The following is a 53383-nucleotide window of genomic DNA, read 5'->3' on the forward strand; positions in this document are numbered from 1 at the left end:
CTTGGACGATGCCGGCACGGCCGCGCCGGACCCGGCCCACGCCGCCACACCGCTGCAGCGCCCGGCCGATCCGCTGGACTGGCTGGCGCAGGCGGCCGGTCACGCCGACGGCGAGGCCTGGTGGAACTACATGGTGGAAGAGCGCGGTGACGGGCAGGGCCTGTTTGAAGCCATTGCCGAGGCGATGACCGCCGTGCGCGAACACACGCCGGCCTATCCCGGCCAGCGTGTCGAACAGGAAGCGGTGCGCGAGGCGCATATGCGCAGCGCGCTGCGCAGTGCCAGCAAGGAGTTCCAGCGCGTTGCCGTGGTCTGCGGTGCCTGGCATGTGCCGGCCCTGCAGCCGCAGGCGCTGCGCGCGAACACCGCCGCGGCCGACAACCGGCTGCTGAAGGGCCTGCCGCGGCGCCGTACGCAGAGCACCTGGGTGCCCTGGACCTACCGCCACCTGAGCACCGGCAGCGGCTACGGCGCCGGCGTGGACGCACCGGGCTGGTACGACCATCTGTGGCGCAACGCCGGCGTGCACGGCCAGCGTGCGGTGGGCTGGTATGCGCGCGTTGGCCGCCTGCTGCGCGAGCACGGGCTGGATTGTTCCTCTGCACACCTGATCGAAGCCACCCGCCTGGCCGACACCCTGGCCGCGCTGCGCGGTCGCCCGGCGCCCGGGCTTGAAGACATTGCCGATGCCAGCCGCAGCGTGATCTGCAACGGCGATGACGCGCCGATGCGCCTGATCGCCGAGCACCTGCTGGTGGGCGACGCGCTGGGCCAAGTGCCCGCCAGCGTGCCGGTGGTGCCGCTGCAGCGCGATCTGGAAGCGCAGCAGAAGCGCCTGCGGCTGAAGCCCGAGGCGCTGGAAAAGACCGTGGACCTGGACCTGCGCAAGGACAACGATCTGGCCCGCAGCCATCTGCTGCACCGGCTGGGCCTGCTGGGCATCGAGTGGGGGCGGCTGGCGCGTACCGGCCATTCGGCGCGCGGCACGTTCCATGAAATCTGGCAGCTGGCGTGGCAGCCGCACTTCGCGGTGGCGGTGGTGGAAGCCAGCCGCCACGGACAGACGCTGGTGGATGCGGCGGGTAACCACGCCATCGGCCAGGCGCGCCGCGCCGATGGACTGGCCGAGGTGTCTGCGCTGGTGGACCGCGTGCTGCTGGCCGATCTGCCGCACGCGGTGCAGGCCATCGCCGCCGAGCTGGAGGCACGCGCGGCCACGGCGGCCGATCCGCTGGCGCTGCTGGCTGCCCTGCCGCCGCTGGCCAACATCCACCGTTACGGCAACGTGCGGCAGACCGAAGGCGTGCAGGTGGCCCACCTGTTCGACAGCATGCTGGAACGCGCCGGCGTGGGTCTGCTGGTAGCGGTAAGCGCGCTGGACGAAGCGCATGCCGAGCACGCCCGCGAGGTGCTGCTGGCGGCCGATCGTGCCGTGGCGCTGCGCAACGATGCCGAACGCAGCGGGCACTGGCGGCAGGCGCTGCAGCGGGTGGCCCTGTCACCGGCCAGCAGCGCGCTGCTGCGCGGCGCCAGCCTGCGCCTGTTGTTCGACAGCGGCACGCTGGATGCGGGCGCCGTGCACGCGCAGCTGCAGCTGCAGCTTTCAGCAGGCGCCACGCCGCTGGAGGCCGCGCAGTGGCTCGATGGTTTCCTCAACCGCAACGCCACCGTGCTGCTGCACGACGATGCGGTGTGGCAGATGATCGATGCCTGGGTGGTAGCGCTGGACGAGGACGCGCTGGTGCGCGTGCTGCCGCTGGTGCGGCGCACGTTCTCGGCGTTCGAAGCAGCCGATCGTCGCGACCTGGGTACGCGGGTGAAGCAGGCGCCGGGCGCGTCGGTGGTGACCACCGCTGCGGCACCGGACTGGAACCGCGCACGCGCCGAGCGCGCGCTGCCGATGCTGCGTGAACTGCTGGGAGTGCCCGCATGAGCCTTGAACGAGACGAAACGCTGCCGGCTACCACTTCGCGCGAACAGCGCTGGCGGTTGATCCTGGGCGAACAGGCCGACGCCAGTTGCGGCGAACTGCCCAAGGCATTGCAGGGCATCGACCAGGCACTGGCCGCGCTGTACGAGCCCGATGGCCAGGGCGGCCTGTCCCGGCGCGGTGGCCGCGGTGGTTCGGCGCCCAACGTGGCGCGCTGGCTGGGCGATATCCGCCGCTACTTCCCCTCGTCGGTGGTGCAGGTCATGCAGCGCGACGCGCTGCAGCGGCTGAACCTGACCCAGATGCTGCTGGAAAAGGAGATGCTGGAACAAGTGCAGCCGGACGTGCACATGGTCGCCAACCTGATTGGCCTGAGCCGGGTCATTCCGGCGCAGACCAAGGAAACGGCGCGCATGGTGGTGCGCGCGGTCGTGGATGATCTGCTGGCGCGTCTGGAAGAGCCCATGCGCACGGCGGTCAGCGGGGCGCTGGACCGTGCACGCCGCAACCGGCGCCCGCGCCTGGCCGAGATCGACTGGCACCGCACCATCCGCAGCAACCTGCGGCATTGGCAGCCGGAACTGCGCACGGTGGTGCCGCAGGAACTGGTGGGCTATGGCCGCAAGGCGCGCAAGCCGCAGCGCGAAGTGCTGCTGTGCATCGACCAGAGCGGCTCGATGGCCGCCTCGGTGGTTTATTCCAGCATCTTGGGTGCGGTCATGGCATCGCTGCCATCGGTGTCCACCCGGCTGGTGGTGTTCGACACCGAAGTGGTGGACATGAGCGAGCAGCTGGATGATCCGGTGGACATCCTGTTCGGCGTGCAGCTGGGCGGCGGGACTGACATCCACCGCGCGGTGAGCTACTGCCAGGGACTGATCCGCGAACCGCACAGCGCCATCCTGGTGCTGATTTCCGATCTGTACGAAGGCGGGGTGGAGGAAAAACTGCTGGCGCGCGCGCGTGAGCTGGTTGAATCGGGCGTGCAGTTCATCGTGCTGCTGGCACTGAGCGATGAAGGCCGCCCGTCCTACGACCAGCAACTGGCGGCCAAGCTGGCGGCGCTGGGCGTGCCGTCGTTCGCCTGCACGCCCGATGCGTTCCCTGGGTTGATGGCCGCGGCCATCCGCCGCGACGACATCAACCAGTGGGCCGGCGCCAATGGCCTGCTGGTCACCCGCGCCGGATGAGGGTCAGGCCTTCAGCCAGCGCGGCGACACCGCCACGCCCAGGAAGGCCACCGCCACGCCGATGAAGGCGCCCACCAGCCCCACATGGTGGGCAGCGAAGCCGATCAGCACCGGCCCGGCCAGCACACCGGCATAGCCCAGCGTGGTGACCGCGGTGATCGCCACGCCCTCGGGCATGCGGGTCTGGTTGCCGGCCAGCGAGAACAGCGCCGGCACGACGTTGGCGCAGCCCAGGCCCAGCATCACGTAGCCGACCAGCGAGGCCTGCCACGGGGTCACCAGGGTCAGCACCAGCACGCCCGCCGCGCCCAGCAGCCCGCCCAGCACGATGGCGCGGTGCCGCCCCAGGTGGTCCACCACGCGGTCACCGAACAGGCGCGCCACGGTCATGCTCAGGGCGAAGGCCGCATAGCCCAGGCCAGCCAGCGTCGGTGCCACGCCGCGCACATCGGTCAGCAGCAAGGCGCTCCAGTCCAGCATGGTGCCTTCGGCCAGGAAAGCCACGAACGCCAGCACGCTGATGAACAGCACGATGCCGCGCGGCCAGGCCAGGAAGGGACCCTCATGCACGACCCGTTCGTTGCGCCAGTGGCGCAGGGCGGGCAGGGCGATCAGCACCATCACCGCGCAGCCCACCAGCACCGCCGGCAGCAGCGGCAGCCAGGCCCCCAGCAGCAGCGTGCTGGCCGCACCGACGAAGCCGCCGATGCTGTAGAAGGCGTGGAAGCCGGACATCATCGCGCGCCGCGATTCGCGTTCCACCACCACGGCCTGCACGTTCATGGTGCAGTCCATGGCACCCACGCCGGCACCGAACACGAACAGGATCGCGCCCAGCGCCCAGGGCGAGGACGCTACCGCCAGCCACGGCAGCGACAGGCAGATCAGCGCGCTGGTGGCGATCATCACCGTGCGGCAACCCAGCCGCGCCGCCAGCACGCCGGCCAGCGGCATGGCCAGCAGCGAACCGGCGCCCAGGCCGAGCAGGATCAGGCCAAGGGTGGCGTCGTCCACCCCGCTGCGGGCCTTGGCGAAGGGCACCAGGGTGGCCCAGATGGCGGTGGCGAAGCCGGGAATGAAGAACGCAGCACGGGTGGCGTGCTGCTGCGCGCGGGGCGAGGAAACAGGCGTCATGGAAGAACCGGGCAAGGGGGTCAGGAATGCGTGGGATGCACGGCAATGCCGGCGGCACGGAAGCGTTCGGCCAGCGCGGCCGGGGCGGAGGTGGTCAACACCAGATCGTCGATCTCATCCAGCGCAGCCACCTGCCACACGCCACGCGCGCCCAGCTTTTCGGTGGTCGCGGCCACGATCACCCGGCTGGCGCAGGCCAGCATCGCGCGCTTCAACGTGGCTTCCTCGCCATCCATCGCCCATACGCCGGTATCGGCATCGACCGCGCAGGCGCCGGGCAGGTACACATCGGCGCGCAGCCGCTGCACCTGGGCCAGCGCCTCGGCGCCCACCGCGCCACCACCGTCGGCCAAGCGGCCGCCGATCAGGTGCACGCGGGTGCCGGCCTGCCACGCCGCCGCCGTGGCGATCTGCGGTGCATTGGTGATGACCGTCAGCGCCAACGCACCGGGCAGCTGCTGGGCGATGGCCTGGTTGGTCGAACCGGCATCGATCAGCAGCACCTGGCCGGGCTGCAGCAGGGCCACCACGCGTGCGGCCAGTTCGGCCTTGTCGCCGCGGTCCTGGGTCAGCCGTTCGCGCAGCGGCGCCGGCTTCGGTGCCGGCAGCACGGCGCCGCCGTACACACGCTGGCACAGTCCTTGGCCCGCCAGTTCGCGCAGGTCGCGGCGGATCGAATCTTCGGACACGGCATAGCGGCGCGCCAGGTCGGCGGCCACCACGCGGCCCTGATGGCGCAGTTCGTCCAGGATCAGCTGGGTGCGCTGGGCGGGGAGGGTGGGGTCGGCTGTCATGGGATGAAGTGTGCATGATCGTGCATGATCGTGCAATTGTGCGCACTCGGCCGCGCGACGGCTGGCACGAATGAGGCCGCGCGATACGCCACGCCTATCGTGCACGGGTTCCAACGGTATTGGCGGCATCATGGCCCGCACCGCGATGCTGGGCGGATGAAGCCGATTTCCCTTGTTTCCTTTGCAGGCCAGGTTGGACTGGTGACCGGCGCGGCCGGTGGCCTGGGCTTGGCCTACAGCCGTCTTTTGGCCGAGCGCGGCGCGCACGTCGTGATGCACGACATCGGTGCGGGCCTGGATGGCACCGGCAGCGACCCGCAGCGCATCGGCCAGTGCGTACAGGAGCTGCAGACCAAAGGCCTGGCCGTGGAAGCGGCCAGTGGTGCGATCGACCAGCGCGAGAGCTGCCATGCGCTGGTGCACGACATCCTGCAGCGGCATGGCCGCCTGGATTTCCTGATCCACAACGCCGGCTGGGTGGCCTACCAGGGCGTGGAGAGTATCGACGATGCCGCGCTGGAGCAGATGCTGTGCGTGGCCGCCAAGACACCGCTGTGGCTGGCGCAGGCCGCATGGCCTGCCATGCGCGAGGCTGGTGGCGGGCGCATCGTGATCACCACCTCCGACCGCGCGCTGTACCCGCAGTACGCGCAGCGCGGGCTGTCGGCCTATGCCATGGCCAAGCTGGCCGCCCAGGGGCTGGTGAATGTGCTCGCGCTGGAGGGTGCCGAGCACGGCATCGTGGTCAATGCGGTTTCGCCGGTGGCCAAGACGCGCATGTGGGGCATCGAAGGCGAACCCGATGAGCTGCATCCCGCCGCCGTTGCCACCGGCGTCGCGTTCCTGGCGTCCACGCGCTGCCGGCAGGGCGGCTGGATCCTGCGCGCCAGCAATGGCCAGTTCCATGCATTGCGCCTGCAGGAAGCCGAGCACGTGGCGTATCCGCGCGACCTGCGCGCGGTGCAGGCCGACAGCATTGAGTCGGTGGCCCTGCAGTGGCCGGCGATCGCACGGCCCAGTGTCGACGCACGCGGCTGAGCGCGTAACCTAGGCGGGTCTCTTGAACCGGCCCTGCCATGATCGACCTGCGTCTGCTCCGCCAGTTCGTGGCGGTGGCCGAGGAGCTGCATTTCCACCGCGCCGCTGCCCGCCTGCACATGTCGCAGCCACCGCTGACGGCCGCCGTGCGACGCCTGGAGGAAGAGCTCGGCGCTGAACTGATCGTGCGCGGCAATCGCACGCTGGGGCTGACCACGGCCGGCAGGACGCTGCTGGTTGAAGCGCGGGCGACCCTGCTGCAGGCCGACCAGGCGGTGCAACGCACGCGCGAAGCGGCGGCCGGGCAGATCGGCAGCCTGCGCGTGGGCTACGTGGGCAGCGCCCTGTATGGGCGCCTGCCCAGCTTGATCCGGCGCTTCCGCCAGGCCTTCCCGCAGGTGCGCTTGCACCTGCAGGAAGCGACCTCGCGGCAGCAGCAGCATGGGTTGCGCGAATGCAACGTGGATGTGGGTGTGCTGATTCCGCCGATCATCTCGGCCGAGCTGCGCCTGCAGCCGTTCGACGTCGACTGCCTGGCCATTGCCTTGCCGCGCGGGCATCGCCTGGCCGCGCAGACTGCACTGAGCGTGGCCGCGTTGGCCGACGAACCCTTCGTGTCCTGGCCCTCGGCCGAAGGCGTCGGCTTCCACGCGCAGGTGCTGGGCCTGTGCACGGCCGCGGGCTTCACTCCGCGCGTGGTACAGGAGGCACATGGCATGCACGCGGTGTTGTCGCTGGTGGCGGTGGAAGCGGGCGTGGCCATCGTGCCGGCCAGCATGGCCGGCTTCCGTCCTGATGAAATCGTCTATCGCGTGATCGAAGGAAGCGCGGCGCGTTTCGAGCTGCAGCTGTGCACGCGCCCGGAACTGCCCGCACCCGTGTTGCAGCAGTTCCTGGACATGGCGGTTGCGGAACATCTGGCGTGATCGACCCGATGCGCGTGGGGACGGTGTCGCGCGCGACCCGAATCCGCGCGTGTGATTGCCTTCAGCCGCTGCGGCCGGCACGCGCGAGGCGCTGATTCTGCAGGGGCACGGCATTGCCTGAGCTGCCGCTGGAAAAGCCCCCGCTGTTGCAGCGGCAATTTCCTACATACAGCCAGCGCCGTGCAGGCAAGTCTGTGCGTGCCGGTTCCGTGGAATCGGTTGGGATTGGCGTCCCACAATCAACTCTGGCGCAGCACCGGCGCACGTCACGGACGGCGTGCCTGGCTGTTGCGAACCACTGTCTGTGGTGGGCGATGTGTGGGGATCATGACGGTCCGCCGGTCAGTCCAGAGTTGTCCGGTACGCCAACCCGCATCGCCCGCCGCCCGTCCGCACCTCGTCGCGGACGTGTCGGTTGCGCCTGCTCGGGGGCAGTGCGCAGCGCGCCTGGGGAGTGGCGGCGGGCGGTGCATCTACGGCACTAGGGCAGCAGCTGGCGCGCCATGCGGAAGATGTCACTGACGGCATACAGGCCATCGTGTCGTGCCAGATGGGCGTTGTCCGGCCCGTGCGCAACGCCGCTGGCCAGCAGGCGGAACTGGTGGGCCGGGTCGGGTTGCTGCTGCAGACCGTACAAGGCGTGGCGGTCCACGTAGTCGCGGCCGTCGTTCAGGCGTTCACCGCGGGCGACAACGCCCTGCAGCTGTTCCCATGCCAGCGGCGTGTCCTGTGCAATGTCGTAGAACTCCACGATGGGCGCATCGCCGTTGATCTTCAGCACGTAGAAGGCGTGGTGGCGTCCGGCCACCTGCATGCCCACGACATCGCCAGCGCGCCAGGCGGTATTCGCCTTCGGCACCGACGGGCGCCGTGCCGGCAGCAACGGCGCGCTGCGCAGCAACGCTTCGATCTCAGCGCTGCGACGGTGGAAGGTGTCGTTCAATGCCACCGCCGCATTCAGGGCCGCGATGGCCGTGATTGCATCGCTGGTAAGCTGCGCATCGGCAAAGCCCTGCCGGTGCAGGCACACGGCCAGTGCAAGCGCAGTCTTGTGCACGTACAGCGGCGCAACCTCGGAAGGAGCCCCGTGCAGGATGCAGCTCCAGCGCAGCAGCACGGTGTCGATCACCTCGGCGCCGATCTGCGCTTGCGTGCGCTCAGCCGCCTGCGGCCCCAGCCGTGCCCAGTGCGCGCAGCGCTTTACGTCGCTGTCGATCGCTTCGACCAGGTTGGCCGCGGCAAGAAGTTTCAGTACGTCCGGGTGTTTGATCGCCATGCGCCTACGCGTGCTCGCTACGGCCGCACAGTCTATCCAGCGCGGAACAGATGCTCGACCAGATAGTCGATGAACACCCGCAGGCGCGCGCTGGGTTGGCGGTTGCCCGGCCACAGCAGTGAGAACTGGCCCTGCTGGTGCGGCAGTGCCGGCAGCACGTCCAGCAGGCGGCCATCGGCCAGCGCGTCGGCCGCCAGGAAGTCCGGCATCCAGGCCGCGCCCATGCCGCCGATGGTGGCCGCCAATACCGCTTCCATGTTGTTGCAGGTCATGCCGGTGACCATCGCGGCGGCAGCGTCGCCGGCATGGCCGGGCAGCGCCCACGGTTGCAGCTTGCCGCTGCTGGGCACGCGGAAACGCACCGCAGGCAAGTGCTGCAGGTCGGTCGGTTGATGGGCAGCTGCGCGTGCCTGCAGCAGCTGCGGCGATGCGCAGACGATGAAGTGGAAGCTGCCCAGCGTGCGTGCCATCAGGCTGGAATCGGCCAGCGCACCGCTGCGGATCACCGCATCCAGACCTTCGTCGACCACGTCCACCAGGCGGTCGCTGAAATCCAGTTCCAGCTGCACCTGCGGGTAGCGCTGCTGGAAGCCGGGCAGCACCGGCAGCAGGAAGCGATAGCCGATGGTCGGCAGGCCGATACGCAGCAGGCCGCGCGGTGCGTGCTGGCGCTGGGCGAGATCGGCCTGCGCGTCGGCCAGTTCATCCAGCGCGCGTCGGCAGCGCTGCAGCAGCAGTTCGCCCTCGTCGGTCAGGTGCAGGCGCCGGGTGGTGCGATGGAACAGGCGGGTGCCCAGTTCCTGTTCCAGCCGGGCAATGCGCTTGCCCACCGCCGAAGCGGTCAGGCCCAGGGCGCGCGCGGCACCAACGATGCTGCCGGCTTCGGCGGTGCGGACAAAGGCGAGCAGGGCGGAAATCGAGTCCATTTCAGGATGATTGCGGAATGATTGGCCGCAATCAACGTCCTTGCAGCGTGTTTTTCCCGTGGCAGCGGATGCCCATCATCACGGCCCTTCGAAGAAGGAGGACCGCATGGCTTCATGTTCCACCCAGGATGTTCCCGCTGCTGAAGGTCGTGGCGCGCTGCTGGCCGTGTGCCTGGCCGCGCTCGCGCTGCCGCTGGCGTTTTCCGCCGGCGCGGTGGTGGTGCCATCGCTGCAGTCTGGTCCTGACGATTCGCCGCTGGCGCTGGCCTGGGTGACCAATGCCTTCATGCTGACCTTTGGCGGGCTGCTGCTGGCCGCCGGTGCGCTGGCGGATCGCTTCGGGCGGCGTCGCCTGTTCCTGGCCGGAACCGCCGGCTTTGCCGTGACCACCGTCGCGGTGTGCATGGCGCCCGATCTGCTGTGGCTGGACATCGCGCGCGGCCTGCAGGGCGTGGCGGCGGCGGCCGCGCTGGCGGCGGGCACGGCCGCGCTGGCCGATGCGTGGCGCGGCCCCGGCCGTGCACGCGCCTTCGCCCTGCTGGGCACCACCTTCGGTGCCGGACTGGCGCTGGGGCCGCTGCTGGCCGGTGCGCTTCTGCACCTGCTGGGCTGGCGCAGCGTGTTTGCCACCAGCGGTGTGCTGGCCCTGCTGGCCTGCCTGCTGGGTACGCGCGTGCTGCGCGAAAGCCACGGCGACCGCGTGCGTCTGGATGGGGTCGGCATGCTGGTCTTCAGCCTGATGCTGGCCAGCCTGACCCTGGCGCTGCTGTGGCTCGGCGAATACGGCAGCAGCGCGCCGTGCGTGTGGGTGGCGATGGCGGCGTGCGCGCTGCTGGCGGTGCTGTTCGTGCGCCAGCAGCGGCGCCAGCGTTCGCCGCTGCTGGACCTGTCGCTTTTTTCGCAGCGCGCCTTCGTGGGCGTGCAGCTGCTGCCGGTCGCTACCTGTTTCGGCTACGTGGTGCTGCTGGTGGTGTTGCCGCTGCAGCTGCTGGGCGTGCACGGGCAGGGCACGGGCATCGTCGGCCTGCAGATGCTGGCATTGTCGGCACCCCTGCTGGTGCTGCCGATGCTGGCCGCCCGCTGGGCACAGCATGTCGGCAGCACGCTGCTGTGCACGCTGGGGCTGCTGCTGTGCGCGCAGGGCCTGTGGTGGCTGTCGCGGCATGCTGCAACACCGGTGCCGGTGCAGTGGATCGCGCCCTTGCTGATGATCGGTGCGGGTGCGGCGCTGCCCTGGGGATTGATGGACGGTCTGTCGGTCAGCGTGGTGCCGGTGCAGCGCGCCGGCATGGCGGCCGGCATGTTCGGCACCGTGCGGGTGGCCGGCGAGGGCATTGCACTGGCCGCGGTCACCGCGCTGCTGGCTGGGCTGATCGGCCGGCACCTGCCCAGCGCCTGGCCGGAAGCCACCGCGTCAGCGTCGATGTATCTGGCCAGTGGTGACCTGGAAGCCGCGCAGGCGTGGTTTCCGCACGCCACCGTGACCGAGCTGCAGCAGGCCAGCGGCCAGGCACTGGCGATGCTGCTGCGGACGCTGTCGGGGCTGACGCTGGCGTGCGCACTGCTGTTGCAGGTACTGCTGGGACGCAGTGACGGCGTGCGCGGCCGCATGTCCGGTCACGCGTGAGCCCCCGCCACTGTCATGGTGGTGTCGCCTGGGACTCACGCGGCCTATGCCGCGGTGGGTCTAGGGTTGATCGTCCCCGTCCCCCACGGAGACCTGCCATGTGGCTGCTTGATCATCTCTGGCCCAGCCGCCGACCGACGCCGATGGCGGTTGATCCGCCGTTGCCGCCCCGTCGGCCCTGGCTCAAGCGTCCCGCACGGGCAGGGCGCAGTGGCATGGCGCCGTGGCAGAAGATCGGCCCGCCAGTGCGCCGAAGCCGTCACTGAGCCTCGGTGCCGGAGTTCCGGTCGGCCGGATGGTTAACGCCATCGTTTGTCGGAATCAACCCCAGCGCGAAGGGATCGATGCCTTCCAGGCAGGCCACGTTGTAGCCGAACTGGTCCGGGTTGGAACGGCGCCGGTGGTGGGTGTAGATGCCACACAGGCCGCAGAAGTAGTGCTCGGCCACGTGGGTGTTGAACTGGTACAGGCGCAGGTAAGCGTGCCCGCGCAGCACCTGCAGGCCCTGCCGGGTCACGCTGGCCACGATGGCGCCGCGGCGCCGGCACATGGAGCAGTCGCAGCGGCGTGGATCGACGATGCCCTCGGGCAGGTCCAGCTGCAGCTCGATCGTGCCGCAATGGCAGGTGGCGCGGTGCTGCGCCTGGACCGGAACGCCGGCGACCGATGTGATGCCCATGCATGCTCCCAGCACTGTGGTCAGGCCGCCAGTATGCGCTTGCTGAACGCGTTGTAGATGCCAGGGTCAGGTCGCTTGTGGCTAACTAGGCCGCCCCCGCAAGCGACAGGATGCCCGTGAGAGCCGCAGGACGTTGGATGACAGGATGTGCCATGGCGCTGCTGGCGCTGTGGGTGGCCGGCCTGCTGGCCTACCAGTTGCCCGGGCCGGGATGGCTGTCGGCGGCGGTGGCCGCGCTGTGGCTGGGGCTGGCCGGCTTCACCGCCTGGCGGGTGGCACGTGGCCGCAGCCCGCGCCGCTGGACGGCCGCGGTGACCGCCTGCCTGGGACTGGCCGGGCTGGGCTGGCTGCTGCTGACCCCGCGCCAGGACCGCGACTGGGCCGACGACGTGGCCCAGCGCCTGCACGTGGCCTCGTTCGACGGCCGCCATGTGGTGCTGGACAACGTGCGCGACTTCACCTGGCGCAGCGAAACCGACTACGACGCGCGCTGGGTGCAGCGCCGCTACGATCTGGACCAGCTGCGTTCGGCCGATCTGGTGCTGTCGTACTGGATGGGCCCGGCCATCGCCCACACGCTGGTGTCCTTCGGCTTCGACGATGGGCGCTACCTGGTGTTCTCGCTGGAAATCCGCAAGGAACGCGGCGAGGCGTTTTCGGCCATCGGCGGTTTCTTCCGCCGCTTCGAAATGACCCTGGTGGCGTCCGAGGAAACCGACATCCTGCGTACCCGCACCAATGCGCGCGGCGAGGATGTGTACCTGTACCGGCTGCACGGCATGGACCGCGCACAGTTGAAAACCCTGTTTGCCGCCTATCTGGACGAGGCGCGCAAACTGGATGAGAAGCCGGCCTTCTACAACACGTTGACCAGCAACTGCACCACCATCGTGTTCGACCTGGCCCGACATATCGCGCCGGGTCTGCCGCTGGACTACCGCCTGTTGTTATCGGGCTACCTGGCTGAGTACGCGCAGCAGGTGGGCGCGTTGACCCCGGGCGTGCCCTTCAACGAACTGCACGCGAAGGGGCGCATCACCCAGCGTGCGCTGCAGATGGCGCCGGGGCAGGACTTTTCCCGCGTGATCCGCCAGGGCGTGCCGGGTACCGGCCAGGACGAACAGCTATGAGCCTGCGCGCGATGATGGGCGTGGGCCGCCTGCTGCCGGCCGTGCTGGCCACGGTCCTGCTGCTGGGCAGCAGTGGCTGCGCGATGGTGACGGTGAAGCAGGTCGCGTCCAGCGACTCGCTGGTGAACAAGCGTTCGGATGTGCTGAATACCGGCAAGCTCAGCCCGGCCTCGCGCGAAACGCTGAGTGCGGCCGGTCTGGACGAAGCGCAGTGCGAAAAGGATTTCCTGGTCTGCCGCAGCACCTTGCTGATGACCGACGACCTGAACGTCGAGCAGCGGTTGTCCACCTTGTCCGAACTGTGGGTGAAGGCCGCGCTGGCGCTGACCCCGAAGAAACACGTGCAGGGCGAACCGCCGATGAGCGATGCCGCGCTGGATGCCTGGTTGGAAGCGGCGCGCTACGGCTATGCCTATCTGTTCCACAGCGGTCGCTCGCCGTCGGATCGCGCGTTCGAGGATCGCCAGACCCAGGTGCGCGATTACTACAACTACGCCGCCGAGAAGGCGGCGGTGGTGCTGTTCACCCGTGCGCGCGCGGCGGCGCTGGCCGGCGAGGACTACACCCAGCCGCTGTCGGCCGGCAGCTGGACGCTGGCCTCGAACTACGGGCAGCTGCAGTTGAAGAGCATTCCCGCGCAGCTGGTACCGGCCGGCTCGGTCAGCTTCGTCGGCCTGCGCAGCACCTACCGCCGTGATGGCTTCGGTGCCGAACTGGTAATGGTGATGGACCCGCCGAAGCTGGTGGCGCCGGTGATCGCCGGCGACGGCCCGCAGGTGCAGGGCAGCGACAGCGGCGCTGGAGCATTGACGCCCCGCCGCGGGCGCGATGCCGACGTGCCGGTGTTCAGCGAGATGTCGGCGATCAACGTGACCGCGCTGCTGCGCTTCCAGGGCGAAACGCTGGAGGATGTGATGCGCACGCGGCGGGTGGAGCTGGATGCCTATTCCCCGGAAGCCACCGAACGCATCACCCTGCATGGCGAAAGCGTGCCGCTGGCCGGCAACTTCACCGCTGCCTATGGCCTGTGGCTGGCGCAGAGCGGCTTTGCCACGCAGTCGCTGCGCACCCTGTTCGGCCTGAGCGAAGGCATCGGCGAACCGCACATCTACCTGATGCAGCCGTGGGACCCGAACCGCCGCATCATCTTCATGCTGCACGGCCTGGCCAGCAGCCCGGAAGCCTGGGTGAACCTGGCCAACGAGATCATGGGCGACCCCGAGCTGCGCAGCCAGTTCCAGGTGTGGCAGGTCTACTACCCGACCAATGCACCGATTGCACTGAACCGCTACGAGATCGCCACCGCATTCAACGATACGTTGAAGCATTTCGACCCGCAGGGCAGCGCGCCGGCTTCGAAGGACATGGTCTACATCGGCCACAGCATGGGCGGCGTGCTGGCGCGGCTGCTGGTCAGCGATTCCGGTGAGGTGTTGTGGGACGACCTGCTGGCCAGTTACGAACTGAAGGGCGAACGCCTCAAGCGCGTGCAGGCCAAGCTGGGCCCGCTGCTGCACTTCAAGGCGCAGCCGCACGTCGAGCGCGCGATCTTCATTGCCGCTCCCCACCAGGGCACCGATATTGCCGGCAACAAGCTGGGCCGGCTGATTGGCCGGCTGGTGCGGTTGCCGCTGACCATCCTGGGCAAGTTCGAAGATGTGTTCCTGGCACTGGCACAGGCCGAGCAGCAGGTCGATGGCACCGCCAAGCCGAAGATTCCCAACAGCATCGACAACCTGAAGGCCAGCGACCCGTTCGTGAAGGCCGCCGCGCACCTGCCGATCGAGCCGGGCCTGAAGTACCACTCGATCATCGCCCAGCGCAAACCGGAACTGCCGTTGCAGCAATCCGACGATGGGCTGGTGCCGTACTGGAGTGCGCACCTGCCGGGCGCGCTGTCGGAAAAGGTGATCATTTCCGGCCACAGCGTGCAGGAAACACCGCAGGCCGTGCTGGAAGTGCGGCGCATCCTGCACCAGGACATCGACGAGGTCGGGCCTGTTATTCGACCTTGAGTGGCCCAGGGGTCAGATCCCTTTCCATGGGAAAGGGCTCTGACCCCAAGCGCGCCTACACCCGCCGCGCAACCACGGTAGCGAACACGGCCAGGCCGACGGTGATCGCCAGGCACAGCACATAGCCGGTGTGCGGCGCGCTTTCCACGAACAGGGCGAACAAGGCACCGGACACGGCCAGCGCCGTGGCCACGCACAGCGCTTCACTCAACTGCAGCGCCGAACTGTTGCGGCCCTGTTCCTGCGGCGCTGACAGTGACAGGGTGAGCACCGACAGGCTGGCGTAGATCAGGCCCATGCCGAAACCTGTCAGGGCCCAGCCTGCCAGCGCCAGCAGCAGCGGCACCGCGTTGAACAGCACCGCCAGGGTGGCGGTGATGCCCACGCTCATCAGCACCGTGCCCACCCGCAGCAGGCGCTGGCGCGACCAGCCGCGCTGCTGGTGGCCCTGCAGCCACGAGCCAGCGAACCAGCCCAGCGCACCCAGGCTGAGCACCGCACCTGCCCAACTGGGCGAGAGCCCGCGCTCGCGTTGCAGCAGCAGCGGCAGGTACGCCTCGCAGGCGAAGAAGGCCGATGCGGCGACGCCGCGCAGCGCGATCACGCTGGGCAGGCCGCGGCGCAGTGCGAGGGTGCCGTTGGGCAACAGCCTGCGCGCACACCACAGCAATGCGATCACCGCCACGATCATGCAGGCCGCGGCAACGCCGCCGTGCTGCTGGCCGCCCACGTACAACAACAGGGCGGCCAACGCCGCGCCGCCCGCCCAGCGCACGCGGTCGTCCGGCTGCTCCGCGCCCGCAGCGGCTGCCACGCGCGCCGGGCCGGCCAGGGCAGGCCGCAGCATCAGCGCCGCCGGCACTGCCAGCAACGGCACCAGCAGGAATACCCAGCGCCAGCCCAGGTGCTGCACGATCAAGCCGCTGATCGCCGGGCCCACCAGCGACGGCACGACCCAGCCAGCGGAAAACGCGGCGAACACTTTCGGCCGCAGCGCTTCGGGATAGTGGCGGCCGACCATCACATACAGCGCGACCGAGATCGCGCCGCTGCCCAGCCCCTGCAGCAGGCGGCCGGCCACCAGCATGCCCATGCGCGTGGCCAGCCCGGCCAGCAGCAGGCCCAGCAGGAAGCTGGCCAGGCCCCACCACAGCGGGCGGGCGGGGCCATCGCGGTCGGCCCAGCGCCCGGCCACGGTCATGCCGACCACGCTGGTGGCCAGCGTTCCGCCAAAGGCCAGTGCATACAGGCGCAGGCCATCCAGCGCCTCGCCCACGGTGGGCATGGCCGCTGCCACCGCCAGCGCCTCGAACGCCAGCAACGCAACCAGCACCACCATGCCCACGGTGGTGGCCCGGTGGTCAGGGGACAGAATGGAATCGGCCACGGGCGCTTGCGCCACGGCCGCAGGGGAGTTGGTGTTCATCGGCAAACGATAGCAGTGCGGCGCTTGTGTTAACGCTGCGGAAGAGCCAGCATCGCACCTGAACCATGGTTGAGGTCAAGCAATGGCGGAATCGGAACTGGCGGTGGGCGAGGTGGCGCGACGCAGCGGCGTGGCGGTGTCGGCGCTGCACTTCTATGAGCGCAAGGGGCTGATCAGCAGCCTGCGCACCGCGGGCAACCAGCGGCGCTATGCGCGTGATGTGCTGCGCCGGCTGGCGGTCATTCGCGTGGCGCAGCGGGTGGGCATGCCGTTGGAAGCGGTGGCGCGCGCGTTCGAGACCCTGCCGCAGGGGCGCGCGCCGACCAAGGCCGATTGGGCACGACTGTCGGCGCGCTGGCAGCAGGAGCTGGAAGAACGCATCCACATGCTGCAGCTGCTGCGCGATGAACTGACCGGCTGCATCGGCTGCGGTTGCCTGTCGTTGAAGCGCTGCCGGCTGGCCAACCCGGACGATGTGCTGGGCCAGCGCGGCGATGGCCCCATGCGCTGGGGCTGATCCGTTGCTGCCAGCGCCTACCAGACGGTGAGCGTCTCGCCGCTCTGGATGCCTTCCACCGCGCGCTGGAAGGCGAGCGCGGCGCGCTGCGCGGTCACCGCTTCAAAGCCAGGGAAGTACGGCCCGTAGGCCTCCATCGATTCCACCAGCACGTTCGGGCTGACCACGTTGATGCGCAGCCCGCGCGGCAGCAGTTCCAGTGCAGCCGCACGCACGAAGCCTTCCAGCGCCTGGTTCACCGCGGTCGCGTTGGCGCCGTCGCGGATCGGCTGCGCGCTGACAATGCCGCTGGTCAGCGTGATCGAACCGCCTGCAGTCAGGTGATGCTGGGCGGCCAGTGCCAGACGAACCTGACCCAGCAGCTTGTCCTGCAGGCCGCTGTTGAACTGGGCGGCGGTCATGCTCTGCAGCGGACCGAAGTGCAGCTTGCCGGCGGTGGAAACCACCGCATCCAGCGGGCCGCTCTGCGCGAACAGCTCGGCCACGCTGCTGTCATCGGTCAGGTCCACGCGCAGGCTGCCGCTGTTGCGGCCGGCGGTGATGATCTGGTGCTGCTGACCCAGATGGCGGGCAACGGCCTGGCCCAGCGTACCGCTGGCACCGACGAGCAGGATCTTCATGGCGACTCCAATACGAAGCGGGTAGGAGGTCAGTCTGCGCTGGGAGCGTGGGTTTGGTAAGGTGGAAAAGGTTCGCTGATTGCTAATCAGGAGTTTGCAATGGATCTGTTGCGCTGCATGCAGGCGTTCGTGGCCGTGGCCGACCATGGCAGCTTTTCCGCCGCCGCCGAACACCTGCAGGTTTCGGCGGTGATGGTGGGCAAGTACATCCAGCAGCTGGAGGCGCACTTGGGCAGTGCGCTGTTGCAGCGGAACACCCGCCGCCAGCGGCTGACCGACGCCGGCGTTACCTATCTGGCCGCTTGCCGCCAGGTGCTGGAGCAGGTGCTGCAGGCCGAGGCCGACGTGGCGGGCCTGCAGCGGCAGCCGCGTGGCCTGCTGCGCATCAGCGCGCCCACCACCTGGGGCAGCTGCGTGCTGGCGCCGCTGCTGGCTGGCCTGCTGCGCGCACAGCCGGAACTGAACATCGAACTGGACCTGAGCAACCGCCGCGTGGACCTGATCGAAGACGGCTTCGATGCGGCGATCCGGGTCGGCCCGCTGCCGTCACAGGAACTGGTGGCGCGCCCCTTGCCGCCGTATGCGATGAGCCTGTGTGCGGCACCGGCCTATCTGCGCCGTCGCGGCACACCGCGCACGCCGGCCGATCTGGCCGGGCATGACTGCCTGAGCCACCTGGCCTGGCGCGGCGGCCATGGCTGGCAGCTGGCCAACGGCGAACAGGTGGACTGGGAAGCGCGCTTGAGCAGCAATGACGGCCTGGCCTTGCGCGAGGCCGCAGTGGCCGGCGCGGGTCTGGTGCTGCAGCCGACGGCCCTGCTGGCTGCCGAGATCGCCGCGGGGCGGCTGAAGCCGGTGCTGCGCGACTATCTTCCCGAGCCACGGCCGATGCACCTGATCTATCTGCCCGACCGCAGGCCCAGGCCGCGATTGCAGTGCTTCGTGGAGTACGTGATGGAGCAGCTGGGGTAGATCAGGGTCAGGGGTCAGAGCCCTTTGCTGGCGCAAAGGGATCTGACCCCACATCCACGCACATTGGGATCAATCGTTGGCGGCAGACAATTCCCGCCCACGTTGCTGTGCCGCGCGCAGCGCCTTGCCGACCAGCCGTTCAAACCCATCGGCCTGGAAGCTTTCGATCGCGGCCTGGGTGGTGCCGTTGGGCGAGGTGACCCGGCGCCGCAGTTCGGCCGGGCTCTCGCCGGCTTCATCCAGCATGCGCGAGGCGCCCAGCAGGGTCTGCACCACCAGCGTGCGCGCGGCTTCGGCTGGCAGGCCCTGGGCAATACCGGCCGCTTCCATCGCTTCCGCAAGCAGGAACACATAGGCCGGGCCGCTGCCGGAGACGGCGGTGACCGAATCCATCAGCGCTTCATCGTCGATCCACACCGTGCGCCCGGCGCTGGCCAGGACCTGTTCGGCCTGGGCCTGCTGCTGCGCGCTGACTGCGGCGGTGGCATACAGGCCGGTCACGCCGGCGCCGAGCAGAGCAGGGGTGTTGGGCATCGCACGCACCACCGGCAGGGCACCGCCCAGCCAGCGCTGCAGCTGCGCGCTGGTGATGCCGGCGGCGATCGATACAACCAGCGGCGGGTGTTGCTGTGCCAGCGCCTGCAGGCTCTGGCAGACGCCGCGCAGTACCTGCGGCTTCACCGCCAACAGCCACACGCCGCCCTGTGCCGCCGCATCGGCGGCGTTGTCGTGGGTCTGCACGCCGAAATCATCGGCCAGTGCCTGCCGAAGTTCAGCCACCGGTTCGGCCACATGAATGAGCCCAGAGGCCGTGCCCTGGCGGATCAGCCCGGCGATCAGGCTGCGCGCCATGTTGCCGCCGCCGATGAAGGTGATGGATGCCGCTGCCATGGAACAGTTCTCCTTGCGAATCAGGCCGGACGCGGACGCGCGCCGAACAGGGCGGTGCCGATGCGCACCAGGGTGGCGCCTTCGGCGATGGCTTCGGCGTAGTCGCCGCTCATGCCCATCGACAGGGTTTCCACGTGCGGGTGGCCGGCGGCCAGTGTCTCGAAAAGTGTGCGCATGCGCACGAAAGCCTCGCGGCGGCGCGCGGCCTCGGGCCACGGCGCAGGGATCGCCATCAGGCCACGCAGGCGCAGCGATGGTTCCGCGGCGATGGCCTGGGCCAGCGCATCCACCTGCTGCGGCGAGCAGCCGTGCTTGCTGCCTTCATCGTCGATGTTGACCTGGATGAGCACGTTCAGCGGCTCGCGCCCGGCGGGGCGATGGCGGGCCAGCGCGGTCACCAGCTTGGCCCGGTCCACGCTCTGCACCCAGTCGAAATGCGCCGCCACGGCCTCGGCCTTGTTCGACTGCAGGTGGCCGATCAGGTGCCATTCCAGCCGCAGGTCCTGCAGCGCCTGCATCTTGGCCAGGGCTTCCTGCACATAGTTCTCGCCGAAGGCCTGCTGGCCCTGCGCGGCCAGCGCGGCCACGGCCTGTACCGGCTGGGTCTTGGAAACGGCCAGCAGGCGTGGCGGTGGCCGCCCGGCGGCCTCGGCGGCGTTGTGCAGGTTGCTCAGAATTTCGGGCAGGGGAGTGGGCACGTAACGCGTTCCGGTGTGACAGGAGGCTATACTGCCGCCCGGGGAAAGATCCTTCCAGTCGCAGCCGTTATTGGGGAGTAGCCGCTCATGGATATCGCCGAACTGTTGGCGTTTTCCGTAAAGAACAAAGCGTCCGACCTGCACCTGTCCGCAGGCCTGCCGCCGATGATCCGCGTGGACGGCGATGTTCGCCGGATCAACATTCCAGCCTTGGACCACAAGCAGGTCCACGCGCTGGTGTACGACATCATGTCCGACAAGCAGCGCCGCGACTACGAGGAATTCCTCGAGGTGGACTTCTCCTTCGAGATTCCGTCGCTGGCGCGCTTCCGTGTCAATGCCTTCAACCAGAACCGTGGTGCCGGTGCGGTGTTCCGTACCATTCCCTCGGAAGTGCTGACCCTGGAAGACCTGGCCTGCCCGCCGCTGTTCCGCGAAGTGATCCAGCAGCCGCAGGGTCTGATCCTGGTGACTGGTCCGACCGGTTCGGGCAAGTCGACCACGCTCGCGGCGATGATCGACCACATCAACAAGAACGAATACGGCCATATCCTCACCGTCGAGGATCCGATCGAATTCGTGCACACCTCGCAGAAGTGCCTGATCAACCAGCGCGAAGTGCATCGTGATACGCACGGCTTCAACGAAGCACTGCGCTCGGCGCTGCGTGAAGATCCGGACATCATCCTGGTGGGCGAACTTCGCGACCTGGAAACCATCCGCCTGGCGCTGACCGCCGCGGAAACCGGCCACCTGGTGTTCGGCACGCTGCACACCAGTTCGGCGGCCAAGACCATCGACCGCATCATCGACGTGTTCCCGGCCGGCGAAAAGCCGATGGTGCGCTCGATGCTGTCCGAGTCGCTGCGCGCGGTCATTTCGCAGGCGCTGCTGAAGAAAGTGGGCGGTGGCCGTACTGCCGCGTGGGAAATCATGGTCGGCACCCCGGCCATCCGCAACCTGATCCGCGAGGACAAGGTGGCGCAGATGTACTCGGCCATCCAGACCGGCCAGCAGTACGGCATGATGACCCTGGACCAGCATCTGCAGGACCTGGTCAAGCGCAGCCTGATCACCCGCAACCAAGCGCGCGAGTACGCCAAGGACAAGCGTCTGTTCGAGTAAGGACGGCTTCGGCGCGGTGGCCCGCACAGGCGCGGTCGCCGCATTGACGTTCCGCCTTCGACCGATCTCTGGCACATGCCCATTGGGAGCCCGCCATGAACAGCACCGCCAGCACCATCGATTTCACTTCGTTCCTCAAGCTGATGGCGCACCAGCGCGCCTCCGACCTGTTCATCACCGCCGGCATGCCGCCGGCGATCAAGGTGAACGGCAAGATTTCGCCCATCACCCAGACACCGCTGACCCCGCAGCAGAGCCGCGACCTGGTGCTGAACGTGATGACCCCGGCGCAGCGCGAGGAATTCGAAAAGACCCACGAGTGCAACTTCGCCATCGGCCTGGCCGGGGTCGGGCGCTTCCGTGTGAGCTGCTTCTACCAGCGCAACCAGGTGGGCATGGTGCTGCGTCGCATCGAGACGCGCATTCCCACCGTGGAAGAACTGAGCCTGCCGCCGATCATCAAGACGCTGGCGATGACCAAGCGCGGCATCATCCTGTTCGTTGGCGCCACCGGTACCGGTAAGTCCACCTCGCTGGCGGCGATGATCGGCTACCGCAACCAGAACTCGACCGGCCACATCATCACCATCGAAGACCCGATCGAATTCGTGCACAAGCACGAAGGCTGCATCATCACCCAGCGCGAAGTGGGCATCGATACCGACAGCTGGGAAGCGGCGCTGAAGAACACCCTGCGCCAGGCGCCGGACGTGATCATGATCGGCGAAGTGCGCACCCGCGAAGGTATGGACCACGCCATTGCCTTCGCCGAAACCGGCCACTTGGTGCTGTGCACGCTGCACGCCAACAACGCCAACCAGGCGATGGACCGCATCATCAACTTCTTCCCGGAAGACCGCCGCAACCAGTTGCTGATGGACCTTTCGCTGAACCTGAAGGGCGTGGTCGCGCAGCAGCTGGTGCCGTCGCCGGACGGTCGCTCGCGCAAGGTCGCCATGGAAATCCTGCTGGGCACGCCGCTGGTGCAGGACTACATCCGCGATGGCGAGATCCACAAGCTGAAGGAGCTGATGAAGGAATCGGTCCAGCTGGGCATGAAGACCTTCGACCAGAGCCTGTTCGAGCTGTACCAGGCCGGCGAGATCAGCTACGAGGACGCACTGCGCTACGCCGATTCGCAGAACGAAGTGCGCCTGCGCATCAAGCTGAGCCAGGGCGGCGACGCACGCACGCTGTCGCAGGGTCTTGATGGGGTGGAGATTTCCGAGGTGCGTTGAGCGCCCGGAGAGTGCCGGGGTGAACGCACCCCGGCGGCTGCTGCAACCTGACGGGGGTGCATATGGACATGCCGGCGCTGCGCAACGTTGTGCTGATCGATTACGAGAACGTGCAGCCCTGTTCGCTGAAAGCACTGGTGGCACCAGGCTTCACGGTCATCGTGTTCGTGGGCAGTGCGCAGACGAAGATCCACATCGACGTGGCCGAGGCGATCCACGCCCTGGGCAGTCGCGGCGATTACGTGCGCTGCAAGGGGCAGGGACCCAATGCGCTTGATTTCCATATTGCCTTCCACGTCGGTGAGCTGCTCAGCAGCGACCCGAAGGCGCGCATCCACATTGTTTCCAAGGACACCGGCTACGACCCGCTGATCGCATATCTGCGCGGGCGGCAGTTCGCGGTGTCCCGCAGTGTGTCTATAGAGGCGCTGCCGATGTTCCGCGGTGTTGCGGCGAAAGCGCCCGTTGCGGCCACGCCCCAGGCGAAATCAACGGCCAAGCCGATGAGTGGGCAGGAGTGCCTGAAGTACGTTCATGGGTGGTTGGTCAAGGTGGGCAGCAAACGCCCGGCCTCGATCAAGTCGTTGGGCAATGCATTGGCTGGGCATGTACCGCAGCAACAGATTCCTGCTGTAATTGCCGAGCTGCAGCAGAGGAAGTGGATGGTGGTGGAGGGAGGCAAGCTTCGTTACCAGCTGGGTAAGTTCAGCGCCTGATGCGGCTGCAAAGGCGGAATTTCGCCCCGTTGACCGCGCTTTCGTAGAGTCGGGCTTGCTCGACTGATGGCCTGGGCAGTCGAGCACGCTCGACTCTACGCCGGAGGGCAGTCGGGCAAGCTCGACTCTACCGGCGCGGTCTGCGATAGTCGCGCCGTCACCGCGTTCGCGGGGCAGGGGGAGCCGGCACCGCGCCGGCGCGACAACAACAGGTTTGCACATGGAATTGCACGACCCGTACCGTGCGCCGGCGGCTGCGCCTGCGCGCCCGCCGGTGCTGCCGGCCACGCCGGCGCCCGCGCCGACGCCGCTGGCCAGGCAGGCCACATCCACCGCAGCGGTCTACTATTCGCCGCCCACCATGAAGATCGTCGCACTGTCCCTGTCCACCCTGGGCGTGTACCCGATGTACTGGTTCTGGCGGAACTGGAGGGCGATCAAGCGCGAGAGCGGGGGCGAACAATGGCCCTGGGCACGCGCGCTGTTCTCACCCATCTGGGCGTACTTCTGCTTCCGCGAACTGCAGGCCGTGGCCGAGAACCGACGGCGCGTCCTGGCGTTCACCCCGGGCATGCTGACGGTGTTCTACATCCTGCTGGGCCTGGTCGGCCAGGTACGCGGCGGGGTGGGGCTGCTTTCGGTGCTGGCGTTCATGCCGTTGCTGCCGATCAACAGCCTGCTGCGCCGCTACCACCAGGATGAGCGGGTGGACATGCAGCAGATGGACCGCTTCGGTGGCTGGCATATCCTGCTGCTGATCGTTGGCGGCAGCGTGCTGCTGCTGGCACTGGTGTTCGGGGTGATGCTGGCCGGTCGTCGGTTCTGATACCGATTGATGAATTCCAGTCATGACTGACTGCCATCCAGGCCGTTCAATCCGGCGGCCTGGCCGGCGTATCGTCGTCGTTCCCCCTTTCAGGAACACGACGATGCAGACACGTGAACTCGGCCGCAGCGGATTGAAGGTTTCCACGCTGGGCCTGGGCTGCATGGGCCTTAGCCACAGCTACGGCGCGCCTGTTGCGCAGGAGCAGGGTATTGCCCTGCTGCACGCGGCGGTCGAACGCGGCGTCACCTTCTTCGACACCGCCGAAGTCTATGGCCCGTACACCAACGAAGAACTGGTCGGCCAGGCGCTGGCGCCGTACCGCGACCAGCTGGTGATCGCCACCAAGTTCGGCTTCAAGCAGGCGCGCACCGATACCGGCCTGGACAGCCGCCCTGAGAACATCCGTGCGGTGGCCGAAGCCAGCCTGAAGCGGCTGCGCACCGATCGCATCGACCTGTTCTACCAGCACCGCGTGGACCCGAACGTGCCGATCGAGGACGTGGCCGGTACCGTGGGCGAGCTGATTGCCGAAGGCAAGGTGCTGCACTTCGGCCTGTCCGAAGCCAGCGCGGCCACCGTGCGCCGTGCGCACGCGGTACAGCCGGTGGCGGCGGTGCAGAGCGAGTACTCGCTGTGGTGGCGTGAACCCGAGCATGAGCTGCTGCCCACGCTGCAGGAACTGGGCATCGGCTTCGTGCCGTTCAGCCCGCTCGGCCGTGGTTTCCTGACCGGTGCGATCACTGCCGACACCACCTTTGCCGAGAACGACTTCCGCAACACCGTGCCGCGTTTCGAGGTAGAAGCGCGCCGCGCCAACCAGACCCTGGTGGACCGCATCAGCACATTGGCCGCGGCGCGTGGTGCAACCCCGGCGCAGGTGGCGCTGGCCTGGCTGCTGGCGCAGGCACCGTGGATCGTGCCGATTCCCGGCACCACCAAGGTGCACCGTCTGGAAGAAAACCTGGCCGCTGCGGACCTGCAGTTGTCGCCGCAGGAACTGCAGCACATCGCCCAGGTGCTGGACGAAGTGGCGATCGTCGGCGAGCGTTACAACGCGCAGCGCGCGGCGCAGGCCAAGGGCTGAACTGATCTGTGGTGGGTGCGGACCGTTGGTCCGCACTCCTTCAGCTTTCACCCCATCGGCCCGCGCAGCGCGTCCAGCACGGTGCGCATGGCCACGCTGACGTGGCGGCGTGACGGGTAGTAGGCGTAATACCCGTCGAACGTGGGGCACCAGTCATCCAGCGTCGACTGCAGGCGCCCGTCGTCCAGCATGGCCTGCACCTGGTCTTCGGGCAGCCAGGCCAGGCCGCTGCCGGCCAGCGCGGCGGTGCGGGTCATGCCCATGGTGTTGAAGGTCCATTGTCCGGACACCCGCACGCTGAGCTCGCCGCCGTCGCGGCCGAAATCCCAAGGCATCAGACCGCCATGGGTGGGCAGGCGCAGGGTGATGCAGTTGTGCGCGGCCAGATCGTGGGGGTGCACCGGTGCCACGTGCTGGCGGAAGTACGCCGGTGCGCCGACTACGCGCATGCGCAGTGGTGGGCTGATCGGCACGGCCACCATGTCGCGGGCCAGGCGTTCGCCCAGCCGGATGCCGATGTCGTAGCGCTCGGCGACGATATCGGCCAGGCCGTAATCGGTGGTCAGTTCGACGTTCAGGTCCGGGTGCTGCTGCAGCAGCGGCGCCAGCCGGGGCCAGGCCAGGTATTCGGCGGCGTGGCCGGTGGCGTTGATGCGGATGGTGCCGGCCGGGCGCTCGCGGTACTGGGCCAGCGCGGCCAGTTCATCTTCGATTTCCGCCAGCCGTGGGGCCAGCGACTGCAGCAGGCGGGCGCCGGCTTCGGTGGTGGACACGCTGCGGGTGGTGCGGGTCAGCAGGCGCACGCCCAGGCGTTCTTCCAGCCCGCGCATGGCATGGCTCAGTGCCGACTGGGACACGCCCAGCTGCGCGGCAGCGCGGGTGAAGCTGCCCTCGCGGGCGACGTGGACGAAGGCCTGCAGGTCATTGAGGTTTTCACGGGGCATGAGGGGATGATACGGCCGGGCTGCGCCCGGCACCTGCCGAAGCAACGTCAACGTCAACAGCGCCAGCAACGGCAACGTCAAAAGCTGGCATTCCGTGGGCGGGCGGGGTGGCTCAGGTTGCGGGGGACGGCGCAAGTACCCCTCCGGGGCCCGGCCCAGCCGCTGGCGGCTGGGCGTTCGGGCGCTTGCGAAGCAGTGCTTCGCAAGCAAAGCGCCCTCACCCATGTAAGCTCGGTCGCGCCATCCATGGCGCTCACGCCCCCGCAACCTGAGCCACCCCGCCTTCGACAGTTTCCTGCGATCTGTCGGGCCAGGCGGGGTCGGATCCCGTTGCTGCGCAACGGGCTCCGACGTCTTGGTAGTGGGGTTGTCGATTTGTGGCGGTGTGGTTCGTCTAATGAATGACGTTCAACAGGAGCTGCACATGAGTACTGCATCCCCGCCGAAAGGCCCGGCCTCGTATTTCCCTTCCATCGAGAAAACCTACGGTCAGCCCGTGGCGCACTGGCTGGGCCTGCTGGCGAAGCAGCCGGGCCTGAAGCACATGGAACTGGTCAGCTACCTGAAGGCAGAGCACGGCCTGGGCCACGGCCACGCCAACGCCCTGGTCGCCCACCATCTCAAAGCCGCGCGCTGACCCCCGCTTCACCGAGCGAAGCGACCCGCTCCTGCTTTTTCTTTTTTCTTTTCACGTGGCTGGACGGCACACGGAACCTGTCAGAGGCCGGGCGGGGTGGGGCCGCGGGGGTGTCCGCGGCATGGATGCCGCGGCCAAGCCCCCATGGAAGGGTTTACGGCGTCCCCCGCGGCCCCACCCCGCCCGGCCAAACGCGGCTGTTGCTTTTGGCAGCCGCCCAGCCACGAGGGGCTGCGCCGTTCGACGGCCACCCAACTGAATCGATTTCATCTGCAACTGTCATCGGGATCGTGTCTAATACGCGTCCCCACTGCTGCACCCCCACACCCATGTCCCTGCATTCCCATGGCCCCGCGCCGTGCGACGACGCTGACGGCCACCTGGTCACCGCCGGTCCGCTGACCCCGCCCCCGGACAGCGCCGGCACCCCGGCCGACGACAAAGCACTTCGCCATTCCGTTGCCGAAGACGTGCAGGGCATGGTACTGGCCATGCTGGTGGCCTCGCTGGGCCTGGCCATCTTCGCCAAGGGCGGGCTGATGATCGGCGGTATGGCCGGGGCAGCCTTCCTGCTGCACTACGCCATGGGCTGGAACTTCGGCCTGGTGTTCGTGCTGGTGAACCTGCCGTTCTACTGGGTGGCCGTGCGCCGCATGGGCTGGGAATTCACCCTGAAGACCTTCGCCGCGGTCACCGCCTGTGGCGTGCTGACCGACATCCTGCCGCGCTGGGCGGACTTCTCGCACATGGCGCCGCTGTACTCGGCGCTGGTGGGTGGCGCGCTGTCCGGGCTGGGCATCCTGTTCTTCATCCGCCACCGGGCCAGCCTGGGCGGCATCGGCATCCTGGCGGTGTACCTGCAGCGCACCCGCGGCTGGAGTGCCGGCAAGGTGCAGATGTCCTTCGACGCCTGCCTGATGGTGGCCGCGTTCTTCGTGCTGTCGCCGTCAAAGGTGATGTACTCGGCCATTGGTGCAGTGGTGCTCAGCCTGGTGCTCATGTTCAACCACCGCCCCGGTCGGTACATGGGCGTGTGACCGCAGGCAACGCGTTCACAAAGCATCCGCCGGGCCATGCCCGGCGGATCTGCATCAACGGCCAGCCGCCTGCAGCCACGGCGGGGCCAGCTTCAACAGCCGCGCATGCACCGGGCAATCCTCGGCGTGCGCACCGGGCAGGTAGCCCAGGCTCATCAGGAATTCGCCGGTGATCTCGCCGCCGGTGAAGCGGAACGTCTTCTTGAACAGCTTCACCCAGTCGGCCTTGCTGCGTGGGTGGTGCGCATCCAGCCAGGCGGCGAAGCTGCCGTGCTGCGCGCGCAGCTGCTGGATCACCTGCGCGTTGTGGATCGCGGCCTGCACCTTCAGCCGGTTGCGGATGATGCCGGTGTCCGACAGCAGGCGTTCGATGTCCTGCTCGGCATAGGCCGCCACGCGGTCCACGTCAAAGCCATCGTAGGCCGCACGGAAGCCCTCGCGCTTCTTCAGGATGGTTTCCCAGCTCAGCCCGGCCTGGTTGATCTCCAGCACCAGGCGTTCGAACAGTTCGCGTTCGTCGCGCTGCGGGAAGCCGTATTCATGGGCGTGGTAGTAATCGTGCACCGGATGGCCCGGGGCGATGAGGCAGTATCCGCTCATTTGCTGCGCCTTTCACCGAAGTCGTGGTTGTACTGCAGGGTGCTGGTCTGATCATCCAGCAGGAATTCGGGCCAGCGGCTCTCGCGCAGTTCCAGGCGGCCTTCGCGCAGCGCCTGGGTGGTGGCCTGCGCATCGGCGCTGCCGAACCGGAACTGTCCCACACTCCGCCATTTCCCCTGGTCGAGGGTGTGCAGATCGCACTCCGGGCCCCACGATCTGCGGATCTGGCATAGCAGCACGTCCGGCTGGCCGTCGCCGTCCATATCGCGCTGCAGGGCGATGCAGCCGTCATCGCTGGACAGGCACTTCGTGCTGTCCAGATCATCCAGCACCGCCTGCCACCAGCTGTCCGGTGGCGATTCGCTGCCCTTGGCCAGGTGGATGCGGGCCTTCAGCGTCGGCAGATCGTACACGCCGGCCTCCGCCAGGTTCTCCTGGCGATAGCCGGGCATTTTCTTGCCGCTCAGTTGCTGGGCAATGATGCTCGAGGCGCGGCGGTCGGCCTGGATGGCGGGGTCCTGCTGCAGCCTGCGCAGTACGTCCACATCCCGGCGTCCGGTGTGTTCGCGCAGGTAACTGACATCGCGCACCACCAGTTGCGCGGGGTTGCTGCGCAGCCGCTCGGCCACACTGGCCGCGGCGATGCGCGCCGGGTCCAGTACGGGGGAGTTGCCCAGTAGTGCCACGGCGATCACCGCCCAGCTCATCCCCCGGTTCACCGGTTCCACGCCCTGCAGCCAGCGCTGCCCGGGGCGGACCACGGCCAGTGCGTAGCCCAGCGCGTAGCCGGCGGTGATCAACGCCGCCGCCGTTGCCCAGAAGCGATCAATGGTCCAACCGTACTGGCCGATACGCAGTGCCAGTGCGTACAACGCCAGTCCGGCGTAGATCGGCAGCGTCAGCAGGCCGGCTTCCACCGCACGCCGCAGCATGCGCGGGTAGGGCAGTTCAGTATCGCTGCGCTGGTACACCGCATTCACCAGGCAGATCAGCAGCAGGGCCAGGGTCAGCAGTTCCTTGGCCGGCGAGCGGTAGCCCACGCCGCTCATCAGCCCGGTGAAGGGCAGCGACACGACGAACAGCACGGCGATGAACGCCAGCAATGGCAACAGCGCACGGCAGATCGCGAACAGCACCTGACGGGTAATCTGGATGGCGCGGTGCTGGGTGCGCCCAATCAGTACACCGAACCCGGCCAGCGTGCCGGTGGCCAGTGCCACGAAGGCGCGCTCGGCGAACAGTTGCTGGAAGAAGGTCACCTCGACCAGGGTGAACAGGGCGGCCCACAACCAAAGCAGCATCCAGCCCAGGCCGGTGAACACGGCCGCCTGCAACAGCACCAGTCCGTTCTGCCAGGCGCGATCAAACAGGGCGGCGTGGTCGGCGCGCCAGGAACCGTGCTGCATCCGGAACTGCCACCACGGCAGCAGCACGAAGGTCGCCACCGCCATGCCCACGGCCAGGGGTTCACTCTGCGCGGACGTCCAGCGCCCTTCCATGCCACGCAGGGTCCAGCCCACCCAACCGGCCAGCGCCACCACCAGCAGCGATGCCAGCGCCGCATGCAGCCACAGCCGGCGATCCCTCAGGTCGACCAGGGTCAGCGCGACGGCCGTGGGCACGGTCAGCACCCAGGCATTCCAGGCATAGCGGCAGGCGATGTCCTGGAAGGGGGCGGTGTCGTTCAGTTCCTGCGCGGCGTACAGCGCCAGACCCTGCAGCAGTGCGATCAATACGATCATGCTGCGCGTTGGCCACGCCAGTGGTGCGTCCTGTTGCATGGGGTTTCCTCCTTGGATGCGGCCATCCTAGCCCATGCCTTCGCGCCCGCGTGCGGCGCCAGCAGGTAGAATGACCGCCATGCCTGTAACGCCTACTTCCCTTGCCGACCACCTGCTCGTCGCGCTGCCGTCGCTGACCGACGCCACCTTCGCCCGTACCGTCGCCCTGATCTGCCAGCACGACGAGAACGGCGCCATGGGCGTGCTGGTCAACCAGCCGTCGGAATACACCCTGGGCGAGGTACTGGCGCAGATGGACATCGCCACCGGCGATGGCGAGCTGCAGGCGCGCATGGTGCTCAACGGTGGGCCGGTACACCCTGAACGTGGTTTCGTCATTCATGACGATGCCCGCGCGTGGGATTCCAGCCTGGCAGTGGGCAACGGTCTGTTCCTGACCACCTCGCGCGACATCCTGGAAGCCATGGCCCGCGGCGAAGGCCCGGCCAATGCGCTGGTCACCCTGGGCTGCGCCGGCTGGGGGGCGGGGCAACTGGAAAGCGAACTGGCCGAGAACAGTTGGCTGACCGTGCCGGCCGATGCCGAAGTGGTGTTCCAGCTGCCGCTGGAACAGCGCTGGCAGGGCGCGGCGGCGCGTATCGGCGTGGACCTGTTCCGCCTGACCGACTACAGCGGCCATGTCTGAGCCGGCCGTGATCCGACGCGATGGCACCGTGCTCGGCTTCGATGTCGGCTCGCGACGGATTGGCGTGGCCATCGGCAGCGCGTTCGCCGCGCATGCCCGCGCGGTGGCCGTGGTCGATGTGCACGGCAACGGCCCCGACTGGGCCGCCGTGGAGCGCCTGATCAAGGAATGGAAGCCCGATGGCCTGGTGGTGGGCGATCCGCTCACCCTGGATGGCCAGGACCAACCCAACCGCAAGCGCGCGCAGGGCTTCGCCCGCCAGCTGCGGGAACGTTTCAAGCTGCCGGTGGTGATGATCGACGAGCGTTCCAGCTCGGTCGAAGCCGCCCGCCGTTTCGCCGTCGAGCGCGCCGAAGGGCGCAAGCGCCGCCGTGATGCGGCCGCGCTGGACGCCGTGGCTGCGGCGGTGATCATCGACCGCTGGCTGTCGTCCCCCGACGATGCCATCCCCATTCCCTGACTGCACGACGCCTGCCATGACCGCCCAGCAACTCGATGCCTCCGGCCGCCTGCGCCACCTGTTGACCCTTGAAGGCCTTCCCCGCGAAACCCTGGTGCAGCTGCTCGACCGCGCGGGCCAGATCCGCGATGCGGCCGTTGGCCGGGTTGGCAACAAGCGCCAGGTGCTGGCCGGTTCTGCGGTCTGCACGCTGTTCTTCGAACCGTCCACCCGCACCCGCAGTTCGTTCCAGCTGGCGGCCCAGCGCCTGGGCGCCGATGTGCTGAACTTCGATGCCTCCACGTCTTCCACGCGCAAGGGCGAGACCGCCTGCGACACGTTGAAGAACCTGGAAGCAATGGGCGTGCGCGGCTTCGTGGTGCGCCACCCCGACGATGGCGCGGTGGCGGCACTGGCCGCCGCGGCCGGCGAGGGCACCGCGCTGGTGAACGCCGGCGATGGCCGCAGCTCGCACCCGACCCAGGGCCTGCTGGACATGCTGACCCTGCGCCAGGCCAAAGGCCCGGACTTCTCGAAGCTGAAGGTCGTGATCGTCGGCGACGTGAAGCACTCGCGGGTGGCCCGTACCGACCTGCACGCGCTGCGCACGCTGGGCGTGGGCGAGATCCGCGTGTGCGGCCCGCAGTCGCTGCTGCCCGACGATGAAACCCTGAAGGGCTGCGTGGTCGGCGAGGACTTCGACGCCATGCTGGAAGGCGCCGATGCGCTGATGATGCTGCGCCTGCAGCGCGAGCGCATGGAAGAAGGCCTGGTGCCGTCGCTGGAGCAGTATCACGCCCAGTACGGCCTGACCGCCGCACGCCTGGCCCGCGCCGACAAGGACGCCGCCGTGCTGCACCCGGGCCCGATCAACCGCGGCGTGGAAGTGACCGACGAAGTGGCCGACGGCCCGCAGTCATGGGTGCTGCGCCAGGTCGCCAACGGCGTGGCCGTACGCATGGCCGTGCTGGAAACCCTGCTGGGTTGACAGCTGTATTGGCGGGCACACACCCCGCTCTGGTAGGTGCCAACCTTGGTTGGCACACCCCCCGCTCTGGTAGGTGCCAACCTTGGTTGGCACTATTCGTCAGTGCCAGTGGATCCCAGAAAACCACTTGGCGATTCCAGCTCCCATTCGCACCATGCGTGTCGATATTGCCCGACCTGTGCCGCCAACCCAGCCCTGATCGGGGTACCCATCAGATACATCGCATGCCGGTACAGCGATTCATCAGATCGAATCGCGTGATCGTGATAGCCGCCCTGCCAGAAACGCCCGATTCGCCCTGAAGATCGATTCACCTGCTGTGCCGTGCGCGACTTGAAACGCTTCATCACCGTTTCAAGTGTTCCTGCGCGCAGTTCGACCAGCCAATGAATGTGGTCGGGCATGACCACGTAGGCAATGGAACGGGTGAAGCCTTCCTGGTCGAGGCGCTGGAATTCGCGGATCGCCAGCTCTGCAGCAGCATCGCTGGCAAGCAACGGAGCGCGGCCATGCACAACGGTGGTGAGGATGTAGTTGAGGCCGATGCGGGAATGACGGCCGAGCAGAAGTCGAGGGCTGTTCATGGAAGCAAGCATGGGCGGGGATGACTGCGGTGAACATCGGGGAATGGCGTGGCTTGGGGTAAGCGTGTGCCAACCAAGGTTGGCACCTACCAGAGCGATGCGTGTGCCAACCAGGGGGGGGCACCTACCGGGGCGTCAGCGCTTCTGCGCGAACAGCCAGGCCCACATGGCGGGATCGGCGTAGGTGGCGTCCCAGGCGTTGTGGTTGCCGTCGGGGTATTCGGTGTAGCGCACGTCGCGCGCGCCGGCGGCCTGGAAGGCGGCGTGCAGTCTGCGGTCGTCGGCCGGGGGCACGACGTCGTCCAGCGCGCCGTGGAAGATCCAGATCGGGGTGCGCTGCAGGCGCTGGGCGATGGCCGCGTAGGGATCGGCTTCGTGCGCGACCTGTTCGACGAACAGGGTCGGGCGCACTGCGCGTGGGGCCAGCACGGCGCCGCACACCGGTACGATGGCGGCGAAGCGCTGCGGGTCGTCCAGGGCGATGTTCCAGCTGCCGTAGCCGCCCATCGACATGCCGGTGAGGTACTGGCGCGCGGGATCGGCGCCGAACTCGGCTACGGTTGCATCCAGTGCGGCGATGGCGACGCGGTTGTTGTGGCCGCTCCATTCCTGGTCGCCGGGCACCTGCGGGAACACCGCCAACGCCGGGAAATCCGCCGCGTGGCGGCGCAGATGCGGGCCCAGCCCGGCGTGGGTCGGCTTCACCCCGTCGCCGCCGCGTTCGCCCGAGCCGTGCAGGAACAGCATCACCGGCAGCGGACCGGCGGCGCGTGCGCTGTCAGCGGGAATGAACACCTGGTAGTAGGCGGTCTGCCCGTCCACCTTCACCGCGCGCGATTCAAAATGCCCGCGAGCGCGGTCCGGCGTGCTGGCACAGGCGCCAAGCATCAGTACGGCCAGCAGCGGCAGCCAGCGCAGTAACGGACGAGCCATGACGTTTCCCCAAGGTTTGGAAGCGTTTTCATGGTAATCGGCCGCCCAGCGCCGGGCATCGTGCAGCGCATCACTGCGGGCGCGGCGCGCTGGCGATGATGGCCAGTTGTTCCTGTGCTTCGGCATTGCCCGCCGCGGCCGCGGCCTGTACCTGCGCCAGGTCGGGGTGCATCACCACCAGCAGCGGGTTCTCGCACACCGGGCAGTCGTACTCGGTGGCGTCTTCGTCCAGTTCCATCACCATCGCGCGCGAGCTGCCTTTCCACTCGCATGCTGCGCAGGTGTGCATCTGTTCGCGCCAGCCGGGCTGGAAGTAGTTGTCGATCGTGGTGGCCATGGGCTTCCGGGAAAAAAGACGGGCGGAGGAGGACGCGACAAGGGGTCAGAGCCCTGCTGCGCAGGGATCTGACCCCGTGCGGGTCAGTGCAGCAGGATGAGGGTGGCCAGGCCGAGGAAGCTGAAGAAGCCCATCACGTCGGTCACCGCGGTCACTACCACCGTGCCGGCCACGGCCGGGTCGACGTTCATGCGCTTGAGCAGCAGCGGCAGCAGCACCCCGGCCAGTGCGGCGGCCAGGAAGTTGATGATCAGCGCCAGGGTGATCACCAGCGACAGCAGCAGGCTGTGGAACCACAGGAAGGCGATGACGCCGACCAGCAGGCCGATCAGGGTGCCGTTGATCAACGCAACGCGCGCTTCCTTCCACAGCAGGATGCGGGCGTTGCTCTGGCCGACCTGGCCCAGGGCGATGCCGCGTACCATCAGGGTCAGCACCTGCACCGCGGCATTGCCGCCCACGCCGGCCACGATCGGCATCAGCACGGCCAGCGCCACGACCTTCTGCAGGGTCAGTTCGAACTGGCCGATCACGCTGGCAGCCAGGAAGGCGGTGCACAGGTTGATGCCCAGCCAGACCACGCGGCCGCGCACGGCACGCTTGATGGGCGAGAACAGATCCTCTTCCTCGTCCAGACCGGCGGCGCCCAGCGCCTGGTGCTCGGCCTGCGAACGGATGATGTCCACCACGTCATCGATGGTGATGCGGCCGAGCAGGATGTTGTTGTCATCCACCACCGGCGCGGAGACCCAGTCATGGTCGGAGAACTGCCGCGCCACTTCCTGGTCGCTTTCGCCAACATCGATGGCCGGCTGTTCGTCATCGATCAGGCGGTTGATGGGGGTGGTGTCTTCGTGGGTGACCAGTGCGGCCAGCGAGACGCGGCCCAGGTACTGGTGGCGGCGGCTGACCACGAACAGATGGTCGGTGTGGTCGGGCAGTTCGCCGCGCAGGCGCAGGTAGCGCAGCACCACGTCCACGTTGACGTCGGCGCGCACGGTCACCACGTCCGGGTTCATCAGTCGGCCGGCGCTGTCCTCGGGATAGGACAGCACCTGTTCCAGGCGCTCGCGGTTCTCGCGGTCCATCGACTTGAGGACTTCATCGATGACCGTATCGGGCAGATCCTCGACCAGGTCGGCCAGATCGTCGATATCCAGGTCTTCGACCGCGGCGATGATTTCGTCCGGGTCCATGTCCGCGAGCAGGCTCTCGCGCACTTCCTCGCCGACGTGGACCAGTACCTCGCCGTCGTCTTCCGGGTCGACCAGGCCCCACACCACTTCGCGCTTGCCCGGCGGCAGCGATTCCAGCAGATTGCCGATCTCGGCCGGCGCCAGGGTGTTGACCAGGCGGCGCACCGGCCCCAGCCGACCGCTGTCCAGCGCATCGGACAACAGGCGCAGTTGGCGCGCAGTCTTGTCGTGGCGTACAGCTTCGGCCATCGCAGCTCCCGCGGGAAGAGAAAAGCCGCGATCCCGGCAAGGATGCGGCAACAGGGGTGTTCAGCGCGTCATTATCGCAAGCCGATGTTTCAACGCCTACCCCGATGACGGAGACGGGGTCAGAGCCCTTGGAAAGGGATCTGACCCCTCCGGTGCTCAGACCGCGTCGGCCACCAGGGCCAGCCAGCGTTCGATGCCACGGCGATCGCGCGCGGCCAGCAGCTTCGGTGCGCGCGCGCGCAGGGTGGCCAGGTCGCTTTCGCGGATCGCGCGGCGCACTTCCAGCAGGGTGCCGGGGTGCAGGCTGAACTCGGTCAGGCCCAGTGCCAGCAGCAGCGGCGTCATGCGTGCGTCGCCGGCGATCTCGCCGCACACTGCCACTGGAATGCGATGGCGTGCGCCGGTGTCGATCACCAGCTGCAGCAGGCGTACCACCGCCGGATGCAGCGGCGAGTACAACTCGCCCAGCGCTTCGTTGTTGCGGTCGGCGGCCAGCAGGTACTGCACCAGATCGTTGGTGCCGATCGACAGGAAATCCACCAGGTCGATGAAGCTCTCCAGCGCCAGCGCGGCGGCGGGCACTTCGATCATCGCCCCCAACGGCACATGGTCGGCCACCGCATGGCCTTCGGCGCGCAGTTGTTCGGCCAGCTTCAGCAGGCGCCGACGCACCGCCAGCAGTTCCTCGCGGGTGCTGACCATGGGGATCAGCACGCGCAGCTTGCCGTAGGCCGAGGCGCGCAGGATCGCGCGCAGCTGGGTGTCGGACACCTTCGGCCGGGCCAGCGACAGGCGCACGCCGCGCAGGCCCAGCGCCGGGTTCTCCTCGTTGCTGAGGGTCAGGCCGGTACGGTCGGCCTTGTCCGCGCCCAGGTCCAGGGTGCGGATGGTGACCGGACGCCCGCTCATGCCCAGGGCGGCATCGCGGTAGGTCTGGAACTGTTCTTCTTCGTCGGGCAGTTCGTTGCGCTGCAGGAACAGGAATTCAGTGCGGTACAGGCCCAGCCCCTGCGCGCCCAACGCGTGCGCCTGGGTCACGTCTTCCAGCGATTCGGCATTGGCCAGCAGGGCGATATCGACCTGGTCACGGGTGCGGCTGGGCTTGCTGCGCAGGCGGCCGAGTTCGCGCTGCTCGCGCGCGTGCTCCTTCAGCCGTACGCGGTAATCGCGCAGGTTGTCGGCCTGCGGGTTCACGGTGATGCTGCCGTCGGCGCCGTCGATGATCAGCACATCGCCGTCGGCCACCCGGCCCAGCACCTGCGGCACGTTCACGATCAGCGGCAGGTGCAGGCTGCGGGCCAGGATCGCGCTGTGCGACAGCGCGCTGCCGGCGGCGGTGACAATGCCGACCACGCCCTGGGCCTGCAGCTGGGCCAGTTCGGACGGTGCGATGTTGTCGCAGACCAGGATTTCCCCGGCCAGGCCTTTCACCACCGGCGCGCGGTCGGGTTGCAGGAAGGCGTGGATACGGCCGATCACATGGTCCAGGTCGTCCATGCGGCTCTTCAGGTAGGCATCGTCCATGCCATCGAAGACCTTGGCCAGGCGGTCGCGCTGCAGGCGCAGTGCGTAGCCGGCGCTGTAGGGACCGCTGCGGATCAGTTCGTCCAGCCCGAACAGCAGCTCCGGGTCATCCAGCAGCAGCGCATGCAGGTCCAGGAATTCGCCAACTTCCTGGTTCAGCGCGCCGTGCAGGCGCTGGCGCAGGTCGTGCATTTCGGTGCGCGCCGCTTCCACGGCGCGGTGCAGGCGGGCCAGCTCGGCCGGTACCTGCTGCGGGGCCACGCGCTGTTCGGCGACTTCCAGCGCATGCGGCAGGCGCACGCGCGCGCGGCCCAGCGCGGTGCCGCGTGCGGCGCCGTGGCCGGACAACAGCTGCACCGGCCGTTGGCCGGAAGGCAGTTGCCCGGCACGTGCGCGCGGCACGCTCAGCTGTCCTCGTCGAAGCGGCGCTCGAACAGGTCAACCACCGCGTCCATGGCAGCCGCCTCGTCTTCGCCGGTGATGCGGATGGTGACCGGCGTGCCCTGGCCGGCGGCCAGCAGCATGACGCCCATGATGCTCTTGGCGTTGATCTCACGGCCCTTGGCGGCCATGGTCACGTTGCAGCGGAAGGGCGCCAGGGTCTGCACCAGCTTGGCGGTGGCCCGGGCATGCAGGCCCAGGCGGTTGCTGACTGTGAGTTCTCGTTCAAGCATCGTCGACTATCGCTCCATTGCGGGTGCCCGCCGCCGCAGTGGCGGGCAGTTGATCCAGTGCCTGTTCCGGATAATTCATCACCCGCAGCAACATCGGCAGGCTCAGCGCCGACACCCGGCGAACCGGGGTTCCCAGCCGGGCCAGCTGCCCGGCAAGGTTGGCAGGGCTGGCACCGTACAGGTCGGTCAGGATCAGCACGCCTTCGCCACCATCGACCCGGCGCAAGGCAGCCGAGGCGAGCGGGAGAAGGGCATCCAGGTCTGCGTCGAACGGTACTTCGAAAGCTTCGGTTTTCAGCGGCAATTGCCGCAGGAGCCGGGTCGCCACGTCAAGCAGGGCGGTCCCGACCCCGGGGTGTGTTACGAGGAGAATGCCACAGGTCATTACTGCACGTTAACAGGTCAGGGTGAACGGGCGATAGCAGCAGGAGAGGGGCACTGTGTCCCGTATTCAGTGTTGCTGGGGTCGGATCCCTTTTCCACGGGAAAAGGGCTCTGACCCCAACGTGTCGACCAAGGTCGACACCTACCGACGGCGCGCGACGTGTCGACCAAGGTCGACACCTACCAGCAGCGCAGGGGCCCGCCCTCGTCAATCCTGTTCGCGGTGATAAGTCGCCACGTCGTCCCAGCCCATTTCGCGGGCGTGCCGGGCCATGCGCTCGGCCAGGAACACCGAGCGGTGCTTGCCGCCGGTGCAGCCGAAGGCCACGGTCACGTAGCTGCGCGTGCCATCGCCCAGCTTCGGCAGCCAGGTATCCAGGAAGTCCATCAGCTGGGCCAGGTAGCGCTGCACGTCCGGCTGCGCTTCCAGGTAATCGCGCACGCCCGGCTCGCGGCCGCTCAGGGCGCGCAGGTCCGGGTCCCAGTGCGGGTTGGGCAGCACGCGTGCATCGAACACGAAGTCGGCCTCGGCCGGCACGCCGCGCTTGTAGGCGAACGATTCAAACAGCAGTGACAGGCGCGTGGCATGGCCCAGCGCGAATTCGGTGATGATGCGGCGACGCAGCTGGTGCACGTTCAGGGCGCTGGTATCGACCACGGCATCGGCCTCATGGCCCAGCGGGGCCACCAGTTCGCGCTCGCGGGCGATCGCTTCCGGCAGCGAAAGTCCCAGCTGGCTCAGCGGATGGCGCCGGCGCGTGTCGGCGTAACGCTTGAGCATGGTTTCGTCGCTGGCCTCGAAGAACAGCACCTTCACCTGCACGCCCGCATCGGTGGCCTGCTGGCGCCAATCGGACAGCTGGCTCAGGTCGCTCTGCCCGCGCACGTCGATGCCGACCGCCAGCCGCCGCGGCGCTGCGCCGTCGTGGTTGTCCAGCACGCTGCGTACGAAATCCGGCAGCAGCCGGATCGGCAGGTTGTCCGAACAGTAGTAGTCCTGGTCCTCGAAGGTCTTCAGGGCGACGGATTTACCCGAGCCGGACAGGCCGCTGACGATGATCAGGGTCGGGGCGGTGGGGGAGGCGGTGCTCATGGACAGGCTCTTTGCAGTGGGCTCAGGGTGTTCGCCGTTCCAGCAGGTTGCTGTGGCGGGCGATGAACATCGCCGCCGGGTCGATACCCTTGGTACGTAGAATGTGCAGCCGGGTGGCCGCCTCGGTCAGCACCGACAGATTGCGGCCGGGCATCACCGGCAGGGTGATCAGCGGCACGTCCAGGTCCAGCACATGGCGGGTACCGGAATCGCCGGTCAGGCGTTCGTAGCCATGCGGGGTGGGCTCGGTCATCGGCTTGGTCAGGTGCACGATCAGGCGAAGGTACTTGTTCTTCTTTACCGCCGTATCACCGAACATCTCGCGCACGTTCAGCACGCCCAGGCCGCGCACTTCCAGCAGGTCCTGCAGCAGCTCGGGGCAGGTGCCATCGAGCACGTCCGGGGCGATCTGGGTGAATTCGGGGGCATCGTCGGCCACCAGGCGGTGGCCGCGGCTGAGCAGCTCCAGCGCCAGTTCACTCTTGCCCGAACCGGCCTCGCCGGTGATCAGCACGCCGATCGAATAGATTTCCATGAACACGCCATGCAGGATCACCCGTGGTGCCAGCGTGCGTGCCAGGTGGTAGGACAGGTGGTTCAGCAGTTCATGGCCGCGCTTGGGCGACACCCACAGCGGGGTGCCGGATTCATCGGCGGCCGCGCGCAGGTCTTCCGGGCAGGGCTGGTTGCGGGTGATGACCAGCGCAAGCGGGTGCGAATGCATGATCTTTTCGATCGTTTCCCAGCGCTGCCGCGGTTCCAGCGCGTCCAGCCAGGACAGTTCCTCGGTGCCCAGGATCTGCACCTTGTTCGGGTAGATCGCATTGAGGTAACCGGCTAGCGAGGGGCGCCGGGACACCGTGTTGCCGGCTTCCAGTTCGCGCTTCTCGCCGGACTGGCCGGCAACCCAGCGCAGTGCCAGCCGCTCGCGCTGCTGTTCGAACAGTTCACGTGCGGTGATGCTGGTATTCATGCGGCGCTCGCCGAAGGGGGAAGGTCCAGGGCCTGGCGCAGGCCGCGCGCGTCGCCGGCCTCGCGCAGGGCCTGGCGGATGGCCGGCGAAGAGAACAGTTCGGCCAGCTCGGACAGCAGCATCAGGTGCTGGTGGGTGTAGTGGGCGGGCACGGCCATGGCGAACACCAGGTCCACCGGGGCGTCGCCGCCGAAATCGATGGGGGTGGCCAGCCGCAGCAGGGCGCCGCGGGGCCGGTCCAGCGCGGGCGCGCGCCCGTGCGGAATGGCGATGCCCTCGCCGATGCAGGTGCTGCCCAACGCTTCGCGCTGGCACAGGTTCTGGTAGATCTGCTCGGCATTGGCCTGGCGGCAGGCGAGCAGGCCGGCGGCGGTCTGCAGGACGCTGTCGCGGTCGGTGGCCGTGCAGAGCTGGGTCTGCACGGCCGCCAGAAGGTCAGTCAGGGGCATGTCTGCGGGGAACGGTGGCGATCAGCCGCCATTGTCGCCCACCGGCAGCGGTGCGTGCTGCTGTTTTTTCTCCTTGTGCTTGATCACCAGGCGGTCAAGCTTGTCCGCCAGCAGATCGATCGCGGCGTACATGGTCTGGCCGTTGGCCTCGGCATGCAGGGTCTGGCCGGGAATATTGAGGCTGGCGTCGACGTGGTGTTCGGTCTTCTGCAGCTTGAGGGTTACCCGCGCTTCGCAGTGCTGGTCGAAGTGCTTGCCGATCCGGGCCAGCTTGTCCTCCACATAGGACTGCAGGGCCGGGGTGACTTCGACATCTTTGCCAAACGTTTCGATGCGCATCGGGTTTCTCCTGTGTTCGGATGTGCCAATGAACCTCTCCGCCGGGCGCGGCGGCGCGTCAAGCGATTCTGACCCTTTCGTGCGAGGCGGAGATGTTCATGGCCTCACGATACTTCGCTACGGTGCGGCGCGCTACCGGGATTCCCGACGTTTTCAACAGGTCAGCCAGCTTGGCGTCAGAAAGCGGCTTGCGCGGGTTCTCGTCATCGATCAGGCGCCGGATCATGGCCTGGATGGCGGTGCTGGACGCCTCGCCACCGCCGTCGGTGTCGATGCCGGAGGCAAAGAAGGCACGCAGCGGCAGGGTGCCACGCGGCGTGCGTACGTGCTTGCGGGCGATGGCGCGCGAGACGGTGGATTCGTGCAGGCCGAGTTCGCCGGCGATCTCGCGCAGGGTCAGTGGCCGCAGCGCCTGTTCGCCGAATTCAAGGAAGCCGGCCTGCTGCTGGATCAGGCAGCGCACCACGCGCAGCAGGGTTTCGCCACGGGCCTGCAGGCCCTTCAACAACCAGCGCGCTTCCTGCAGTTGGCTGCGCAGATAGCCGGCATCGGCATCACCACAGCGGCGGATCATCTGTTCGTAGCCGCGGTGGATCATCACTTTGGGCCCGGCATGGGCGGCCAGCGCCGCGCGCCACACACCGCCCTGCCGCCACACCACTACATCGGGCACCACGTAGGTATCCTGCGAAAGCGGGGCGATCTGCGTGCCAGGGCGGGGGTCGAGCGAGCGCAGCAGGGCCACGGCGGTCTCGACCTCGGCCAGCGGTTGTTTCAGTTCCTGTGCGATGCCGACCACGCCGCTGCGCGGCAGCCGTTCCAGCGGGCCGGCGGCAATCTGCCGGGCCAGCGCCTGGCCGGGCGTGTCGGTCGGCAGCACCGCAAGCTGCAGCTGCAGGCATTCGCCCAGCGAACGTGCGGCCACGCCCACCGGATCGAAGCGCTGGATCTGGTGCAGCACGGTGAGGATTTCATCTTCGCCGGCATGGATGGCCGGCAACAGGGTTTCGGCGATGGTGGCCAGCGGTTCGCGCAGGTAACCATCGTCTTCCAGCGCATCGATCAGGGCCGCGCCGATGCTGCGATCGCGCAGCGACAGGTGCGAAAGATGCAGCTGCCACAGCAGGTGGTCGGCCAGTGTTTCGGTTTCGGCCACGCGCTCGGCGGCGCTGCCGGTGTCGTCATCGTCGTCGAAGCTGCCGCTGCTGCCGGCACTGCTCCAGTCCAGTTCCGCCGGCGCCCAGTCGTCGCCGCCGTTCTCGCTGGCATCGGCGGTGGGCGGCGCTTCGTTGTCGGCGCCGCCGTCCTGTTCGCTGCCCGCGGCCGCATCATCGCCTTCGGCCCAGTCCAGCAACGGGTTGCTTTCCACCGCCTGGGCGATTTCCAGCTCCAGCTCGGTGCTGGACATCTGCAGCAGCTTGATCGCCTGCTGCAGCTGCGGTGTCAGCACCAGGTGCTGTCCCAACGATGTCTGCAGCCGAGTCTTCATGCCTGTGCCGAACGGAGGGGAGTGGGCCCGGCGGCCGCCTTACAGCTTGAAGGAATCTCCAAGGTAGACGCGACGCACGTCTGCGTTGTCCAGGATCGCCTCGGGCGAGCCCTGGGCCAGCACGGTGCCCTCTGCGAGGATATACGCGCGGTCGCAGATTCCCAAGGTTTCGCGCACATTGTGGTCGGTGATGAGCACGCCGATGCCACGCTGCTTCAGGTGGGTGACGATGCGCTGGATTTCACCCACCGAGATCGGGTCGACGCCGGCGAACGGTTCATCCAACAGGATCAGGCGCGGCTTGGCAGCCAGCGCGCGGGCGATCTCGCAGCGGCGGCGCTCGCCGCCGGACAGGCTGGCGCCCAGCTGTTCGGACACATGGCCCAGCTGCAGTTCGTCCAGCAGGCTGTTCAGTTCGCGCTCGCGGCCGGCCGAATCCAGGTCGTCGCGCAGTTCCAGTACCAGGCGCAGGTTGTCGGCCACGGTCAGCTTGCGGAACACCGACGGTTCCTGCGGCAGGTAGCCCACGCCCTGCTTGGCACGGGTATACATGGGGTCGTCGGTGATGTCCTGGCCGTCCAGCACGATGCTGCCGGCATCGGCCGCGACCAGGCCCACGATCATGTAGAAGCAGGTGGTCTTACCCGCGCCGTTGGGGCCGAGCAGGCCCACCACTTCACCGGCGTCCAGGGTCAGGCCGAAATCCTTGACCACTTCGCGCTGCTTGTAGCGCTTGCGCAGGCCCTTGGCGACGAGCATTACTTCTTGCTCCCGGCCGGCGCAGCCGGCGTCTTGTTCTTGGGCGGAATGACCGTGCGCACGCGGCTGCCGTCGCCGCCGGAATTCATCTCGCCGCTCTTCATGTTGTAGACCATGCGCTGGCCGGCGTTGGTGCCGCGCGCGCTGGTGACCTTGTAGTTGCCGGTCAGGGTGACGGTATCGCTCTTGACGTCGTAGTCGATGTTGTCGGCAACCGCATCGACCCAGGTGCCGTCATCCAGCTGCTGCTTCATCTTGGCCTGCTTGCCGGTGAACACGGCGCGTACCGCTTCGCCGTCCTTCATGTAGATCTCGGCCTGGGCCGAGCGCAGGTCCAGGGTGCCCTGGGTGATCACCACGCCCTGCGACAGGGTGGTCTTGCCGTCGCCGGTCAGCGAACCGGACTGCGCACCGGCGTCGATGTGCATGTCTTCGTTGCGGTCGCTGGATTTGGCGAAGGCGGCGCTGGGGACAAGAAGACCAAGCGCGAGCACGGCTGCAAAGGGAATCTTCATCGGGGTCCGTTCTACCGGTGGGAGGCGCCCGGGGATAACCGGGCGGCCGGGTGGGTGCTGCTGGCCCTGCGCCTGTCGGGAAGACGTTGCGGGCCGGCGGCGGAATCAGCGCTTGGGCGTGTAGCGGCCCTTGGACTGGCTGAGGAAATGATACGTGTTGTTCTTCGAATCCACTTCAAAGCCCACGCCGGACTGTTCCATGCCCGGGCGGGTCATGGTGACCCGCGCGTCGGTGCGCGCACGGTTTTCCTTCGGGAACACGTCCAGGTGGTCGGTGCGGAAGGTGGTGGGCACCACGCCGGGCGCGACCGGGCTGTCGCCGGCCACGTTGCCGCGCAGCTTCATCTCATCGCCCTTGGCGCTGAGCCAGCCGGTTTCGGCGCGCAGCGTCCAGTGCCGGCCTTCGGCATCGGGCATTTCAAACAGCGGCGTGGCGATGTTGATGGTCTGGTCGCCGCGCTGGCGTTCCAGCAGGGGCGCGCGCAGGGTGGTCGATTCCTTGCCCTGGTCGTCCAGGGCCACGATCTGGAAATCGTGCAGGATGTAATCCACGCCCGTGTCCTGTCCTTCGCTCGCCGGGCCCTTGTCGCGGTTGCGCAGGGCCGCCCAGCTGCTCAGCAGCGCCGCCAGCAGCAGGCCGACGCCGAGCACGGTACGCCAGTTCACGCGTACGGTATTCATGCGCCGAACCTGGCCAGCACGGCGTCCACATGGCCCTGCGCGGCCAGCAGCACGTCACACAGCTCGCGCGCGGCACCACGGCCGCCCTCGCTACGGGTCTGCCAGTGGGCGCGTTCGGCGATCCACGGGTGCGCGTTGGCCGGGGCCACGGCCAGGCCGACCGCGCCGATCGGGGCCAGGTCGGGCAGGTCGTCGCCCATGAAGGCCACCTGGTCCAGGCCGACGCCATGCTGGGCGCACAAGGCCTGCACGCTGGCCAGCTTGTCGCCCACGGCGATCTGGGTGTCGATGCCCAGGTCGGCGCCGCGCTTGAGCGCGGACTGGCTGTTGCGCGCGGTGATGAGCACGGGGTGGATACCGTGCTGCTGCAGCAGTTTCAGGCCCAGACCATCCTGCACGAAGTACGCCTTGCTCTCGTTGCCGTCCTTGTCGTAGTACAGCCGACCGTCGGTGAGGGTACCGTCCACGTCGAAGCAGGCCAGGCGGATGCGGGCCGCGGTGGCAAGCAGATGGGCAGGGAAGGCGGGCAGGGGGGACCAGGGCATCAGGTGTCGGACTCGGTGTTGGTATCTGAATGGGGTCTACGGACTATTGGTTAAACCACCCGGGCCCGCAACAGGTCATGAATGTTCAGCGCGCCGACGGCCCGGCCCTGGTCATCGACCACGATCAGACCGTTGATCTTGTGGGTTTCCATCAGGCGCGCCGCTTCCACGGCCAGCTGGTCGGCACCGATGGTGCGCGGGCTGCGGGTCATGATGTCGGCGATGCGGGCGGTGCGCACGTCCAGCGCGCTGTCCAGTGCGCGGCGCAGGTCGCCGTCGGTGAACAGACCGATCAGCACGCCCTGGGCATCGACCACGGCGGTCATTCCCAGCCGCTTGCGACTCATCTCCATCAGGGCTTCGCTCAGGCTGGCGTCGGCGTCCACCTTGGGCAGGTCCTCGCCGCTGTGCATCACATCGGTGATGTGCAGCAGCAGGCGGCGGCCCAGACTGCCGGCCGGGTGCGAACGGGCGAAGTCGTCGGCGGTGAAGCCGCGCGCGTCCAGCAGCGCCACGGCCAGCGCATCGCCCATCACCAGCGAGGCGGTGGTGCTGGAGGTGGGTGCCAGGGCCAGCGGGCACGCTTCGGCCGGTACGCTCACGTCCAGGTGGATGTCGGCGGCGCTGGCCAGGCTGGACTGGGCGCGGCCGGTCATGGCGATCAGGGTGTTGCCCTGACGCTTGAGCACCGGCAGCAGCATCAGGATCTCGTCCGATTCGCCTGAATAGGACAGGGCCAGCACCACATCGTCCTCGGTGATCATGCCCAGGTCGCCGTGGCCGGCTTCACCCGGGTGCACGTAGAACGCCGGGGTGCCGGTGGAGGCCAGGGTGGCGGCGATCTTGCGCGCGACATGCCCGGATTTGCCCATGCCGGTGGCGACCACGCGCCCGCGGCTGCCCAGGATGGTCTGGCAGGCCTGCTGGAAGGCCTCGCCCAGGCGCCCGGCCACGGCCTGCAGGGCCTGCTGTTCGATCTCGAACACGCGCTGGCCACTGGCCACCAGGGCAGCGGGATCGACGGAACGGGAGGGCAGGGGGGACTCGGCCATGCGGACGCCACGCAGCGGAAGTAGAATGAGGGCTCATTTTATTAGGAAAGCCCGTTGGACGCCGACACCATCCGCAACCTGATCGAAACCGGCCTGCCCGGCGCCCGCGCCGACGTGCGTGGCGACGACGGCGTGCACTTCGAAGCGACCGTGGTCAGCGAGGCCTTCGCCGGCAAGATGCCGCTGGCCCGCCACCGGATGGTCTATGCCACCCTGGGCGACCTGATGGGCGGCGCGATCCACGCGTTGGCGCTGAAAACCGTGACCCCGGCCGAAGCCGGCTGAACCGCAGAAGATTCCCTATACATGGCCAAGATCGTTGTGACCGGCGGCGCTGCGCTGCACGGTGAAGTGAGCATCTCCGGCGCCAAGAACGCCGTCCTCCCCATCCTCTGTGCAACCCTGCTGGCCGACGAGCCGGTGGAGATCACCAACGTGCCGCACCTGCACGATGTGGTCACCACGGTGAAGCTGCTGGGCGAGCTGGGCGCCAAGGTCACCATCGACCAGGGCACGCTGTCGCGCGGCAGCGCGATCGTGGTCGACCCGCGTTCGGTGAACCAGCACGTGGCACCGTATGAGCTGGTCAAGACCATGCGCGCCTCGATCCTGGTGCTGGGCCCGCTGCTGGCCCGCTTCGGCGCTGCCGAAGTGTCGCTGCCGGGTGGCTGCGCGATCGGTTCGCGCCCGGTGGACCAGCACATCAAGGGCCTGCAGGCGCTGGGTGCGGACATCGTGGTGGAGAACGGCTTCATCAAGGCCACCGCCAAGCGCCTGAAGGGCGGCCACTTCACCTTCGACATGGTCAGCGTGACCGGCACCGAGAACGTGCTGATGGCGGCCGTGCTGGCTGAAGGCACCACCATCCTGGACAACGCCGCGATGGAACCGGAAGTGACCGACCTGGCGCACTGCCTGATCGCCCTGGGCGCGAAGATCGAAGGCGTGGGCACTGCCCGCCTGGTGATCGAAGGCGTCGAGCGCCTGACCGGTGGCCGCCACGAAGTGCTGCCCGACCGCATCGAGACCGGCACCTTCCTGGTGGCCGCGGCGATGACCGGCGGCAAGGTGACGGTGAACCGTGCGCGCCCCAACACCATGGATGCGGTGCTGTCCAAGCTGGTGGAAGCCGGTGCGAAGATCGAGACCACCGAGGATTCGATCACCCTGGACATGCAGGGCAAGCGGCCGAAGGCAGTGAACCTGACCACCGCGCCGTACCCGGCGTTCCCGACCGACATGCAGGCCCAGTTCATGGCCTTGAACTGCGTGGCCGACGGCGTGGGCGTCATCAATGAAACGATCTTCGAGAACCGTTTCATGCACGTCAACGAACTGCTGCGCCTGGGCGCGGACATCCAGATCGAAGGCCACACCGCCATCGTGCGCGGTGCCGAGCGCCTGAGCGGTGCGCCGGTGATGGCCACCGACCTGCGTGCATCTGCGTCGCTGATCCTGGCCGGCCTGATGGCCGCTGGCGATACCACCATCGACCGTATCTACCACCTGGACCGCGGCTACGAAAACATCGAAGAGAAGCTGTCTTCGCTGGGCGCCACCATCCGGCGCGTGACCGCATGATCCTGCGCGGCAGGTTCACCCGCCGCCGCAAGGCGCTGCTGGCGCTGGTGCTGCTGGCCCTGGCGTGGCTGGGTTATGCCTGGTACGCCAACCTGGCCATCACCAAGGGCATCGAGCAGAAGGACATGGACTGGAACGGTGACGGCACGGTGACCCGTGACGAGATCATCCAGTCGTTCTACGCGGTGGCGGTGAATGACAGCCAGGACGGCAACCGGCACTGCCGCACGTTCGTCTGGCGCGGCACCGGTGAGCAGATCCGCGTGGACTGCCGCACTGAGTTCAAGCCGGCCGCGGCCGAGGAAAAGAAATAAGAAAACGCCCGCGCAAGCGGGCGTTTTTCTGTGTGGGGTCCGGGGTCGGTAGATCCACGCCATGCGTGGATGCAGGCCGCCAACCAAGGTTGGCCACTACCAGAGCCCGCGATCCGACCCCAAGGCGGTCAATTCATCGCCTTGATGGTCAGGTCCAGCGCGTCGCGGCCGCTTTCCTTCTGCAGCATGCGCGCCGGCACCGGGAATTCCGGCACGATCCAGGCGATCAGTTCCTTGTTGCCGTCCACGCGCGAGACCTTGGTGGCCTGGTAGCTCTTGCCGCCCACGGTCACCGCCTCCTTGCCCACGATCTTGTAGGTCATGTTCTTGATGCGGCCTTCGTCCACCATGCGGTAGGTCAGCGGCTTGCCGGCGGCGAGGTCACGGGCGATGGCCAGGTTGATCAGCAGTGCATCCATGTCGCCGGCCTTCAGCGCGATGGGGCCGGCGCGGTCGGGCTTGATATCGCCGGTCCAGGTGGCCTGGTTGCTGCTCCAGTTGTAGTTGGCCTGCACGTTGCGCTTCTTCACCAACAGCGCCGAACGGTCCTGGCTGCTGAGCGGACGCAGCTGCCCGCGCACTTCCTCGAACACCGTGCTCTGGCTCAGGTCGGCCAGTTGGTTCTTCACGTTCAGGCTGTAGCGCCACTTGTTGGCGCCTTCGCTGGCCAGGGTCATGGTGCCGTTGGCCTGCATGCCCATGTAGCTGGCCAGGTAGTCCGCCTTGAACGGCTGCAGCGCCATGGCCGGCAGGCTGGCCACCGACAGCGCGGCCGCGGCGATCCAGGTCAGGGGGCGGGTCAGGGTCTTCATGCTCACACTCCTTGGTATTCGATCAGGCGCAGGTCCACGCGGTCCTCGCCATCTTCGCGTTGCAGGATGCGCACCGGCGTGGGGACACCGTTGGCGATCCAGAGAATGGTTTCGTTGCTGCCGCCGTTGGTGCGGAACACCCGCAGCGCGTTGTAGGACAGATCGCCGACGGCCACGTTCTCGGTTTCGGCGGCGGCCTGGTAGTCGTGCTGGCGCACCCGGCCCATGTCGACATAGCGGTAATGCATGGTCGCGCCCGGGCGGGCGTCGCGCATGATTGCCAGGTTGATCAGCAGGGCACTCTGGTCACCGGCCTGCAGCGGAATGGGCTGGGCGCGGTCTTTCTTCACATCGCCGCTCCACTGCGCGGTGCCGGCCTGCCAGTTGTAGGTGCCCACCGCCTTCTTGCCCAGGAACAGGCCCTTGCGCACCGTGCTCTGGCTGAGCGGTGCATAGGCGCCGGCGCGTTCCTCGAACACGGTGCTCTGTTCGATGTTCAGCCCCAGCACGCTGGCAAAGCCGCGACGGCCGACCACCTGCATGTCCACCCGCCACTGGTTGCCGCCGGTGTGGGTGACCTGCATGGTGGCATCGCCGGCCTCCTTGCCCTTGTAGAAGGCCTGGTAGGTGGCGCTGAACGGCTGCAGCGGCGGCGGTTCCCAGGCCAGTGCGGGCGGCATGGGCACCGCCGGCGCGGCGGGTACGGCGACAGGCGCATCCGGGGGCGTGGCCTGTCCCCAGGCCGCGCAGGCGAGCACAGCAATCGGCAGCAGCAGGAATTTGCGCAACAACGGCGTGGTCTTCATGGCGGGCAGGAACCGCAGGAGGGGGCAGGATGCCAGCCCCGCAGTCAGCAGGGCGTGTGCACGGGCGTTACCGGTTCAGGTTCCCGGCGGAATCTAGGGCCAGTGGGCTAAACAGGGGGTGACCGTCGAACTGCGGCTGTCCCTGCCGTTCAGCCAGGCGCCCCTGGCACAGCAGCGACAGGGTGGCGATCAGCAGCGGGTGTTCGACCGCCAGCACCCGCGTGGCCAGGGTCTGCGCGTCATCGCCGGCCAGCACCGGCACCCGCGCCTGGGCCAGCACCGCGCCGGCGTCCAGCTCGGGCACCACGAAGTGCACGCTGGCCCCGGCTTCGGCATCGCCCGCTTCCAGCGCCCGGGCATGGGTGTGCAGGCCCTTGTACAGCGGTAGCAGCGAGGGGTGGATGTTGACCAGGCGGCCACTGAAGCGCTGTACGAAATCGGCGCCAAGGATGCGCATGTAGCCGGCGCAGACGATCCAGTCCGGTGCGGACGCTGCCAGGGCATCGCCTAGTGCGGCATCGAACGCGGCGCGGTCGGTGAAGTCCTTGGGCGAACGCGCCCAGCGCTGCGCCGGCGCCACGTTCAGCAGCGCGGCGGCGTCGGGCTTGTCCGACAGCACCGCCACCACCTGCGCGTCCAGCCGGCCCGCGGCGATGGCGTCCAGGATGGCCTGCAGGTTGCTGCCCCGGCCCGAGGCAAGTACGGCAATGCGTGCGGTCATGCGACGACGGCGCTACCGGGAGCGACGAACCGTGCAGACACGTCCGGGCGCAGCAGCACCACCAGGGCGTACACGCCCAGACCGATGCCCAGCGCGCCGCCCAGGCAGGCGGCGCCGGATGCGACCAGGCAGAGGGTGCGCCGCTGCCGGCCACCCAGTGCGCGCGCGGCCACCAGGCTGAGCACGGCGAACGCGCCGATGACCACGGCGAAGCCCGCAAATATCACTGCCAGCAGCAGCGGCGAGGCATTCGGGTCGGTGCTGCGGCTTTCGCTTACGTAGCCGCCCACCGCGCCCAGCAGGAGCAGCAGGCTCAGCAGCACCTGCACGCCGCCATAGACGTAGAACAGGATCTTCAGCGTATGCAGGTGGCCGTTGATCTGGATGTCGGTCCAGCCACGGGGAGCGTTCAGCGGGGGCGGTACGGCGGCCATGGCGGTCTCAGCGGCGGGTGGGGGCGTTGGCTTCGAAGGCGGCCTTCACCTGCGGCCGCAGCAGCACGATCAGGGTGAAGACGCCCAGCACGGTGCCGAACGGGGTGAACAGGCAGGACACGCCGGCCACCACCAGGCACAGCAGATAGCGGCGGCGCTGCTGCAGGCAGCGCCCGGCCCAGGCGATGCACGCCGCCAGCGCCAGGCCGCAGGACACGATGCCGCCGCCCATGACGATGAACATCCAGCCCATGAAGCGCTGTTCCTGCAGCGAGGTGGGCTGGCCGTTGGAGTTCATCGGCAGGGTGCCGTTGAGCATCAGCACGCCCATCACGATGTGGAACACGAAGATCAGCGCGAACACTGCCGCCAGCCCCGCCACCACGTAGTGGAAGATCGACAGCAGCCGCAGGTGGTTGCTGTCCTCGGCGGTGAGCAGCGGCGCCGCGGGGGCGGGCGCCGGCGGGGGCAGGTCGTTGGCGGTAGGGGGCAATGCGTCCATGCGGGCTCCTGCGTGCCGGATCAGCCGATGCGGACGCGTTCTGCGCCGGCAGCGGGGGTGACCTGGCCGATGGTCCAGTGCTGCAGGCCCTGTGCCTGCACGGCCGCGGAAACGGCGGCGACCTGGTCGGGGGCTACGATCAGCACGAAGCCGATGCCGCAGTTGAAGGTGCGCCACATTTCGCTGTCCACCACGGCGCCTTCCTTCTGCAGCCACTGGAACACCGGTGGCAGGGTCCACGACGAGGCCTGGATGTCCAGGCCCAGGCCTTCGGGCACCACGCGGATGATGTTCTCGGTCAGGCCGCCACCGGTGATGTGGGCCATGCCGTGGATCGCCTCGCCATGCGACTTCAGCAGCGACAGGATCGGCTTCACGTACAGGCGGGTCGGCGCCATCAGCGCATCGACCAGCTTTACGCCATCCTCCAGCACCAGGTCAGCCGGCTGGCCGGCGCGGTCATAGATGCGGCGCACCAGCGAATAGCCGTTGGAGTGCGGGCCGGAGGAGGCGATGCCGATCAGCACGTCGCCGGCGGCCACGCTGGCGCCATCCTTCAGTTCGCTCTTTTCCACGGCGGCCACGGTGAAGCCGGCCAGATCGTATTCGCCCGGGGCATACATGTCGGGCATTTCAGCGGTTTCGCCGCCGATCAGCGCGCAGCCGGCTTCGGTGCAGCCGTTGGCAATGCCGCCCACCACCGCAGCGGCGGTGTCGATGTCCAGCTTGCCGGTGGCGAAGTAATCGAGGAAGAACAGCGGTTCGGCGCCCTGCACCAGCACGTCGTTCACGCACATGGCCACCAGGTCGATGCCGATCGTATCGTGGCGGTTCAGCTGGTGGGCCAGCTTCAGCTTGGTGCCCACGCCGTCGGTGCCCGACACCAGTACCGGTTCGCGGTACTTGTTGGACAGGTCGAACAGGGCGCCGAAGCCGCCCAGGCCGCCCATCACTTCCGGGCGGAAGCTGCGCTTGACCAGGGGCTTGATCCGCTCGACCAGCTCGTTGCCGGCGTCGATGTCGACACCCGCATCACGGTAGGTAAGGGGGGAAGGGGCGGAAGACGGGGTGTTGGTCACGGGCGTCGGCGCTGGCAGGGGTTGAACGGGCGATTTTAACAGGCCGGATTGGCGCACAGGCCGTATTCGGGCAACAATTCCCCCCGGATACGTCGAGCCAATGGATGTCCTGATGCGCCGCAGCCTGTTTCTCCCCCTGCTTCTGGCCCTGAGCCTGCCGGTGGCCACGATGGCCCAGAGCGGCCTGCGAACCGAAGGCGATGTTGCTACCGCCAGCGGTGCCTATGAAGCCGAAGTCCCGGTCAACAGCCAGGCCGAGGGCGACCGCAATGGCGGCCTCGCCCGTGCCCTGGGCGTGGTGCTGGGCAAGCTGTCCGGCGACCGCAGCGCAATGAGCCGCCCCGGCGTGGCGCAGGCGCTGCGCAACGCCAAGGACTACGTGGCCAGCTATGACTACAAGCAGGACCAGAGCGTGGGTGCCAGCGGCGCCCCCAGCTACCGCACCCTGCTGGTCGCGCGCTTCCGCGAAGACGATGTGGACGCACTGGTCTCGGCCCTGGGCCTGCCGCTGTGGCCGCAGCCGCGGCCCAAGCCGGTGGTCTGGATGGCCGTGGACGATGGCAGCGGCCCGCGCCTGGTCAGCGTGCAGCAGGCCAACGCCGCCCGCCCGCTGCTGAACCGCGCCATCGAGCGCGGCTACAAGCTGGGCCTGCCCAGCGGTGGCGCGGCCGAACAGGCGCTGGTGGGGGCCATCTGGCGCCAGGACAGCGCCGCCGTGGCCCGCGCGTCGTCGCGCTACGCCCCGCCCATGCAGCTGATCGGCAAGCTGTACCGCGCCAACGGCGGCTGGCAGGCCGACTGGGTGTTCGTGGACAACGGCCGTGAACTGAACAAGTGGACCAGCAAGGACGCCAACGCCATGCGCGCGATGGCCGCCGGTGCCGACGGCGCCGCCGATGCGCTGGTGAAGCGCTACGCCAAGGCGGGCGCGGCCACCGGCCAGGCCGGCAGCTACCGCGTGGTAGTGACCGGCATCAACGGCAGCGATGATTACCTGCGGCTGGCCGCGGGCCTGCGCGAGGTGCCGGTGGTGCGCAATGTCACCCCGCTGCGCGCCACCGCCGACCATCTGGAACTGAACCTGGAAATGACCACCGGCCTGGCCGGCTTCAACCGCATGCTGGGCGACAACGGCGTGCTGGTGCCCTCGGCCACGCTGCCGGCGCTGCCTACCCCGCTCGATGACAGCACCGGTGCGCCGGTGGCACCGCCGGTCAGCAACGAGTACCGCCTGCGATGATCCTGAGCCCGGAGGCGGAAATCGCGCAGTTCCTGCGGCGGCTGAAGTACGTGGCCGTGGCCCTGATGGTGGGCTGGGTGGTGTGGCTGCTGGCCCCCATCCTGACCCCGTTCGTGCTGGCCCTGGCGCTGGCCTGGCTGGGCGACCCGCTGGTGGATCGGCTGGAGGCCCGTGGCCTGTCGCGCAACACCGGCGTGGTGCTGGTGTTCGTGGCGATGGTCCTGCTGATCACCGGGCTGATGCTGGTGCTGGTGCCGATGATCGA

At 68.1% G+C, this 53383-nt stretch carries 59 protein-coding genes (2 of these 59 running past the window's edge); 24 read left to right on the forward strand and 35 right to left on the reverse strand.

Annotation, left to right across the window (positions count from 1 at the left end):
• On the forward strand, positions 1 to 1933 hold the 3' portion of the coding sequence (locus tag C1922_RS05080) for a DUF5682 family protein (protein WP_108748762.1). It extends 368 nt beyond the left edge of the window; the window shows 1933 of its 2301 coding nt (coding positions 369-2301); the start codon falls outside the window, past its left edge; its stop codon occupies positions 1931 to 1933.
• Positions 1930 to 3120, forward strand: coding sequence for a VWA domain-containing protein (locus tag C1922_RS05085; RefSeq protein ID WP_108748763.1), 1191 nt, complete (start codon positions 1930 to 1932; stop codon positions 3118 to 3120). Before C1922_RS05080 ends, C1922_RS05085 begins: the two co-directional genes overlap by 4 nt.
• Before the next feature lie 3 nt (positions 3121 to 3123).
• Here C1922_RS05085 and C1922_RS05090 read toward each other — a convergent pair whose 3' ends face one another.
• Both C1922_RS05090 and C1922_RS05095 read right to left on the reverse strand, forming a co-directional pair.
• Complete coding sequence (locus C1922_RS05090) at positions 3124 to 4254, reverse strand: MFS transporter (protein ID WP_108748764.1); 1131 nt, start codon at positions 4252 to 4254, stop codon at positions 3124 to 3126.
• Between the two features lie 20 nt (positions 4255 to 4274).
• The gene (locus C1922_RS05095; protein ID WP_108748765.1) at positions 4275 to 5048 is read right to left on the reverse strand and encodes a DeoR/GlpR family DNA-binding transcription regulator; all 774 of its coding nucleotides are present in this window, start codon (positions 5046 to 5048) and stop codon (positions 4275 to 4277) included.
• Between the two features lie 156 nt (positions 5049 to 5204).
• Between C1922_RS05095 and C1922_RS05100 the strand changes: the two genes are divergently transcribed.
• Both C1922_RS05100 and C1922_RS05105 read left to right on the forward strand, forming a co-directional pair.
• Positions 5205 to 6086 carry an SDR family NAD(P)-dependent oxidoreductase gene (locus C1922_RS05100; protein ID WP_108748766.1) on the forward strand — a complete coding sequence of 294 codons (882 nt, stop codon included), beginning with the start codon at positions 5205 to 5207 and terminating at the stop codon, positions 6084 to 6086.
• A 38-nt stretch (positions 6087 to 6124) separates the two neighbouring features.
• Positions 6125 to 7012 (forward strand): LysR family transcriptional regulator, encoded by an 888-nt coding sequence (locus C1922_RS05105; protein ID WP_108748767.1) that lies wholly within the window; start codon positions 6125 to 6127, stop codon positions 7010 to 7012.
• A gap of 481 nt (positions 7013 to 7493) precedes the next feature.
• Here C1922_RS05105 and C1922_RS05110 read toward each other — a convergent pair whose 3' ends face one another.
• Both C1922_RS05110 and C1922_RS05115 read right to left on the reverse strand, forming a co-directional pair.
• Positions 7494 to 8288, reverse strand: a complete 795-nt coding sequence (locus C1922_RS05110) for a hypothetical protein (protein WP_108748768.1) — start codon at positions 8286 to 8288, stop codon at positions 7494 to 7496.
• Between the two features lie 32 nt (positions 8289 to 8320).
• Positions 8321 to 9214, reverse strand: coding sequence for a LysR family transcriptional regulator (locus tag C1922_RS05115; RefSeq protein WP_108748769.1), 894 nt, complete (start codon positions 9212 to 9214; stop codon positions 8321 to 8323).
• Between the two features lie 106 nt (positions 9215 to 9320).
• Between C1922_RS05115 and C1922_RS05120 the strand changes: the two genes are divergently transcribed.
• The gene (locus C1922_RS05120) at positions 9321 to 10841 is read left to right on the forward strand and encodes an MFS transporter (RefSeq protein WP_108748770.1); all 1521 of its coding nucleotides are present in this window, start codon (positions 9321 to 9323) and stop codon (positions 10839 to 10841) included.
• Between the two features lie 259 nt (positions 10842 to 11100).
• Here the strand turns inward: C1922_RS05120 and C1922_RS05125 are convergent, their stop codons facing one another.
• Positions 11101 to 11520, reverse strand: a complete 420-nt coding sequence (locus C1922_RS05125; RefSeq protein WP_108748771.1) for a GFA family protein — start codon at positions 11518 to 11520, stop codon at positions 11101 to 11103.
• Positions 11521 to 11672: 152 nt separating this feature from the next.
• Here C1922_RS05125 and C1922_RS05130 point away from each other — a divergent pair, with 152 nt between their 5' ends.
• Together C1922_RS05130 and C1922_RS05135 are read left to right on the forward strand one after the other, a co-directional pair.
• A complete protein-coding gene (locus C1922_RS05130) occupies positions 11673 to 12650 on the forward strand; it encodes a DUF4105 domain-containing protein (RefSeq protein WP_108748772.1) in 978 nt (325 codons plus the stop codon).
• Positions 12647 to 14665, forward strand: a complete 2019-nt coding sequence (locus C1922_RS05135; RefSeq protein WP_108748773.1) for a hypothetical protein — start codon at positions 12647 to 12649, stop codon at positions 14663 to 14665. Before C1922_RS05130 ends, C1922_RS05135 begins: the two co-directional genes overlap by 4 nt.
• Positions 14666 to 14720: 55 nt before the next feature.
• Here C1922_RS05135 and C1922_RS05140 read toward each other — a convergent pair whose 3' ends face one another.
• Positions 14721 to 16091, reverse strand: a complete 1371-nt coding sequence (locus tag C1922_RS05140; protein ID WP_108748774.1) for an MFS transporter — start codon at positions 16089 to 16091, stop codon at positions 14721 to 14723.
• An 82-nt stretch (positions 16092 to 16173) separates the two neighbouring features.
• On the opposite strand from C1922_RS05140, the gene soxR reads away from it, so the two are divergent.
• Entirely contained in the window at positions 16174 to 16608 is a 435-nt protein-coding gene (gene soxR / locus C1922_RS05145) for a redox-sensitive transcriptional activator SoxR (protein WP_108748775.1), read from the forward strand.
• Between the two features lie 17 nt (positions 16609 to 16625).
• On the opposite strand, the gene C1922_RS05150 is transcribed toward soxR, so the two are convergent.
• Complete coding sequence (locus tag C1922_RS05150; RefSeq protein ID WP_108748776.1) at positions 16626 to 17228, reverse strand: short chain dehydrogenase; 603 nt, start codon at positions 17226 to 17228, stop codon at positions 16626 to 16628.
• A gap of 99 nt (positions 17229 to 17327) precedes the next feature.
• On the opposite strand from C1922_RS05150, the gene C1922_RS05155 reads away from it, so the two are divergent.
• Positions 17328 to 18200 (forward strand): LysR family transcriptional regulator, encoded by an 873-nt coding sequence (locus tag C1922_RS05155; protein ID WP_108748777.1) that lies wholly within the window; start codon positions 17328 to 17330, stop codon positions 18198 to 18200.
• Positions 18201 to 18269: 69 nt separating this feature from the next.
• Here the strand turns inward: C1922_RS05155 and proC are convergent, their stop codons facing one another.
• On the reverse strand, positions 18270 to 19091 hold the full coding sequence (gene proC / locus C1922_RS05160; RefSeq protein ID WP_108748778.1) for a pyrroline-5-carboxylate reductase: 822 nt from the start codon (positions 19089 to 19091) through the stop codon (positions 18270 to 18272).
• 20 nt (positions 19092 to 19111) lie between these two features.
• Complete coding sequence (locus tag C1922_RS05165) at positions 19112 to 19789, reverse strand: YggS family pyridoxal phosphate-dependent enzyme (protein ID WP_108748779.1); 678 nt, start codon at positions 19787 to 19789, stop codon at positions 19112 to 19114.
• An 87-nt stretch (positions 19790 to 19876) separates the two neighbouring features.
• Here C1922_RS05165 and C1922_RS05170 point away from each other — a divergent pair, with 87 nt between their 5' ends.
• The 5 genes from C1922_RS05170 (at position 19877) to C1922_RS05190 (ending at position 24781) form a co-directional block, all read left to right on the forward strand.
• Complete coding sequence (locus C1922_RS05170; RefSeq protein WP_108748780.1) at positions 19877 to 20914, forward strand: type IV pilus twitching motility protein PilT; 1038 nt, start codon at positions 19877 to 19879, stop codon at positions 20912 to 20914.
• 95 nt (positions 20915 to 21009) lie between these two features.
• Positions 21010 to 22152: a PilT/PilU family type 4a pilus ATPase gene (locus C1922_RS05175; RefSeq protein ID WP_108748781.1), complete on the forward strand. Its 1143-nt coding sequence runs from the start codon at positions 21010 to 21012 to the stop codon at positions 22150 to 22152.
• A gap of 68 nt (positions 22153 to 22220) precedes the next feature.
• Positions 22221 to 22868, forward strand: a complete 648-nt coding sequence (locus C1922_RS05180; protein ID WP_159091862.1) for a PIN domain-containing protein — start codon at positions 22221 to 22223, stop codon at positions 22866 to 22868.
• A gap of 220 nt (positions 22869 to 23088) precedes the next feature.
• Positions 23089 to 23694 (forward strand): hypothetical protein, encoded by a 606-nt coding sequence (locus C1922_RS05185; RefSeq protein ID WP_108748783.1) that lies wholly within the window; start codon positions 23089 to 23091, stop codon positions 23692 to 23694.
• 103 nt (positions 23695 to 23797) lie between these two features.
• Positions 23798 to 24781, forward strand: coding sequence for an aldo/keto reductase (locus C1922_RS05190; RefSeq protein ID WP_108748784.1), 984 nt, complete (start codon positions 23798 to 23800; stop codon positions 24779 to 24781).
• Between the two features lie 47 nt (positions 24782 to 24828).
• Here the strand turns inward: C1922_RS05190 and C1922_RS05195 are convergent, their stop codons facing one another.
• Positions 24829 to 25725, reverse strand: coding sequence for a LysR family transcriptional regulator (locus tag C1922_RS05195; protein WP_108748785.1), 897 nt, complete (start codon positions 25723 to 25725; stop codon positions 24829 to 24831).
• A gap of 424 nt (positions 25726 to 26149) precedes the next feature.
• Here C1922_RS05195 and C1922_RS05200 point away from each other — a divergent pair, with 424 nt between their 5' ends.
• Together C1922_RS05200 and C1922_RS05205 are read left to right on the forward strand one after the other, a co-directional pair.
• Complete coding sequence (locus C1922_RS05200; protein ID WP_108748786.1) at positions 26150 to 26362, forward strand: DUF4287 domain-containing protein; 213 nt, start codon at positions 26150 to 26152, stop codon at positions 26360 to 26362.
• A 329-nt stretch (positions 26363 to 26691) separates the two neighbouring features.
• Positions 26692 to 27399 carry a YitT family protein gene (locus tag C1922_RS05205; protein ID WP_108748787.1) on the forward strand — a complete coding sequence of 236 codons (708 nt, stop codon included), beginning with the start codon at positions 26692 to 26694 and terminating at the stop codon, positions 27397 to 27399.
• Positions 27400 to 27453: 54 nt separating this feature from the next.
• Here C1922_RS05205 and C1922_RS05210 read toward each other — a convergent pair whose 3' ends face one another.
• Both C1922_RS05210 and C1922_RS05215 read right to left on the reverse strand, forming a co-directional pair.
• The gene (locus tag C1922_RS05210; protein ID WP_108748788.1) at positions 27454 to 27999 is read right to left on the reverse strand and encodes a DNA-3-methyladenine glycosylase I; all 546 of its coding nucleotides are present in this window, start codon (positions 27997 to 27999) and stop codon (positions 27454 to 27456) included.
• Positions 27996 to 29780 (reverse strand): DUF4153 domain-containing protein, encoded by a 1785-nt coding sequence (locus C1922_RS05215; protein ID WP_108748789.1) that lies wholly within the window; start codon positions 29778 to 29780, stop codon positions 27996 to 27998. Before C1922_RS05215 ends, C1922_RS05210 begins: the two co-directional genes overlap by 4 nt.
• 79 nt (positions 29781 to 29859) lie before the next feature.
• On the opposite strand from C1922_RS05215, the gene C1922_RS05220 reads away from it, so the two are divergent.
• Genes C1922_RS05220 through C1922_RS05230 form a run of 3 tightly spaced genes read left to right on the forward strand, consistent with a single transcriptional unit; the run spans position 29860 to position 31853 of the window.
• Positions 29860 to 30426, forward strand: a complete 567-nt coding sequence (locus C1922_RS05220; RefSeq protein ID WP_108748790.1) for a YqgE/AlgH family protein — start codon at positions 29860 to 29862, stop codon at positions 30424 to 30426.
• The gene (gene ruvX / locus C1922_RS05225; RefSeq protein ID WP_108748791.1) at positions 30419 to 30886 is read left to right on the forward strand and encodes a Holliday junction resolvase RuvX; all 468 of its coding nucleotides are present in this window, start codon (positions 30419 to 30421) and stop codon (positions 30884 to 30886) included. The genes C1922_RS05220 and ruvX overlap by 8 nt, the downstream gene beginning before the upstream one ends.
• A gap of 16 nt (positions 30887 to 30902) precedes the next feature.
• Positions 30903 to 31853 (forward strand): aspartate carbamoyltransferase catalytic subunit, encoded by a 951-nt coding sequence (locus C1922_RS05230; RefSeq protein WP_108748792.1) that lies wholly within the window; start codon positions 30903 to 30905, stop codon positions 31851 to 31853.
• Positions 31854 to 31945: 92 nt separating this feature from the next.
• Here C1922_RS05230 and C1922_RS05235 read toward each other — a convergent pair whose 3' ends face one another.
• From C1922_RS05235 to C1922_RS05315, 17 genes are all read right to left on the reverse strand, one after another.
• Positions 31946 to 32437 (reverse strand): transposase, encoded by a 492-nt coding sequence (locus C1922_RS05235; RefSeq protein WP_108748793.1) that lies wholly within the window; start codon positions 32435 to 32437, stop codon positions 31946 to 31948.
• A gap of 135 nt (positions 32438 to 32572) precedes the next feature.
• Positions 32573 to 33370, reverse strand: coding sequence for a prolyl oligopeptidase family serine peptidase (locus C1922_RS05240; protein WP_108748794.1), 798 nt, complete (start codon positions 33368 to 33370; stop codon positions 32573 to 32575).
• A gap of 70 nt (positions 33371 to 33440) precedes the next feature.
• Positions 33441 to 33707, reverse strand: coding sequence for a hypothetical protein (locus tag C1922_RS05245; protein WP_108748795.1), 267 nt, complete (start codon positions 33705 to 33707; stop codon positions 33441 to 33443).
• Positions 33708 to 33790: 83 nt separating this feature from the next.
• Positions 33791 to 35152, reverse strand: a complete 1362-nt coding sequence (gene mgtE / locus C1922_RS05250; protein WP_108748796.1) for a magnesium transporter — start codon at positions 35150 to 35152, stop codon at positions 33791 to 33793.
• A gap of 156 nt (positions 35153 to 35308) precedes the next feature.
• Complete coding sequence (gene ptsP / locus C1922_RS05255) at positions 35309 to 37078, reverse strand: phosphoenolpyruvate--protein phosphotransferase (protein ID WP_108748797.1); 1770 nt, start codon at positions 37076 to 37078, stop codon at positions 35309 to 35311.
• Positions 37079 to 37080: 2 nt separating this feature from the next.
• Positions 37081 to 37350: an HPr family phosphocarrier protein gene (locus C1922_RS05260; RefSeq protein WP_108748798.1), complete on the reverse strand. Its 270-nt coding sequence runs from the start codon at positions 37348 to 37350 to the stop codon at positions 37081 to 37083.
• Entirely contained in the window at positions 37343 to 37735 is a 393-nt protein-coding gene (locus C1922_RS05265; protein ID WP_108748799.1) for a PTS fructose IIA subunit family protein, read from the reverse strand. Before C1922_RS05265 ends, C1922_RS05260 begins: the two co-directional genes overlap by 8 nt.
• 207 nt (positions 37736 to 37942) lie before the next feature.
• Positions 37943 to 38827, reverse strand: a complete 885-nt coding sequence (gene rapZ, locus C1922_RS05270; RefSeq protein WP_199912228.1) for an RNase adapter RapZ — start codon at positions 38825 to 38827, stop codon at positions 37943 to 37945.
• Positions 38828 to 38849: 22 nt separating this feature from the next.
• Positions 38850 to 39800, reverse strand: a complete 951-nt coding sequence (gene hprK / locus C1922_RS05275) for an HPr(Ser) kinase/phosphatase (RefSeq protein WP_108748800.1) — start codon at positions 39798 to 39800, stop codon at positions 38850 to 38852.
• Positions 39797 to 40249 carry a PTS sugar transporter subunit IIA gene (locus C1922_RS05280; RefSeq protein ID WP_108748801.1) on the reverse strand — a complete coding sequence of 151 codons (453 nt, stop codon included), beginning with the start codon at positions 40247 to 40249 and terminating at the stop codon, positions 39797 to 39799. Before C1922_RS05280 ends, hprK begins: the two co-directional genes overlap by 4 nt.
• A gap of 21 nt (positions 40250 to 40270) precedes the next feature.
• The gene (raiA, locus tag C1922_RS05285) at positions 40271 to 40588 is read right to left on the reverse strand and encodes a ribosome-associated translation inhibitor RaiA (RefSeq protein ID WP_108748802.1); all 318 of its coding nucleotides are present in this window, start codon (positions 40586 to 40588) and stop codon (positions 40271 to 40273) included.
• 58 nt (positions 40589 to 40646) lie between these two features.
• Complete coding sequence (locus C1922_RS05290) at positions 40647 to 42077, reverse strand: RNA polymerase factor sigma-54 (RefSeq protein WP_108748803.1); 1431 nt, start codon at positions 42075 to 42077, stop codon at positions 40647 to 40649.
• Positions 42078 to 42116: 39 nt separating this feature from the next.
• Positions 42117 to 42836 carry an LPS export ABC transporter ATP-binding protein gene (gene lptB, locus C1922_RS05295; protein WP_108748804.1) on the reverse strand — a complete coding sequence of 240 codons (720 nt, stop codon included), beginning with the start codon at positions 42834 to 42836 and terminating at the stop codon, positions 42117 to 42119.
• Entirely contained in the window at positions 42836 to 43351 is a 516-nt protein-coding gene (gene lptA / locus C1922_RS05300; protein WP_108748805.1) for a lipopolysaccharide transport periplasmic protein LptA, read from the reverse strand. The genes lptB and lptA overlap by 1 nt, the downstream gene beginning before the upstream one ends.
• A 105-nt stretch (positions 43352 to 43456) precedes the next feature.
• Entirely contained in the window at positions 43457 to 44032 is a 576-nt protein-coding gene (lptC, locus tag C1922_RS05305) for an LPS export ABC transporter periplasmic protein LptC (RefSeq protein WP_108748806.1), read from the reverse strand.
• Positions 44029 to 44577, reverse strand: a complete 549-nt coding sequence (locus C1922_RS05310) for an HAD hydrolase family protein (protein WP_108748807.1) — start codon at positions 44575 to 44577, stop codon at positions 44029 to 44031. Before C1922_RS05310 ends, lptC begins: the two co-directional genes overlap by 4 nt.
• Before the next feature lie 50 nt (positions 44578 to 44627).
• The gene (locus C1922_RS05315) at positions 44628 to 45629 is read right to left on the reverse strand and encodes a KpsF/GutQ family sugar-phosphate isomerase (protein WP_108748808.1); all 1002 of its coding nucleotides are present in this window, start codon (positions 45627 to 45629) and stop codon (positions 44628 to 44630) included.
• 54 nt (positions 45630 to 45683) lie between these two features.
• On the opposite strand from C1922_RS05315, the gene C1922_RS05320 reads away from it, so the two are divergent.
• The 3 genes from C1922_RS05320 to C1922_RS05330 are packed head-to-tail and all read left to right on the forward strand — an operon-like array spanning position 45684 to position 47524.
• Positions 45684 to 45914: a BolA family protein gene (locus C1922_RS05320; RefSeq protein WP_108748809.1), complete on the forward strand. Its 231-nt coding sequence runs from the start codon at positions 45684 to 45686 to the stop codon at positions 45912 to 45914.
• Between the two features lie 21 nt (positions 45915 to 45935).
• Complete coding sequence (gene murA / locus C1922_RS05325; protein ID WP_108748810.1) at positions 45936 to 47210, forward strand: UDP-N-acetylglucosamine 1-carboxyvinyltransferase; 1275 nt, start codon at positions 45936 to 45938, stop codon at positions 47208 to 47210.
• Positions 47207 to 47524 carry a hypothetical protein gene (locus C1922_RS05330; RefSeq protein ID WP_108748811.1) on the forward strand — a complete coding sequence of 106 codons (318 nt, stop codon included), beginning with the start codon at positions 47207 to 47209 and terminating at the stop codon, positions 47522 to 47524. The genes murA and C1922_RS05330 overlap by 4 nt, the downstream gene beginning before the upstream one ends.
• A 128-nt stretch (positions 47525 to 47652) precedes the next feature.
• Here the strand turns inward: C1922_RS05330 and C1922_RS05335 are convergent, their stop codons facing one another.
• The 6 genes from C1922_RS05335 to purM all read right to left on the reverse strand — a co-directional run bounded on the left by C1922_RS05335 (position 47653) and on the right by purM (position 51878).
• Positions 47653 to 48336: a DUF3108 domain-containing protein gene (locus C1922_RS05335; protein ID WP_108748812.1), complete on the reverse strand. Its 684-nt coding sequence runs from the start codon at positions 48334 to 48336 to the stop codon at positions 47653 to 47655.
• Between the two features lie 2 nt (positions 48337 to 48338).
• Positions 48339 to 49142: a DUF3108 domain-containing protein gene (locus C1922_RS05340; RefSeq protein ID WP_108748813.1), complete on the reverse strand. Its 804-nt coding sequence runs from the start codon at positions 49140 to 49142 to the stop codon at positions 48339 to 48341.
• 67 nt (positions 49143 to 49209) lie between these two features.
• Positions 49210 to 49863 (reverse strand): phosphoribosylglycinamide formyltransferase, encoded by a 654-nt coding sequence (gene purN, locus C1922_RS05345; protein WP_108748814.1) that lies wholly within the window; start codon positions 49861 to 49863, stop codon positions 49210 to 49212.
• Positions 49860 to 50297: a hypothetical protein gene (locus tag C1922_RS05350; RefSeq protein ID WP_108748815.1), complete on the reverse strand. Its 438-nt coding sequence runs from the start codon at positions 50295 to 50297 to the stop codon at positions 49860 to 49862. The genes purN and C1922_RS05350 overlap by 4 nt, the downstream gene beginning before the upstream one ends.
• 7 nt (positions 50298 to 50304) lie before the next feature.
• Complete coding sequence (locus tag C1922_RS05355; RefSeq protein WP_108748816.1) at positions 50305 to 50799, reverse strand: hypothetical protein; 495 nt, start codon at positions 50797 to 50799, stop codon at positions 50305 to 50307.
• A 20-nt stretch (positions 50800 to 50819) separates the two neighbouring features.
• Entirely contained in the window at positions 50820 to 51878 is a 1059-nt protein-coding gene (gene purM / locus C1922_RS05360) for a phosphoribosylformylglycinamidine cyclo-ligase (RefSeq protein WP_108748817.1), read from the reverse strand.
• 112 nt (positions 51879 to 51990) lie between these two features.
• Here purM and C1922_RS05365 point away from each other — a divergent pair, with 112 nt between their 5' ends.
• Positions 51991 to 53118 carry a DUF2066 domain-containing protein gene (locus tag C1922_RS05365; protein ID WP_234412305.1) on the forward strand — a complete coding sequence of 376 codons (1128 nt, stop codon included), beginning with the start codon at positions 51991 to 51993 and terminating at the stop codon, positions 53116 to 53118.
• Positions 53115 to 53383, forward strand: partial view of an AI-2E family transporter gene (locus tag C1922_RS05370; RefSeq protein WP_108748819.1) — the 5' portion only. 904 nt of this gene lie beyond the right edge of the window; the window shows 269 of its 1173 coding nt (coding positions 1-269); its start codon is at positions 53115 to 53117; the stop codon falls past the right edge of the window. The genes C1922_RS05365 and C1922_RS05370 overlap by 4 nt, the downstream gene beginning before the upstream one ends.

It is taken from the genome of Stenotrophomonas sp. ZAC14D2_NAIMI4_7, assembly GCF_003086675.1.
Taxonomy (GTDB): Bacteria; Pseudomonadota; Gammaproteobacteria; order Xanthomonadales; family Xanthomonadaceae; genus Stenotrophomonas.

What these genes read in the sequence shown, in the direction of transcription:
- C1922_RS05290 (WP_108748803.1), bottom strand. Translation starts at nt 42,077, where the DNA reads ATGAAGACTCGGCTGCAGACATCGTTGGGACAGCACCTGGTGCTGACA.
- lptA (WP_108748805.1), bottom strand. Translation starts at nt 43,351, where the DNA reads ATGAAGATTCCCTTTGCAGCCGTGCTCGCGCTTGGTCTTCTTGTCCCC.
- C1922_RS05140 (WP_108748774.1), bottom strand. Translation starts at nt 16,091, where the DNA reads ATGAACACCAACTCCCCTGCGGCCGTGGCGCAAGCGCCCGTGGCCGAT.
- C1922_RS05330 (WP_108748811.1), top strand. Translation starts at nt 47,207, where the DNA reads ATGATCCTGCGCGGCAGGTTCACCCGCCGCCGCAAGGCGCTGCTGGCG.
- C1922_RS05230 (WP_108748792.1), top strand. Translation starts at nt 30,903, where the DNA reads ATGACCGCCCAGCAACTCGATGCCTCCGGCCGCCTGCGCCACCTGTTG.
- C1922_RS05220 (WP_108748790.1), top strand. Translation starts at nt 29,860, where the DNA reads ATGCCTGTAACGCCTACTTCCCTTGCCGACCACCTGCTCGTCGCGCTG.
- C1922_RS05150 (WP_108748776.1), bottom strand. Translation starts at nt 17,228, where the DNA reads ATGAAGATCCTGCTCGTCGGTGCCAGCGGTACGCTGGGCCAGGCCGTT.
- rapZ (WP_199912228.1), bottom strand. Translation starts at nt 38,827, where the DNA reads ATGAGCACCGCCTCCCCCACCGCCCCGACCCTGATCATCGTCAGCGGC.
- lptC (WP_108748806.1), bottom strand. Translation starts at nt 44,032, where the DNA reads ATGAATACCGTACGCGTGAACTGGCGTACCGTGCTCGGCGTCGGCCTG.
- C1922_RS05245 (WP_108748795.1), bottom strand. Translation starts at nt 33,707, where the DNA reads ATGGCCACCACGATCGACAACTACTTCCAGCCCGGCTGGCGCGAACAG.
- C1922_RS05105 (WP_108748767.1), top strand. Translation starts at nt 6,125, where the DNA reads ATGATCGACCTGCGTCTGCTCCGCCAGTTCGTGGCGGTGGCCGAGGAG.
- C1922_RS05110 (WP_108748768.1), bottom strand. Translation starts at nt 8,288, where the DNA reads ATGGCGATCAAACACCCGGACGTACTGAAACTTCTTGCCGCGGCCAAC.
- C1922_RS05130 (WP_108748772.1), top strand. Translation starts at nt 11,673, where the DNA reads ATGGCGCTGCTGGCGCTGTGGGTGGCCGGCCTGCTGGCCTACCAGTTG.
- mgtE (WP_108748796.1), bottom strand. Translation starts at nt 35,152, where the DNA reads ATGGCCGAAGCTGTACGCCACGACAAGACTGCGCGCCAACTGCGCCTG.
- C1922_RS05240 (WP_108748794.1), bottom strand. Translation starts at nt 33,370, where the DNA reads ATGGCTCGTCCGTTACTGCGCTGGCTGCCGCTGCTGGCCGTACTGATG.
- C1922_RS05315 (WP_108748808.1), bottom strand. Translation starts at nt 45,629, where the DNA reads ATGGCCGAGTCCCCCCTGCCCTCCCGTTCCGTCGATCCCGCTGCCCTG.
- C1922_RS05210 (WP_108748788.1), bottom strand. Translation starts at nt 27,999, where the DNA reads ATGAGCGGATACTGCCTCATCGCCCCGGGCCATCCGGTGCACGATTAC.
- C1922_RS05125 (WP_108748771.1), bottom strand. Translation starts at nt 11,520, where the DNA reads ATGGGCATCACATCGGTCGCCGGCGTTCCGGTCCAGGCGCAGCACCGC.
- C1922_RS05120 (WP_108748770.1), top strand. Translation starts at nt 9,321, where the DNA reads ATGGCTTCATGTTCCACCCAGGATGTTCCCGCTGCTGAAGGTCGTGGC.
- C1922_RS05180 (WP_159091862.1), top strand. Translation starts at nt 22,221, where the DNA reads ATGCCGGCGCTGCGCAACGTTGTGCTGATCGATTACGAGAACGTGCAG.
- hprK (WP_108748800.1), bottom strand. Translation starts at nt 39,800, where the DNA reads ATGAATACCAGCATCACCGCACGTGAACTGTTCGAACAGCAGCGCGAG.
- C1922_RS05355 (WP_108748816.1), bottom strand. Translation starts at nt 50,799, where the DNA reads ATGGACGCATTGCCCCCTACCGCCAACGACCTGCCCCCGCCGGCGCCC.
- ruvX (WP_108748791.1), top strand. Translation starts at nt 30,419, where the DNA reads ATGTCTGAGCCGGCCGTGATCCGACGCGATGGCACCGTGCTCGGCTTC.
- C1922_RS05090 (WP_108748764.1), bottom strand. Translation starts at nt 4,254, where the DNA reads ATGACGCCTGTTTCCTCGCCCCGCGCGCAGCAGCACGCCACCCGTGCT.
- C1922_RS05085 (WP_108748763.1), top strand. Translation starts at nt 1,930, where the DNA reads ATGAGCCTTGAACGAGACGAAACGCTGCCGGCTACCACTTCGCGCGAA.
- C1922_RS05115 (WP_108748769.1), bottom strand. Translation starts at nt 9,214, where the DNA reads ATGGACTCGATTTCCGCCCTGCTCGCCTTTGTCCGCACCGCCGAAGCC.
- C1922_RS05350 (WP_108748815.1), bottom strand. Translation starts at nt 50,297, where the DNA reads ATGGCCGCCGTACCGCCCCCGCTGAACGCTCCCCGTGGCTGGACCGAC.
- C1922_RS05280 (WP_108748801.1), bottom strand. Translation starts at nt 40,249, where the DNA reads ATGCCCCTGACTGACCTTCTGGCGGCCGTGCAGACCCAGCTCTGCACG.
- C1922_RS05155 (WP_108748777.1), top strand. Translation starts at nt 17,328, where the DNA reads ATGGATCTGTTGCGCTGCATGCAGGCGTTCGTGGCCGTGGCCGACCAT.
- lptB (WP_108748804.1), bottom strand. Translation starts at nt 42,836, where the DNA reads ATGCTCGTCGCCAAGGGCCTGCGCAAGCGCTACAAGCAGCGCGAAGTG.
- C1922_RS05100 (WP_108748766.1), top strand. Translation starts at nt 5,205, where the DNA reads ATGAAGCCGATTTCCCTTGTTTCCTTTGCAGGCCAGGTTGGACTGGTG.
- C1922_RS05340 (WP_108748813.1), bottom strand. Translation starts at nt 49,142, where the DNA reads ATGAAGACCACGCCGTTGTTGCGCAAATTCCTGCTGCTGCCGATTGCT.
- C1922_RS05185 (WP_108748783.1), top strand. Translation starts at nt 23,089, where the DNA reads ATGGAATTGCACGACCCGTACCGTGCGCCGGCGGCTGCGCCTGCGCGC.
- C1922_RS05215 (WP_108748789.1), bottom strand. Translation starts at nt 29,780, where the DNA reads ATGCAACAGGACGCACCACTGGCGTGGCCAACGCGCAGCATGATCGTA.
- C1922_RS05195 (WP_108748785.1), bottom strand. Translation starts at nt 25,725, where the DNA reads ATGCCCCGTGAAAACCTCAATGACCTGCAGGCCTTCGTCCACGTCGCC.
- C1922_RS05175 (WP_108748781.1), top strand. Translation starts at nt 21,010, where the DNA reads ATGAACAGCACCGCCAGCACCATCGATTTCACTTCGTTCCTCAAGCTG.
- soxR (WP_108748775.1), top strand. Translation starts at nt 16,174, where the DNA reads ATGGCGGAATCGGAACTGGCGGTGGGCGAGGTGGCGCGACGCAGCGGC.
- C1922_RS05265 (WP_108748799.1), bottom strand. Translation starts at nt 37,735, where the DNA reads ATGACCTGTGGCATTCTCCTCGTAACACACCCCGGGGTCGGGACCGCC.
- C1922_RS05335 (WP_108748812.1), bottom strand. Translation starts at nt 48,336, where the DNA reads ATGAAGACCCTGACCCGCCCCCTGACCTGGATCGCCGCGGCCGCGCTG.
- raiA (WP_108748802.1), bottom strand. Translation starts at nt 40,588, where the DNA reads ATGCGCATCGAAACGTTTGGCAAAGATGTCGAAGTCACCCCGGCCCTG.
- C1922_RS05200 (WP_108748786.1), top strand. Translation starts at nt 26,150, where the DNA reads ATGAGTACTGCATCCCCGCCGAAAGGCCCGGCCTCGTATTTCCCTTCC.
- proC (WP_108748778.1), bottom strand. Translation starts at nt 19,091, where the DNA reads ATGGCAGCGGCATCCATCACCTTCATCGGCGGCGGCAACATGGCGCGC.
- C1922_RS05235 (WP_108748793.1), bottom strand. Translation starts at nt 32,437, where the DNA reads ATGAACAGCCCTCGACTTCTGCTCGGCCGTCATTCCCGCATCGGCCTC.
- C1922_RS05135 (WP_108748773.1), top strand. Translation starts at nt 12,647, where the DNA reads ATGAGCCTGCGCGCGATGATGGGCGTGGGCCGCCTGCTGCCGGCCGTG.
- murA (WP_108748810.1), top strand. Translation starts at nt 45,936, where the DNA reads ATGGCCAAGATCGTTGTGACCGGCGGCGCTGCGCTGCACGGTGAAGTG.
- C1922_RS05365 (WP_234412305.1), top strand. Translation starts at nt 51,991, where the DNA reads ATGCGCCGCAGCCTGTTTCTCCCCCTGCTTCTGGCCCTGAGCCTGCCG.
- purN (WP_108748814.1), bottom strand. Translation starts at nt 49,863, where the DNA reads ATGACCGCACGCATTGCCGTACTTGCCTCGGGCCGGGGCAGCAACCTG.
- C1922_RS05190 (WP_108748784.1), top strand. Translation starts at nt 23,798, where the DNA reads ATGCAGACACGTGAACTCGGCCGCAGCGGATTGAAGGTTTCCACGCTG.
- C1922_RS05310 (WP_108748807.1), bottom strand. Translation starts at nt 44,577, where the DNA reads ATGCCCTGGTCCCCCCTGCCCGCCTTCCCTGCCCATCTGCTTGCCACC.
- C1922_RS05260 (WP_108748798.1), bottom strand. Translation starts at nt 37,350, where the DNA reads ATGCTTGAACGAGAACTCACAGTCAGCAACCGCCTGGGCCTGCATGCC.
- C1922_RS05170 (WP_108748780.1), top strand. Translation starts at nt 19,877, where the DNA reads ATGGATATCGCCGAACTGTTGGCGTTTTCCGTAAAGAACAAAGCGTCC.
- C1922_RS05095 (WP_108748765.1), bottom strand. Translation starts at nt 5,048, where the DNA reads ATGACAGCCGACCCCACCCTCCCCGCCCAGCGCACCCAGCTGATCCTG.
- C1922_RS05205 (WP_108748787.1), top strand. Translation starts at nt 26,692, where the DNA reads ATGTCCCTGCATTCCCATGGCCCCGCGCCGTGCGACGACGCTGACGGC.